The sequence below is a fragment of the Lysinibacillus halotolerans genome (assembly GCF_003711845.1).
Lineage (GTDB): Bacteria > Bacillota > Bacilli > Bacillales_A > Planococcaceae > Ureibacillus > Ureibacillus halotolerans.
Genome location: NZ_RHLQ01000011.1, coordinates 1 through 57671, shown reverse-complemented (window position 1 = coordinate 57671; position 57671 = coordinate 1). Strand labels below are relative to the sequence as shown.

Below are 57671 nucleotides of genomic sequence, written 5' to 3'. Positions count from 1 at the left end.
GCGCGATTAATATGTTCACAGCCTTGAAAAACTAAATAAAGCTCGTTTCTTTTAGCAAAATATGCAAACTCCCGATATAGTACTTCTGCTACTTCCATAGCTCCCGATGTTCCAATTTTTGAACCAGCAATTTCAGAAGTTGAACAACCGATAACAAACAATTGATTCTGCTGGAACTGTACTTGTTGTTCTATTTCATCTAGCAATTGGGATAATTGGGACTGTATTTGCTGTAAATCACTCATTGATTAACTACCCTTCAAGCTCGGAAATTTTATCGATTCGTCGAGTATGACGACCACCTTCAAAATCCGTATTTAACCAGGCTTTTACGATTTCTCCCGCTAGCCCAGGACCAATCACTCTCTCACCCATCGCTAAAATATTTGAATCGTTATGGCATCGAGTTGCTTTAGCACTAAATACATCATGAACTAATGCACAACGAATCCCCTTTACTTTGTTTGCAGCAATCGACATTCCAATGCCGGTACCACAAATTAATATTCCTCGATCAAACTTTCCACTTGCAACGCCTTCTGCTACTGGGCGAGCATAATCAGGATAATCAACCGAATCATTAGATTTTGGACCAAAATCTTCATAACTAATTTGAAGTTCGTCTAATAGTGACATAATTTCTTTGCGTAAGTTATTTCCACCGTGGTCTGAAGAAATTGCAATTTTCACTATGTTCCCTCCTACGTGTTATTGTCATCAACAGTGTACCACTTATTCCGAAAGATTAACATGGATTTTGAAAACTTTCCTTTAATCCTTTTTATAAAATACGAATAATTCATCAACATATATAAATAACGTTCATATTTTGACGTGAAATAGACTACATTCTATTAAAATCATTCGTGTATCGGATATAAGATGTTTCATTATTCTGATTTCTATTACAAATGACTACTGGTGTGTTCCTTAAATATGAATAAATGCCACCATCCTAAAGCAATACAATTTCCTTAGAATGATGGCACACTTATGTAATTTTATATTGGTTCTTTGTTAACTAGATAACGATTCTACGCCATTTCATTTTCCGAAATCTTTATAATCAATTCATCAATAAGTTGATTTAATTCTAAATACGTTTGTCTATATGTTCCGATATCACCGCCAAAAGGATCTGATACATCTTTCGAACCATATGGTTTCACATACTCTTTTAAAGTAAAAGTTTTGTTTTGAGCATTTGGAAATGTATGAAGAATCATATTTTTATGGGCCCCAGTCATAGTTAAAATCAAATCAGCCCATTCAATATCCTGTGGCTTCACTTGGGATGTCATATGCTCAAAATCGATTTGATCATGTTGAAGGACAGCTTTTGCATTCTCGGAAATTCCCCCACCTTCAAGGGCGTAAATGCCAGCAGATTTAACTTGTACACCATCCACATTTTTACTTTTCAATATAGCCTCAGCCATAGGACTTCTACAAGTATTACCAGTACAAATGAAATAAATATTCATGATGTCCACTCTTTCTTTATTATAGATACTCAATGCTATTAAAAAACGTATAGATACTTATGACAATTAACGATAATCCCGCAATCCACTTTAATGAATCCCCTTTTATAGAAAAGCGGCTTCTTGCGATCTGCAGAGAAATGTAAGACAATACAAAAGTCCATATTCCCGCACTAAAAATAAATAAAAATTTTTGTAAGTTTAGCATACCAAAAGAAATGCTGACTGAAAAGGTATCTAAACTGGCCGTAATAGCTAATATCGATATTGGTATTGCCATGATTTGTCGATTTTTTGTTGAAAGGATTAATTGGAGTCCAATGGAAAATAATAAAATACTTGAAATTAAATTAGACCATTGTAATAGGATATGTACCATCCATCTACCAAGAGTAAAACCGATAATTGGGAAAATCATATGTAATATAGCCGTCCATAAAGAAAGAATAAAACGTTGTTTTACACTAGGAAGAAGTAAATAAAGTGCGACTACATCCAATGCCACAATAAGTCCCGTAAGTATTTCCTGCAAAATAGTCCTCTTTCCTTTATAATATTTCTACTATCTTATGCCTTATCATCATCCAATATCATCGTTTCTTGTCCACCTTTTATAAATTAAAAAGGGTTCACTTTTTTAAGCAAACCCTCTTTAAATACTATTCTCTATTTTTATACCATTTGTTTCCTGCAGCTTTTTCTAATCGGTTCATAATTGCTGCACCGACACCTTCAGTCGTAGTCGTTGTAGCCAAAATGATCGTTGCCTCTGTCTTATCACATGCTCTTAAATCGTCATATAATTTTGCGCTCATTTGTTCTTTATTCCCTTCATTACCATAAGGGAAAAAATAATCTGCCTTTATATCTTGATAAGATGAAGGGGCTAAAAGGGCTACTTTATGTCCCTCTTTTTTTAATTGTCTTATTGCTAATTCAATTTCTTTTTTATTATGTTCGATTAAATATACTGGGGCATTAGGTGCATAATGGGTATATTTCATTCCAGGTGCCTTTGGCGTCGAATCGAGTTTTTGTTGATTTTTTGTTGGCAGAATGACTGTTCCAATCACTTGTTCTAACATTTCTTTCGTTACTCCGCCTGGTCGAAGGATGACTGGTGGAGTAACGGTTACATCAAGTACTGTCGATTCAATGCCTATTCCTGTAGCTCCACCATCTAAAATAAGAGGTATACGACCTTGTAAATCTTCTTCCACATGGACAGCTTTTGTAGGACTTGGCTTACCACTACGATTTGCACTTGGAGCCGCTACCGGTTTTTGTAACTTTCTCAATAACCGCAAAGCGACTTCATGGTTCGGCATCCGTAATCCAACCGTTGATAATCCAGCTGTAACACTAGGTGCTAGTAACCCTTTTTTCGCCTTCATAATAATTGTCAATGGACCGGGCCAAAAACAATCCATCAATTTCTTGGCGTTATCAGGAATTTCTTCTATATAGTTTGAAACTTCTTCAATTGTTCCAATATGTACAATTAAGGGGTTATCTGAAGGACGGCCTTTTGCTTCAAATATTTTTTTCACAGCCGAATCGTTTGTTGCCACAGCACCAAGACCATATACAGTCTCTGTCGGAAAGGCGACAACTTCCCCTTGATTTAATAAATCGATTGCTTGTGAATAACTTTGTTCATTTGCTTCATTATTATTCACAAGCATTTTGAGCGTTTCCATCATTGCCCCTCCTATCTTATTTCGAAATTTTCTAACAGTTTATACACACTTTGTGGATAATACTGTAAAAGGTGTGCATAAGTAAGCTAGCCATTAACTAACTGAACAATTTTTTGATCCATTCCCAAACAATAAATGTGACTTTAGTTTTTTCTTCATTATCTTCCTTCTCATCACTATCTTTTTGTTCCACTTTTTCTTTTTCATCTTCTTTGTCAGTCGGACGCTCACATATATTCGGGAAAATACTACACCACCAGTTATCCCCTCGACCTTCACCAATAGTTAATACAAGCGATTGGTAATATGATTGTGGATAAAACGTATTATGTTGTAGTTTTGGTGGCATTAAATTGTCACCAATGTTAATTTTCACATTTGCATCTGCATAGTTTTTTTCTAAATAAGTAGCTAATTCTGTATATATTTCATCACTATCTTTATTCGCTTCATTATTTTGAATTTGTGTGAAAAACGGTGTTAAATTTTCCACCATTTCACGTTTAAATTGTTGATCTTCCTTTGTATTACTATTTGCCACAACGCGAATTTTTAAACTATCTTCAACCAAATTATTTCTAGCTTCATAGACTTTATCAAACATATCTGGTAGTAAAATGATTGAACACAAAATAGCAATTGAACACGCAAGTAATTTTAATAGACTTAAAACTTTATCAAATTTATTTTCTTTTTGAACTCTTGTAATCTCGTAATCGTTTAACATAATTAATTCCCTCCCTGACATCATAATTGTCAGGAAGAGAACTTTTTATACATTTATTTCACAAAAAACCATTCTATTTTTTTGATTAATATCTTTAACGATTTCTACTTTAGATTCAGGAAAGCTAGTTTTAAAGAATTTCGCGACCGCTTCACCTTGTAAATGGCCGATTTCTACACCAATTAAAGCAGGTTGATTTAAGAGGTTCGGTAATTGCTCTGAAAGTTTTCGATACAAGATTAACCCATCTTCTTCTGCAAAAAGTGCGTTATGAGGTTCATGATCCAATACGATTTCGGACATTTCTTTCGCTTCATCAAAAGCAATATAAGGAGGATTGGATAAAATAACATCCCATTTTTCCTGTGCAATCGGTTTTGTCAAATCCCCTAGACGGAACTCAACTTCGGTCTGTAAATGGTTGGCATTTTTCTTCGCCGTTTCAATTGCCTTTTCAGAAATATCCGTCGCAACTACTTGCGCTTCTGGCCATTCCTTTTTCATCGTTATAGCAATGGCACCACTTCCAGTTCCTATATCACAAATCTTTACAGAGGAATGTTCTCCAAACAATTTTTTCATACGCTCCAACGCCCCGACAATTAACTCCTCTGTTTCAGGACGAGGGATTAATACCGATTCATCAACTTTGAACTTTCTCCCGAAAAACTCTTCCGTTCCTATAATGTATTGAACTGGCCTACCTTTGGCATGTTCTTCTACATATTTTTGAAATTCCATTAATTTTTCATCACTGATCTTATCGTGCATTCGCATCATTAATCCGGAATAATTCGTTTCGTAAACATGTTGCATTAAAAGTCTTGCAGCATTTTCGTCACGACCATTTTCAACTAAAAAAGAAGAAGCCCCATGGAGGGCCTCAAAAATTGTTTTATGCTTCATCATTTAAATGGGCAAGTTTCGCTGCTTGCTCTTCCAGCATTAATGCATCAATAATTTCATCCAACTTGCCTTCCATAATTATATCCAGCTTTTGAAGAGTTAAACCGATACGATGATCAGTGACACGATTTTGTGGATAGTTGTATGTGCGAATACGCTCGGAGCGATCTCCTGTACCAACTGCAGATTTACGAGTTGCATCGATTTCCTTTTGTGCTTCTTGCATATACATATCGGCAACACGAGCTCGAAGGATTTTCATCGCTTTTTCACGGTTTTTAATTTGGGAACGTTCATCTTGCATCGATACGACAACACCCGTTGGTATATGGGTCATACGCACGGCTGACATTGTCGTATTAACAGATTGACCACCTGCACCTGAAGAGGCAAATGTATCAACGCGAATATCTTTTTCATGAATTTCGACATCTACTTCTTCTACTTCTGGCAAACATGCAACTGTCGCTGTAGAAGTATGGATACGACCTTGTGATTCTGTAGCAGGAACCCGTTGTACGCGGTGCGCCCCGTTTTCATATTTAAATTTCGAATAAGCACCTTGCCCGTTGATCATAAAGATAACCTCTTTATAACCGCCCATTGGGTTAGGTGTAGCTTCCATAATATCAATTTTCCATCCTTGTGTTTCTGCGTAACGGGAATACATGCGGAATAAATCTCCTGCGAAAATATTCGCTTCATCTCCACCCGCAGCTCCGCGAATTTCCATAATAACGTTTTTATCGTCGTTTGGATCCTTTGGAATTAGAAGAATTTTTAAGCGCTCTTCCAATACAGGAATTCGTGCATTTAATTCGTTAAATTCTTCTTTTACCATTTCATGCATTTCAGGATCTTTTTCATTGTCTAGCATTTCTTTCGTATCTGCCAATTGTTGTTTTACATCTTTATATTCTCGATATACTTCTACCATTTCTTGAATATCTGACTGTTCCTTAGAATATTCGCGAAGTTTTTTACTATCGCTTACAACATCAGGATCACTTAATAATTCATTTAATCTTTCATATCGGTCTTCAACCGCTTGTAATCGATCAAACATGATTTCACCTCTAATTTAATTTCATATATGGTTAAATTCCGTCATACCCCGATTATTTCAGGTGTATACCATTTATGAGTGTCTAATCTACATATATCGTTATATTTTATCCTTATTAAGTATAAAGAAATTGTGTCTTTATCGCTACATTTATGCGAGATCTAATTGAATTGTTCCTTATAGCGGAGGATTCACATGACATTTCCGGCAAACGGGATAATATGTATCATTACCACCAATATGAATTTGCTCTCCTGTATAAACCGGTTTATTATTTTCATCAACCCGCAAATTCATTGTTGCCTTTTTATGACAAAACCAACAAATAGTTTTCATTTCTTCAATTTTATCGGCGTAAATCAACATATATCGGCTACCTTCAAACAGCTCGTTTTGGAAGTCATTTTTCAATCCGAATCCCATGACTGGGATATTTAAAATGTCGACGATTTTTGTTAATTGTAAGACGTGTTCCTTTGTTAAAAATTGCACTTCATCTACTAATACGCAATAAAGTTTCTCCGAATAATTTTTTACATATTCAAATAAATTTGTATCCTCAAACACTGGAATTGCTTGGCGTCTCAATCCAATTCGGCTAGACACATACCCTACTTCATCCCTCGTATCAATTCCAGAAGTAAAAATTAATACTGGCTTATTTTGTTCTTCATAGTTATGTGCAACTTTTAGAATTTCAATAGATTTCCCACTATTCATCGCACCATGTTTAAAAAATAATTGCGCCATACCAATAAACCTCTTTCTAAGTTGTGTTCTGTTAACTTTTGAAGTGCTACTTAGTCGAATATTTTTACTTAAACAATGAAAAAGCCCTGAGATGAACTCCCAAGGCGTTCTATTTGATAGATCCTCTAACATCATCCATGAACTTGCTTTACCCTTCATAGTATATCTTATCTTATAGTTCTTCTACAATTATTCCATGAAAGTCAGACAATTTATTTTTATGTATCAGACAAGCTTTACTATAAAAAATGCCTGCAAGCTGAGCTTGGCAGGCATTTAAAAATTTCTTATTTAAGACCGTATTTTTTGTTGAAACGATCCACACGTCCGTCAGCAGACGCGAATTTTTGACGACCAGTATAGAATGGGTGACATTCGCTACAGAATTCTACAGTAATTTTTTCTTTTACTGAACCTGTTTCGAAAGTATTACCGCAAGAGCAAGTTACTGTTGCAGTTTTGTAATCTGGATGAATTCCTTGTTTCATATTCGTTTCTCCTCTCGCCCTGAACCATCTGGAACAGAGTTATTATTCGAACTGTGCCTTACATAACCCGAATATGCCAGTTAAGTATGCACACGTTACATACTTAAAAGATTATAGCAAGAAATAAATTCGTTCGCAAGAAAAAGATGAAAAAGTAATAAAACCAAAAAATGGAAATCCTTTATAGAAAAATATCCTATTTTATATTAATCCTTTTCCTTTTGTCGCTTTTTTCATATCGTTATTAAGTTTTTCAAAAAATTCTTCGTTAGTTTTAGACGTTCGAAGTTTTTTCAAGAAGCGTTCTGCGAAGTCGGGAGCATCTGAAAACGTTTTACGAATAGCCCATAGTTTTTCTAGTTGATTTTCTGGTATTAATAATTCTTCTTTACGTGTTCCAGAACGACGAATATCAAGGGCTGGGAAAACACGGCGTTCAGCTAATTGACGATCAAGGTGCAGTTCTAAGTTCCCTGTTCCTTTAAACTCCTCGTAAATAACTTCATCCATACGTGACCCTGTATCGACTAATGCAGTCGCTAAAATAGTTAAACTTCCACCTTCTTCTATATTTCGGGCGGAACCGAAAAATCTTTTAGGTCGGTGGAACGCTGCCGGATCAATACCACCAGACAATGTTCGTCCACTTGGTGGAATAACTAAGTTATATGCTCGAGCTAAACGGGTAATGGAATCCATTAAAATAATAACATCCCGTTTATGTTCTACTAAGCGGCGGGCACGTTCTAAAACAAGCTCCGCAACTTTCACGTGATTTTCAGGTACTTCGTCAAAGGTAGAGCTTACAACATCCGCTTTTACAGAACGTTCAATATCCGTTACTTCTTCAGGACGTTCATCAATTAAAAGAACGATTAATTCTGCTTCCGGATAATTTGTTGTAATCGCATTGGCGATTTCCTTTAAAAGAGATGTTTTCCCAGCTTTCGGAGGCGCCACAATTAAACCCCTTTGGCCAAAACCAACTGGTGCTACTAAATCCATAATCCGTGTAGATAATTTATTAGGTTCTGTTTCTAATTTAATTTGTCTATCTGGATAAAGAGGAGTTAGTGCCGGGAAGTGAACTCGTTCTTTAGCGATTTCAGGATCTTCTCCGTTTACCGCATCGACTTGTAACAGTCCGAAGTAACGTTCATTTTCCTTTGGAGGACGTACTTTTCCGGAAACCTTGTCCCCATTTCGTAGGTCAAAGCGTCGGATTTGAGAAGCTGAAATATAAATATCCTCTTTCGAAGGAGAATAATTAATTGGTCGTAAAAAACCAAATCCTTCCTGGTTAACTATTTCAAGTACACCTTCCATAAAGAAGTATCCTTCTTGTTCAGAACGAGACTTTAAAATAGCAAAGATTAATTCTTTTTTTGTTAATTTACTATAATATGAAATCTTGTAATCACGTGCAAGAGCATATAACTCTTTTAACGTCATATTTTCCAATTGAGCTATTGTATGAGCAGACATAGCATATCTCCAGTCTTTTAAAGTTTTATCTTTTTGGTTATTGGAAGTGTTATTGCCGTAGGATTCATTAGTATGAAAGAATAGTAGAAAAGATGCCTGATGTGGAGAACGTTTGCGGATAAAATTTAAAGTGGTTATCCATAAAATATCCGAAAGTATAAAGTTTTAATCAGGCATCTAAAGGATTGAAGTTTATTTTACATATCTAGGTTTTTTGTTAAGATGGTGTCGACCTTCAACAAAACGTACTGTTCCTGTTTTAGCACGCATTACTAAAGAGTTCGTTAAGCAATAAGAACCTTTATATTGAACGCCTTTTAAAAGCTCGCTATCTGTAACAGCAGTTGCTGCGAAAATAGCGTCGTCACCTTTCACCAAATCTTCTAAGTATAATACTTGATCTAAATCAATACCCATTTTTTCACATCGTTCACGTTGAGCATCATCTTCTGGAACTAATTTCGCTTGGAAATCTCCACCTAAACATTTTAGTGCAACAGCTGAAATAACACCTTCTGGAGCCCCACCAGTACCGAACATAATATCAATACCCGTTTCATCGAATGCTGTATTAATCGCTGCGCTTACGTCACCATCTTGTATGAATTTAATGCGTGCACCTGCTGCACGAATTTCGTCTACAATTTTTTGATGTCTTGGGCGATCAAGTAAAACAGCAACTATGTCGGAAATATCTTTGTTTTTCGCTTTTGCAACCGCTTGTAAATTTTCAGTTACCGATGCGTTTATGTTCACTTTACCAGCTGCTTCAGGGCCAACTGCCAACTTTTCCATGTACATATCAGGAGCATTCAATAAATTTCCGCGATCTGAAATGGCAAGCACAGTCATTGCTCCATTTGTACCCTTTGCAACAATATTTGTTCCTTCAAGAGGGTCAACAGCAATATCCACTTGTGGACCGCCATTGCGTAGGCCAAGTTCTTCACCAATATATAACATCGGTGCTTCATCCATTTCGCCTTCCCCAATTACAACGGTACCGTGCATAGGGATTGTATCAAATAATGCACGCATAGCTGTAGTTGCTGCATCATCTGCTTCCTCTTTTAAACCAAGTCCCATCCATTTTGCAGATGCAATTGCTGCTGCTTCTGTTACGCGTACAACTTCCATCGTTAAACTACGTTCCATTCTTCATTTGCCTCCTGTATTCGGCAGGTTTTACCGAAACTAAATGTTTCATCTATTGTATCATATTTATTTTTTTCATTTTAGACTATTTATATCTATTATTTTGCTCTTTTAACACTACTTACTTCAATCGTTTCCCGTCGAATATCAGCACCAAGTGCACATAATTTTTCTATTAATGAACTATATCCACGCTCAATATGATAAATATCTTGAATTTCTGTTTCACCATCTGCTATTAATCCGGCTAAAACAAGGGCCGCTCCAGCTCGCAAATCAGTAGCAGTTACTTTAGAGCCATGAAGTTTCGTTGGGCCTTGAATAATGGCACTATTCCCTTCTACTCTTGCATTTGCATTCATTCGACGCAATTCATCTATATGCTTAAAACGGGCAGTATAAATCGTGTCTGTAACCTTTGATGCTCCTACTGCTTGTGTCATTAAAACAGATAACGGTTGTTGCACGTCCGTAGGGAAACCAGGATAAACAAGTGTTTTTACATCGACTGCTTGGAGTACATCTGTTCTTGGGATAAAAACACTTTCCTCTCCCTCTTCAATTTTAACACCCATCTCCCGTAGTTTTGCTGTAACAGCTTCTAAATGGAGAGGAATAATATTATCAATTGTTACACCATCACCAATTGCTGCCGCCATTATCATAAATGTTGAAGCTTCAATACGGTCAGGAATAATTGTATGTTTAGTACCATGAAGTTCTTCTACTCCATCAATACGAATGACACTCGTTCCTGCTCCTTTAATATTTGCTCCCATATTCGTTAAAAGTGTGGCAACATCAATAATTTCCGGCTCTTTTGCAGCATTCTCAATGATTGTACGACCTTTTGCGCGTACTGCCGCTAACATAATATTTATCGTAGCACCTACACTTGCAACGTCCAAGTATATTTTCGCACCAATTAACTCATCAGCGCGTAAGTATATAGCTCCATGTTCATTCGTCACTTTAGCACCAAGGGCTTCAAACCCTTTAATATGTTGATCGATAGGACGCGGACCTAAGAAACAACCGCCTGGTAAACCAATGACCGCTTTCTTAAAACGTCCTAACATAGCTCCCATTAAATAGTAGGAAGCACGAAGTTTCTTTACATTTCCGTTTGGTAAAGGAATTGCAAGCATATTCGTAGGATCGATAATCATCTGTCCATCTTTAAAAGAAACTTCGCCACCAATTTCCTCCAGCAATGCTTTTAACGTCCAAGCATCTGAAATCTCTGGAATGCCACCAATTGTTACCGAAGAATTAGCTAAGATGGAAGCGGGGATTAATGCAACTGCGCTATTTTTTGCACCACTTACTTTTAATGTTCCTTTAAGGCGATTTCCGCCATTGATTTTATAAACATCCATATCCGTTCTCCCTTATGATTGGAAAGTTTCACTTATTACTGTTCTTTAAGCTAGCCATATCGCTCACTTTCTATCAAATGTGTGCCTTGACTATTCCACATAAACTTCTCGAGTTAGCTCGAACAATTTCTTAATTAACAGTGTGTTTTCGCCAGTGGCTTTCACTTCATACAGGTGGATATTAAAACCTTTTTATTGAACAGTGCATTAGGTTTACCTTTTATCGATCGTTCTGTATGAAGTAAAAAAAGGTAATTAATTTATATTTTTGTTGTTACTGTTTATTATTTACCTTTTTCACAATTTAAAGCTTAAAATTTTATGAACAATAAAGATTTTTTTATATTCTCTATATAATATTTTATTTTTGAATAATGTTGAATGTTGAAATGGAAACTCGATTATTCTGAATTAAAGTAATAAATGGCTCTTATTTGTTTTTACGTTTTTCCCAGTCCGCTAAAAATCCTTCAATCCCTTTATCAGTTAATGGATGATGGAATAATTGTTTTAAAACTTTAAATGGTGTTGTAGCAATATCAGCTCCTGCTAAAGCTACATCTGTAATATGTTGAGGGTGACGGATAGAAGCTGCAATAATTTCCGTTTCAATGCCGTGAATTGCAAACATATCTGAAATTGTTGCAATTAACTCTGTACCACTTTGACCAATGTCATCTAAACGTCCAACAAAAGGAGATACATAAGTTGCACCGGCACGGGCAGCCATTAATGCTTGGTTCGCACTAAAAATTAACGTCACATTAGTTTTAATACCTTTTTCAGAGAAAAATTTACAAGCTTTTAGACCTTCTGGTGTCATCGGTAATTTAACAGTGATGTTTGGTGCAATCGCTGCTAATTCTAAACCTTCTTTAATCATCCCTTCAGCATCTAGAGAAATTACTTCACCACTTACAGAACCATCAACTAGTTCAGCAATTTCACGAAGACGATCGTGGAAAGAAACATTTTCTTCTTTTGCTACCAATGATGGGTTTGTTGTAACACCCGATAAAATCCCCCAAGAATGGGCTTCCTTAATTTCTTCAAAGTTTGCTGTATCGATAAAAAATTTCATTATCTATATCCTCCTGTTTTCCATTTGTAAAGTGTCAATCAAAAATTAAGAGAAGGTCGATTGATTCCAATCCGACACTTCTCCTGCAAATCACTATATCAATTACGCCTCGGCACAATTGCGTCCGGATTTAAATTGTGCTTGTACAGTTAACTTTATGAAAAATCCGGTGCACGTTCCGGAAGTTCGTATTTCATCCAATCAAGGGATTTCCCATTTCCAAAACGGTAGGAAAATTTTCAATTGAATGAAAGTAAAGATAAAAAAGCATATATTCTATTGTTTATCCTATAGTAAACATTTTTAGTAATAATTAAAACCATTGGGCTTTTATATTATTTTCCCCTTAAATGATTATTGAAACATCTATTCTATAACAGTAAGTTAGAATTACTTATGCCTTTTGAGAACTACCGAATTCACGCATTTTTCCAATAACCGTTTCTTTAATTGCTTCACGTGCTGGTCCTAAATATTTACGTGGATCATACACTTTTTTATCGTTTTCAAAAATTTCACGGATAACTTTCGTTGCAGCAATTTGATTTTCAGTGTTCACGTTTATTTTAGCCGTTCCTAACGAAATTGAACGTTGAATATCTTTAGTTGGAATACCAGTTCCACCATGTAAAACAAGTGGTAATCCTGTTAAGTTAGAAATCTCTTCCATTTCTTTAAATCCTAAATTTGGTTCACCTTGATATGGACCATGAACTGAACCAAGAGCAGGTGCTAAGCAATCGATGTTTGTTTGTTCAACAAGTTGTTTACATTCCTGAGGATCAGCATATATAATACCTGCACCAATAACATCATCTTCTTGTCCGCCAACAGTACCAAGTTCAGCTTCAACAGATACTCCTTTTGAATGTGCATATTCTACAACTTCTGTTGTAATTTTTACATTTTCTTCAAACGGATGATGGGAAGCATCAATCATTACAGATGTAAAACCAGCATCAACAGCTTCTTTACATTTAGCAAAACTTGAACCATGATCTAAATGGATAGCAACAGGAACAGAAATTTTATAACTTTCCATTAATCCTTTAACCATATTTACAACTGCAATAAATCCGCCCATATATTTTCCAGCGCCTTCAGAAACACCAAGGATGACTGGAGATTTTTCTTCTTCAGCAGCAAGTAAAATCGCTTGTGTGAATTCAAGGTTATTAATATTAAATTGCCCTACAGCATATCCTTCTTCTTTCGCCTTAATTAACATTTCTTTCATTGATACTAATGGCATTACGAAAATCCTCCTCGGACAGATATAAAATTTAATAAGTTAAATATTCCAGTCTAATCATAGCAAAAACGATGTAGTCTCTCAAGTGAGACTACATCGTTTTCTGCGCCGAAAGCTTGCGTCAGGCGCAAAACACTTAATTTGAACTAATTTATTGATAAGTACTTGCTGTTTCTCTTTTTCATCCATCTCTCAAGTGCTAGGAGATGCTACCCTTTTCTGCGCCGAAAGCTTGCGTCAGGCGCAAAACACTTAATTTGAACTAATTTATTGATAAGTACTTGCTGTTTCTCTTTTTCATCCATCTCTCAAGTGCTAGGAGATGCTACCCTTTTCTGCGGCGAAAGCTTGAGACAGCCGCAAAAACACTTTAATTGAATATTTCCCCTTGAAGATAATTTCTCTTTTACTAGCATGTCTCTCAATCCTAGAGACGGGTTTGTTTTCTGCGGCGAAAGCTTGCGACAGCCGCAAATATACTTTATAAAAACATTTCCTTTTAAAAAACCTCTCTCTTGCTACCTGTCTCTCAAGACTAGAAACCGGCTTGTTTCTACAGCAGGAGTATCGAAAAAATGAATTATTTTAAGTTAAACTTACACATATGACTATTAATTGTTAATAATATACACGCCAAGTTTTATGTAGAAAAATAACCGTCTTTATTTTTTCAACACTTCATTTACTTCATTTTTAATATCAAAAATATTAAATGGTTTTGTAAAGTATTTCATCACGCCTAATTCATTTGCTTCATCCATAATTTCATTATCATCAAATGCTGTCATCATAAATACAGGAACATTTAAGTTATTCTTTCTTATTTCTCGTAATATTTCGATCCCATTCATTCCGGGAATTTTCATATCTAATAAAACACAATCTATGTTGTTACTTGCCATTATTTTAAGCGCTTCCAATCCGTTGGCAGCTTGAAATATTTTATATCCTTCCCTGGAGAAAACTTCATTTAACAGAAGACGAATTCCTTTTTGATCATCAACGATTAATATTTTTTTCACTATAACTTTCCCCTTAACGTGATATTATTTTATTATTATTTCCATTACTTTAATTACATTCCCTATCATACTTCACCTAAACATAAATTTCGATTTACTTTTTAAAAAACCTTTTAAAAAGACGTGCTATATTCTTTAAGATTTTACAATTTCGCAACGAAATATTTATAATACATAAAGAGGTGAAACCTATGTCTAAAATACTTTCTACTCAAATGAGTGGATTATTTCAAAGAATTATTCAAAGTGAAGAAGAAGCAATAGAAGAAACAGCACGTTTACTTGCTCAAGCTAATGTTGGTCAAGGCAATGTATATTTCGCATGCTTTGGTGAATTACAGCCCATTGAAATAAAAGCGTTGGAAAAAACAGAGCCATTTGCTAATCTATCAAAATGGACTCCAGATACACCACTTACGGATGCAGATCGTGTATGTATCTTCACAGCAAGTTGTGAAGATCAAGAGGCTTTAAACTTGGCAAAAGAGTTATACGAAGAATTTATACCATTCGCTGTCGTTGCCCCTGAGCAACAAAGCGATAATAATGAATTAAGTAACTTGGCATACACATATGTGTCAACGAAAGTACGTGGCGGAATATTACCCCATCCAGTCAAACTTGGTGAACGAATTGTAATCCCACACCTAATGGCAGCTTTATTTATTTATGAGGCTATTAAGTTAAACTATGATGAAATAATTTTTGATGATGAACTCTAAGTTTAAACATTCGCCATTGACGTTTTTATAGTACATTGATTACTATCATTTTTCTAGGTATTTTTATCTTACTATAGAAAGTTAAAGATAGGTTAAATATTACACAAATTTATCTATCATTTATTATACTTATTGTTCAAAACTTAAACAAAAGGGATATCTTATATAAAAAAGGTGTAGAAATAAACTGCATCTTTTCCATCAAAGAGGATATACTCATTAATAGGTAAATAGATGAAATAAAATTTGTTATTAACTGAGAGATTAAAAATTAAATGGAAAATTAAAAAACTACCTTGTAGTTCAATGCGAACTGTACTAGGTAGTTTTAGTTTACCTTATAATACTAGCTATTTCGTTTATCTAACGAATTCTAATTTCTGTCTCTTTATTAAAGAAATGAGCTTTATTCATATCAAAAGCAATTTCAAGCTTGTCACCAGGCTTGACCTCTGTACGTGGGTCGATCGTCGCTACTAAATTTTGGCCTTCAATAGTAGAATAAATTGTCATATCCGCACCAGTAAGTTCTGCTAATTCGATATCAATTTTAACTGTTGCCCCTTTAGCATAGTCAATAAATACTGGTTCATCATGGAAATCTTCCGGTCTAATCCCTAGAATCACTTCTTTTCCAACGTATCCTTGCTCACGAAGAACCATCATTTTTCCTTCGGGAATCGTAATGTTTGTACTTCCCATAGAAAAAACACCGTCTAAAATCTTTCCATTAAAGAAATTCATTGAAGGGGATCCTATAAATCCGCCTACGAAAATATTCTCTGGATTTTCGTAAATATACTTAGGAGCTCCTACCTGTTGAATCACCCCATCTTTCATCACAACAATCCGACTTGCCATCGTCATTGCTTCTGTTTGATCATGCGTTACATAAATGGTTGTAGTTCCTAATCTTCGGTGAAGCTTAACGATTTCAGCTCGCATTTGAACACGAAGTTTTGCATCCAAATTTGATAACGGTTCGTCCATTAAGAACACTTTTGCATCACGAACGATGGCACGGCCTAACGCAACTCGCTGACGTTGTCCACCAGAAAGGGCTTTTGGTTTACGTTTTAAGTAATCTTCGAGACCTAAAATTTTAGCTGCTTCTTTTACACGTCGATCGATTTCATCCTTTGGTACTTTACGAAGTTTTAACCCAAAGGCAATATTATCGTAAACTGTCATATGAGGATATAGTGCATAGTTTTGGAAAACCATAGCAATATCACGATCTTTAGGGGCTACATCGTTTACTCGGCGTTCGTCAATGAAGAAATCTCCTTTAGAAATTTCCTCAAGCCCGGCAACCATTCGTAAAGTGGTTGATTTCCCACAACCAGATGGGCCAACAAACACAATGAATTCCTTATCTTGAATATGAAGGTTAAAATCACTTACTGCTGTTACTTTATTGTCGTATATTTTATAAATATTATTTAATTTTAGCTCTGCCATTTTTTCAGCCTCCTACAATCTAAAAGTTTTATTCATCGTTTGCCAACACATACTGATTTTTACTCAATTCTTATTGTCATTTTATCGGAAAACGCTTTCAATTATAATTTAATATTTTTAGATAATTGTTAAATATTTTTATATTTTTACAACTCGAATAAAAAAGACTTGTAAATTTAAACAAGTCTTTTTTAAAAATATCAGTTTATTTTCCCTACGCCGGCTTTTGTCTTTACAATTGCAGGAATAGCCTGTGTTGGATGGATTTTTGTGTACAAGGATGGCTTCCATCCAACATTCTCATCTAGTTGTACATCGTTTCCTTCGTTATGTGCTTTAACAAGATCTACTTTGCTTCCTTTACCTTTCCCATTTACGAATGAACCGTCCTCATATATAGAAGTTCCTTTCCAATAACGAATAATATGAGAAGGATCTACATTGTAATCGAAGTTAAAATAGTTATTTTCAGCATAAATTTTCGATTCCGCCCCTACCCCAAATGCATAATCGAATAAGTATTCCGAGTCATTCGTAAACTCATAATAGTTATTGTAGATATGAACTTCACCATAACGCACTCTTGGTAAACGTTGTGTTAAATCCTTAAAATAATTGTGGTGAATGGTTACTTTTAATCTATCTCTATCAGTCGTTTTGCTGTCACTTGACCCAATCAGCATCACTTTATCATGGTCTTCAAATTTGTTATACGAAATCGTCACATAACTTGCACCGTTTGTTACGTCCAATAATCCATCATGCTGTTGGTAAGTACGGCCAAAGTATTTTCCAAAAGAGGAGTCTGTGTTTTCACCATCAGTAAATGTGCAATGGTCAATCCAAACATTTTCAGTATTATTTGTGATGGAAATATTATCGTATTCAGAATTCCACTCACCATAATCTCCGTCCGTCGGGTCCCATTGTGGGAAGAAATCACGCGGAGCTTCAAACTCAATGTTGCGGATAATGATATTCTCTACTCCGCTCATATTCAAACTACCCCCAATGATTTTAGCATCATTGCCAATTCCTATTATGGTCGTATTCGAACCAATATTGATTACAATTTGTTCTTTTTGCTTTTTCTGAGCCTTAGCGCGTGCATCTTCAAGCTCACCTTCTACTTCCTTTTTATAACCCCACGTTTCAGGATTGTATGCCTTTAAATATTCTTCAAAATCATACCCTGTACCCTCTGCATAGTATTCGGGTCCAATCGGATTATTATTTTCATCTACATTAAAATCAATTGTCCCTTCTACATAGATGATCTTCGGTTGATCATTCTTACCGTTTGATTTATTATCACCACCCAATGCTTCAATTAATTCGCTTTTATTTGTAACTGTGAAAATATGATTTTCGTCTGCTTTAGATCCACCTGTTGTTCCGTTTCCAAAAGAAGCCCATCCATCTTTTGGTTGTAAAACTTCTTTTCCTAGGTCATTGGATGAAGCCGAGACGGAAATAACCCCAAAACTGAATAACAATACTGCTAGAATGGTACTAATCATTTTTTTCATAAATTCACCTTTTCCTCTCATTTTATTTTTGTAAAAAATCTTCCCGCTGTGGGGTAAAAACATCTAAAATGGTGGAATCTTCTTCTAGCGCTTTAACTCCGTGGCGTGTACCCGACGGAATGTAAATACTATCTCCCTGTCTAACAATTTGAACTTCTCCGTCCAGGTTGAACTCAAAGCTTCCTCGTGAGATATAACTCACTTGTTCATGAGGATGAGAATGGATGCTTCCAACTGCGTCTTTCTCGAAAGTTACTTCCGTCATCATTAAACTGCCTCCGTAACCTAAAAGTTTTCGTTCCACCCCTTCTTCTGTTGAGACGGCTTTGATTTTATCACCAAAAATAAACATATCTCTCCCCCTCATTACGTTTGCTTTGGTAGTTCAATTAAATAAAGATTACAAGGACCTTCTCGGTCGGATGTAAACAAAATCTTTTCATTATTCCAGCTAAAGGTTGGATGACAATGGGTTTGTTGAGTAATCCAGCTCGTTTTGTGAGAACATAACGTTTGAATCGTAGCCTTCTCTCCCGATATATCAATTAACACTAAATCCTCTACTTCATCTCCGACTAATACTGTATTGTTAAAATTGCTATGATAGTGATTGCAATAAAAAGGTAGATCAATTTGACGGATTAAGTTCCCCTCTTCATCGGCTAATCCTACAAATGGAATTTGCCCTGACGTATGTGATTTTTGAATAGTTGCTTGCGTTCTATGAACAGTTATTGTTCCGTCATGGCCTTTTCGACGGTTATCAAAAAAGATTTTCCCATCACTAGTCCAAAACTCGTGGCCAATACAATCGTCCTCTCCTTGCCTAAATAAAGGCTGCGGGGAACGCGAACGAATATCCAATAGCCAAATTCGTTGGTGAACAAGATTCCATGGTCCTTCATGGCAAAAGGTTGCCAAGCTGCTATTTATCGGTGAAAACTGAAAGTGCCCTAGCCAGTGGGTATCTTCGAAAACATCAAAAACCTCTTTCCCATCCATGCTGATTAACGTTATCCAACCCTTTTTTGTCGCATACATCGTTTCTTTAAATCCTCTATAATTGGCTCCTCTTTCGATTGGAACAAATTCATTCCGAGCCATACCGATATATTTTTTATCCGCAGAAATATGCGGGTGGCCTAAATCTATCCCCGGCTTTTCCTCATAGAGTACAGTAGTTTGGAATGTTGATATTTCTAATTTCTTTAATAACCTTCCCGTTACATAAACGACAATGTCACCGTCAGGAGTTTTCGTATGAAAGCTTGGAGTAATTCCCTTGGGCTCATCTGTTAGCTGTAAAATCCTACCGGTAGCTAAATTCATTTTAAAAAGATTATAAATTTCTGATCTTTTAGAAGAACGGTCCGATAAAAAATAAATATCTTGATCTCCTGTACAAAAAGAATTATCGGTAAAGTAAAAGTGGAAATTATTAGAACCATTAGATGTTAGCTGTTTGACAACATTACCCGTTTTCTCATCTATATACTCTTTGAATTCTGAAGGAAACTCCTTGCCAATCATATATCTTCCTCCTCCCAATTAAGGATAAAGTTGAATAGGCTTTTTTGAGAAATACACGTCATACACTAACATCTATTTATAAAGTAACTCCCGTCTTAAAAATCGCAATCTCCCTAAAATCATTTTTCTCATTATTCACAAGTTCTCCACTAGCAACTTGTATAATATAGTCGATAAAATCGTTCAACACGACATCGGATTCCTTCTCTAAAAGTACACCAGCATTAAAATCAATCCAGTGGGGCTTTGTTTCATACAATGGGGTATTTGTTGAAATTTTCATTGTTGGCACAAAGGATCCAAATGGGGTTCCCCGCCCTGTCGTGAATAGTACTAATTGACATCCAGCTGCAGCTAGAGCAGAAGATGCAACCAAGTCATTCCCAGGTGCACTCAACAAATTCAACCCTTTTTCTCTAAGAATTTCTCCATATTTTAGAACATCTGTTACCATTGATGTTCCTGCCTTCTGTGTACAACCTAAAGATTTATCCTCCAATGTTGAAATTCCACCATCCTTATTTCCTGGAGAAGGATTTTCATAGATTGGTTGTTTATTTTCTATAAAGTACTCTTTAAATTCATTAATTAGCTCAACCGTCTTTTCAAAAACTTCTGAATTCACAGCACGCTCCATTAGGATTGTTTCAGCTCCAAACATTTCTGGAACCTCTGTCAGTACTGTCGTACCTCCTTGAGCAACAAGGAAATCTGAAAATCTACCCAGCAATGGATTTGCCGTGATTCCTGAAAAACCATCAGATCCCCCACACTTCAACCCAACCTTTAATTCAGATAATGGTACGGGTTCACGTTTATCGTTTTTAGCAGCTGCATAAATTTCTTTTAGTAATTCCACACCTGCTTCAATTTCGTCGGTCACTTCTTGAGAAACTAAAAACTTTATACGCTCTTCATCAAATTCTCCAAGAGTTTGCTTAAATTCATATAAGTTGTTGTTTTCACAACCTAATCCTAAAACAAGGACACCACCGGCATTTGGATGGAGCACCGCATCTCTTAATATTTTTCTAGTATTTTCATGATCGTCTCCTAATTGAGAACATCCATAATTGTGTTTTAATACGAGAACGTTTTCAAACGGGTAAATATCACCTACTTCCTTTTCAAAAAGTTTCAACATTCGTTCCGCAATCCCATTTACACAACCAACAGTTGGCACTATCCAAAGTTCGTTTCGAATCCCTACATTTCCATTTTTTCTTTTGTAACCATTAAACGTAAGGTTTTTATTTTTATAAGGATTACGGTTTAACTTTTGATGGAATTGATATTCCTGAATTCCGTCCAAATTCGTTTTAATATTATGGGTATGAATATGTTCCCCCACCGAAATTGTTTTAATTGCGTGGCCAATTGGGTACCCGTACTTAATGACATGTTCATTAACAGAAAAATCTTTGATTGCTATTTTATGTCCTCTTTTAATCTCATCCTTTAGTACGATCGTTTGCTCATTCATTATCAATGATTGCCCTTTTGGTAAATCTTTAAGTGCTACAACCACATTATCGTGATCATGTAATTGGATGAAATCCAACATGAATATTCCCCCTAATTAATTGGCCGCCTTTTGCTCCAATAACGTTTCAACGGCCTGTTTCATTCCTTTTGTTTCAATTTCATATAAATTTTTCGTCACTTCGTCTGTTAATTCCGGTATAACGTTTAAATCCATATCCCAGATTTTTTTGCAACTTAACACACTTGTGACAATTCCTCTAATACTCTCTAGACTGCCATCAACTTCATTCCATTGTGTCTTAAACAATTCAAGTACTTCGTGGTCGTCGGACAGTTCAATCTTTTCATCACCGCTTTTTCCCTTATAAAAGGAAATCAACGCAGCTAGTGAGAATACTAGTTTCTTCGGTAATGAATTTTTACGATTTACATATTCCAGCAAGGTAGGTAAATCTCTAGTTTTAAATTTAGATGTTGAATTTAATGAAATACTTAATAAGAAATGCTGCATATACGGATTCTTAAATCTCTCAATCACTTCTTCTGCAAAAGATCGACTTTCATTTATAGGAAAATCCAATGTTGGAATGATTTCATCATAAATTATCTCTTTTACGAATTTACCAATGATTTCATGTTCAATTGCCTCACCTACTGTGTTGAGACCGTATAAATAAGAAACAGGAGCCATCGCTGTATGAGCACCGTTTAAGATTCGTACCTTCCTTGTTCTGTACGGAGATATATCATCGACAAAGAAAGTGTTCAATCCTGCCAGATGAACCGGAAATTCTTCACGAATCCATTGTGGTCCTTCAATAACAAATAGGTGGAATTGCTCACCAACAACGACAAACTCGTCTATATAGCCAAGCTCTGCTGTGATTTCATCGATTGATTCCGTAGGGAACCCCGGAACAATTCGGTCAACAAGTGTATTACAGAATGTATTTGCTCCATCAATCCAATCCAAAAATCCTCGTCCTAATTTCCATAACTCTCCATATCGTAAAACCAATTCCTTTAATTTATCCCCATTACGCTCTATTAGTTCACAAGGTATAATAATCAAACCTTTATCCTCTTTGCCTTCAAATGCTTGATAACGTTCATACAAAAAAGAAGTTAGTTTAGCTGGAAAACTCGTTTGAGGTCGATCTGTTAATTGATCATTTTCGTTAAAGACAATCCCTGCTTCTGTTGTATTAGAAAAAATAAACCTAAGATCGGGATTATGGGCTAGTTGCATATACTCATCGTATTGTTTAAAAAGATTTAAACCTCGGCTAATACAACTTATCGTCGAATGTTCTTTGACAGGTTTTCCTTCTTTTATCCCTTGTAAATAAAGAGTAAATAATCCATCCTGTTCATTTAACTTTTCAACTGCTCCTTGTCCGCGCGGCTGAACGACTACCACACTGCCATTAAAGTCTGTATTCTCGTTAAGCACATCAATTTGCCAATCAATAAAGGCTCTTAAAAAATTACCTTGCCCGAATTGCAAAACTTTCTCCGGACGTTTTTGATAATTTTTTACAAATTGCTTGTTTAATTTTTCCATGAACATTCTCCTCATAAATCAACACTTTTTACAATGCATAGATGAACTTTAAGACAATGGGACACATTAGAAACAATTAATCTTGTCTTAGGGAAATTAGATTTTCTCCTACTAATCCGTGTCTACAATCCCTATTAGCTCTTAGTCTCCGTTACTCTTTAATCAAATTGAAAATATTCTTTTGCATTATAATAAGAAATTCCTTGAACGATTTTCCCTAAGAATTCAGGATCATTTGGAACTTCTCCCTGCTCTACCCACTCACCAATTAGATAACAGATTAATCTTCTAAAATATTCGTGTCGTGTATAGGATAAGAAACTACGGGAGTCAGTTAACATACCGATAAAACGGCTAAAGAGACCCATATTCGCTAAGGATTGCATTTGCTCAAGCATTCCTATCTTATTATCGTTAAACCACCAAGCTGTACCGAACTGGATTTTCCCAGGAATGCCTCCCCCTTGAAAGCTTCCGATTACAGCGGAAATCACGTTATTATCTTTCGGATTTAGAGAATAAATAATTGTTTTCGGCAGAGCATTTTCTTTCTCCATTGAATTTAACAGCTGTACCAATGGTTTTGCGATTTCTTTATCATTAATGGAATCATAGCCTGTGTCCGGACCTAAAACTGTAAACATTCTTTCGTTATTATTTCGTAAGGCATTAATGTGGAACTGCATTGCCCAGCCTAATTCAGCATATAACTTACCTAAAAATCTTAAAGTATAACTTTTATATTTCTTTTCATCTTCAGTGGAAACTTTTTTACCTTGTAAAGCCTCTTCGAAAATCCGTTGCACTTCCTCTAACGTTGTGTCTGCATACATCATCGTATCGATTGCATGATCTGAAACTCTACCACCTACTGAATGGAAAGATCGAACTCTTGACTCAAGGGCTTGGAGGAAGTCTCCATAACTTTTAATTTGGATTGCTGAAATTCCTTCCAGTGTTTTCACCCAATTTAGATACCCGTCACGGTTAATTTCAAGTCCTTTATCCGGGCGGAAACTAGGTAAGACTTTTACATCAAAGTCACTTTCTTCTTGCAAACGCAGATGATACTCTAAACTATCAACAGGATCATCTGTCGTACATACGACCCGCACATTTGATTTTTTAATAAAATCCCTGGCGCGGAAACCATCACTATTTAATAACCTATTTACCTTTTCCCAAATAGCGGGGGCAGTTTCTTCGTTTAAAAGCTCATTTATTCCAAAAAATCTTTGAAGTTCTAAGTGAGTCCAGTTAAATACTGGATTTCCAATTGTCATCGGAAGGGTTCTAGCCCATGCCAAAAACTTATCGTAATCATTAGCTTTGCCCGTAATATACTCTTCCTCAATTCCATTTGCTCGCATTAATCGCCATTTATAATGGTCACCATATAACCAGATTTCCGTAATATTTTTGAATTTTTTATTCTCATAAATTTCTTTAGGACTTAAATGGCAATGATAGTCAATAATAGGCATATTCTTTGCATAGTCGTTATATAAAGTAACGGAGGTTTCATTATTTAGTAAAAAATTTTCATCCATGAAATTTCGCATATAAACACCAGCCTTTTCGATTTATTAAAGGGAATATATTTGTTCTATTCATTTTATGTTGGAATATTTTTCCTTTAAATACTTCATACTGCCATCGATATAAGGTTCTCTTGTCCCTTCCATCAAAACATTTAGAAAGGGTTTTTTCTGTTTTATACTTTTAAAAATAACCTCATAATTTAACAAACCTTGCCCTACTGGTACGATTTTGACCCAATTATTTTCAATAATAAAATCCTTTGCATGAAGGGCGACAATCTTGTCTCCAAACAGCTCGATTGCTTCTTGAATAACCTCTTCTTGATGTTCGTAATTATCCATTGAAATAAAATTAGCAGGATCATAGATGACTTGTAGATGATTGGAAGGAATTTCTTCAAGTAACCGTTTCATTCGCTGTGGTGTATGAATCGGATGATTAATTCCCCCTTCTATTCCTACAATCACGCCAAATTTCTCTGCCTCTTCCACAAGTTCTTTAACACTTTCGACTACTTCATAAAATGGTTGTTCCTTAAAATTTTCCTCTGTATACACGATGTCTGGATTAACATTTCCCGTCTCCGTTCCTACAATGCTGCAGCCAAAATCTCTCGCAAATCGAATATGCTCCTTGAATCGTTCAAGTTCCTTTCTTCTTACATGACAGTCTGGGTGAATCATGTTAATATAACAGCCTAAAATGGCAATTTGAATCCCTTTTTGTTTAAAAACGCTTCCAATATGATGGGCAAAACCAGGACTCAAACTACCTAATGAAGTATTCATCTCCCTAAATGATTTCCCTAGTGCCAATTGAACAGCGGTTAATCCTTTACTAGCAATCACACTTACTAATTCTTCTAATGGAAGGTTGTCAATATCATGAGCTCTGATTCCAATATTTAGGCTCACCTTCTCTCTCCTCCTATTCTAAAAAAGAATCTGTCCCTTAACCTTGAACCAAACCCTTTTAAAATTGTTTATCTCACTAGTCGTAATTTATTATTAGAAAAGCTGTTTAGATTCAAGAAAGGTTTCCCTTGTTCAGTAATCTAGTTTTTATTTATCTTAAATCCTCCATTTTTACGTGATCCATGTCTGTATAGGTGATGTTTTCCCCACACATTGCCCAAAATGATTCAATCTCATCTGTGTTATATCTTTTCATTTCCTCTGGATGATTTGCCTAACGAGTTTCCATTTTGAATATCCCTCCATTCGAATGGTTCACCGCACAATTTTCCCTGGCACTTGATTTGCATAGGTCTTAATCTCTTCGGGTGAGAAAGTGTTACAGTCACCAAGAACAGTGTGCTTTAAGACCGATGCTGCAGTTGCAAATGTAACCGCTTCCTTTAATGATGTTAGTTCAAGGATTCCATATAACATTCCTGCGACAAAGGCATCCCCACCACCGACCCGATCGACAATATGATCAATTTGATAAATTTTCGACTGGTATAAAGCTCCATCCACGAAAAGATTTCCTTGTAATGTATTCGTTGATGCTGAAAGTACATCTCGAAATGTTGAAGCGAAAAATTGAATATTCGGATATTTTTTTCGAATAGTTTCGTAATAAAACATAAGTCTATCCGTATTTTCCATTGATTCCGATGCTTTATCAATACCAAGCAAGTAAGTAGCATCTAATTCTCCACAGAAACAAATATCCACATAGGGAAGAAAGCGTTTAATTGTTTCTGCTGCTTCCTGATGACTCCATAATTTAGAACGATAGTTAAAATCAAAGCTTGTTATTACACCCTTTTCCTTTGCCTTTTGTAAAGCTATTAAAGTTAACTCTACTAAACTAGGTGAAAGTGCAGGTGTAATACCAGTAACGTGGAATAGATCAGCATCTTGAAAAATGTTATCAAACTGGATTTCCTCACAAATTATTTGTGTAAAGCTAGAATGCTTTCGATCGTAGGTTACTTGTGCACTTCTAGCTCCAACACCTGATTCAACATAATACGTACCTAATCGCTCTCCGCCTTTTAATAAAAATTCTGTTCGGACACCGTTCATTTTCAAGTGTCTTTCTGCAGCTAATCCAAGAGGATTGTCAGGTACTTTACTAACAAAATAAACATCATACCCGAAATTTGCCAAAGATACACTGACATTCGTTTCTGCACCGCCGTAGTTCAAAGCTAGTTGATCGGCTTGGGAAAGTCGTTTTCCAACCTCTGTTGACAATCGAAGTAAAATTTCTCCTAGCGTTATAATTTTTTTCATTTTGAAACCTCTCGAGCAGTTTTGACTTTATTTATATATTCTGTTGTGTATTCTGTAATCTTAGCAAAATCATCCGTTTTTTGCTGAGGCTATTAAACTCCCCGGACTCCAACAGTGACACAATCATTTTTCGAATCCAAATATCGACATTTTCTAAGTCGATTCCAGCAGTAGGCATAGGATTAATTTGTGGAAGTGGTCCCCTTACTGCCTTCACAAAATCAGGATCCAAATCCGCCTGCTGGGAGTATAGTCATTTTTTCATCATGTCACCCCAAACGCGGCAATTAATTAAGAATTTTTAGAATATACAAACTTATACGTTGAGTATATAAATCCATGAAAGGGATTACAATTTGATTTAACAAACATCTTAAAATCTTAAACCATTATCTTAAGATTTTTATACATGTATGGAAAAACTTACAAAGGAATATGGGGAAAGATTTTTAAATTTTTGCGGAGATGCAATCGTAGAAAAGTTTCTAAAATAGAACGAGGACCATAAAAGGATATGAAGTGTTTTGCGACCCTTCGAATCATCCTTACAAACTACTAAAAAGAGAAAAAAGAACAGACCCCTTATAACTCAACAAATGTTAAGTTGGGGCATGCCCTTTAATTTATATCCGTTGATTTTATTTAAACTGCTTTTTGTACTCGGCAGGTGTATAACCAGTATATTTTTTAAAACAAATACTAAAATATTGGGGATTATTATAGCCAACTTTTTCACAAACTTCATAGGTTTTCTTATCACCATTACGCAATTCTTCCATCGCCTTCTTCATCCGTATCTCCAATAGGAAATCTCCAAAATTGATTCCTTTTTCCAGTTTAAATAGATTGCTTAAATACGGAGCACTAACATGGATAAATTCAGCTACTTTTTTTAATGTTAAGGTGCTATCTTGGAAGTGTTCTTTCATGTACATAATTGCCTGATCAACATGGCTAAAATGATTCTTGTCTTCTTTTTTATTCATTTCATCAGACCATTGTTGAATAAGTCGGTTTAAAATTCCCATCATTTCCGATAAGGTTTCCATTTTTAAAATATTTTGATAAACATCCGATGAACTAAAACTTTTAATCTCCTCTTTTTTCCACTTTTCAACTTCAAAAAAGAGCATCGTACTAAACTTTAATGCGATAATTTTTAATTCAGTTAACGGCACGGATTTTTTTTCTATAATTGCTTCATTTAATTGATGAAGCGTTTCACTTACCTTTTCAGGTATTCCTAACTTAATATGATTTTCTAATTCAAATTCCAATTCTTTTAAACGACTTTCCGTTTCTTCCTTACTTGAAACGGTATCTTCAAAAGAAAATACTTTACCTATTCCCATAATATGTCTCAAATCCATTGCTAAACGTGATTCAAGCAATGATTTGCCCAGCTCAAATAAATTTGGATAGGTTCTACCAAGTGTAATTGTTATAGAATGTTTGACGGAATGACAACAATCAAATAATTGTTGTACAAGCTGTCCCTTCCTTACATCATTTTCGTCTTCCAAAGATAACAGAATGGCGAATTCATTAGGATCGATATGGATGGCAATAAAGTTTCTTTGCGAAAAAAAGGAAGAAGTTATCTCTGTCATCTTTCGTTTGCATTCATCATGAAATCCGATAGGAGAATGAAGCAGTACTGCTGCAAATTCGGGTCCTTCTAATTCAACCCCAAGCTCAGCTAATTCCTCTTCGATATCCATCCACTCCCCTTCTCCCTTCATCAACTCTTGAAAAAATTTCTGCTGAAGGTACGGCAAAGATTCCATAATTCTTTTTTCCTTTTTATTTTCCTGTTCCCAATCTTCTGCTGCCTCTTTTGCTTTATGTAGCAATTGCTCTGAGTCCACTGGCTTTAATAAATAATCGTATGCTTTTAGTTTCACTGCTTGTTGAGCATATTTAAAATCTTCGAAGCCTGTTAGAAAAATAATTCTCGTTTCCGGACTAATTTCTCTTATTTTTTTTGCCATTTCTAACCCGTCCATAAAGGGCATATTTATATCTGAGATGACGACTTGGGGTTGTTCTTTTTCAATTAGTCCGAGTGCCACCTCACCATCTCCCGCTTCCCCTGCAACAACAAATCCATGTTCATCCCAATTAATTGACTGACAAATCCCACGACGAATAATGCGATCATCTTCGACAACAATCACTTTATACATTTCCGTTAATCTCCCCCTTTGTTTTGGGAATCAGAATGCTCACCACTGTGCCTTGACCTAATTTACTTGATATATGCAAACCATATTCTTTTCCAAAGTGAATTTTAATTCGCTCATTTACACTTTTTAACCCAATCCCAATAAAACTCTTTTTCTCTTGAAAAGAAGCTTCCATTTCTTTTAAAATCTCTACTAATTTTTCTTCTTCAATGCCATTCCCATTATCAGCCACCTCTAGGTGAATCGTATCTCCTGTCTGATAGCCTTTTATCGTAATCCTCCCTTGACCTCTTCTCTGCTTTACTCCATGATAAATGGCGTTTTCAATTAATGGCTGTAATGAAAGTTTAATAATGTTATAGGATAAAATATCTTCTTCAATGTTAATTTCGTAGGAGAAGTCATCTCCATACCGCATTTCCTGGATGAATAAATAATGCTCAATATGTTCAATCTCATCTTTAATCGGAATAATCTCCTTTCCCTTGCTAATTCCTATACGAAAGAAGCTTGAGAGGGCACTGATCATTCGGCTTGCATCCTTATTTAATCCCATATCACATAATCCTTTTATCGAATAAAGTGTATTATAAAGAAAGTGAGGATTAATTTGCGCATGCATAATCGCAAATTCTAATTGCCTTTTCTCCTCCTGTTCTAACTGAATTTGTTCCATCAATGTTTGCGTTCGTAAAAGTAACTCTTTAAACCCGTTATGAAGTATTTTCATTTCTTCTGGACCAGACGATTCATCATATAAAGCAAGACTTTCCCTTTTAATCGTACGCATTTGCTTTGCCATTTTTTCAAATGGTTTTGAGATATATTTTCCAACTAAGGAAGTTAAAAAAATCGCACTAACAATCATTACTAATATGAAAAAAACAGTAGCATGTTTTATGTAATTTACTTTATTTAATATTTCACTTTCAGGAACAACAGCCGCCAATTTCCACTTATTTGCCTCGATAGTGTCATAGATTACAATCATATCTTCTCCGGCAACGCTTTCATATGAGAATTCTCCGCTTTCATCTTCAGTATGTTGAAGTGAATGAAGCGTTTTGTCATCTAACTGATATTCTGATTTAACGTCTTTCGATTCATATTTTCCATTGGGGCTAATAAGTGTTAAATAGCCATTTTCTCCAATTAACGATTTGTTCAACACTTGTTCAAAGTAATCATCTCGAAGATTAAATAGGATAATTCCTCTATCAGACGAGGGGCCCCTCTCGATTAATCTAAATAAAGAAATTACTTGATCATTTGTATTAAAAATTTCATCTTGATGCATATTTCTCCAATAAAATCCTTCTTTGCTTCCTTCATATAGATTAAAATAATCCTCATACGAAATGGATGGATTCGAATTATAATCACTGTGATAAAGGGAAAACTCCCCTTGGTTTAGATCAATGAGGACGGATTCAATGATGACGTTATATCGGGAATATACATGTTGCAAACTCTTATCAATTTCCACGTAATACTCTGGTTTAATTTCTGCTCTCTCAGTTCCAACTAAATTTAATATTCTCGGGTTACTCGAAACAGATACTAATTGTTGAAAAACATCTGAAAGCATATAGTCTAAATAATTTTTTGTTTGAAAAATTGTATCATTGACATTTTTATATGCATTTTCTTCAATTTGTGCTGTTGCAAGCATCGAAGACACCCATCCGGAAATGGATATAAAAATAATAATGATAGGTAAATAGAGAGTGTTAATCGTTGATTTAATGGAGTATAGGAAATATTTCTGAAATAAGTTCTTTATTTTTGTCATCAGTTCACCCCCTTCTCTTCTATCTAAACAATGATGTAAGCGGTTAATCTATTTCTTTATTCTAAATATACTAAATTTTCACTATACTTAACAACCCTATCTGCCAATCTAAGCGTTCTTCTTAGTATGCCTTCTGTTATTGGTATTGGCAGTTTTCCAACGGTACACAAAGGAAAGAAAAAAGCACTCGTTGTGATATCACATCGAATGCTTTGGCCAAATTCCATGTTATTGTAATTGGATCCTTGTAAGATCCCCCAATAAAATCAAAAATCATTTATATAAGTCTTCCTTTTAACAAATTGCGCTGTTATTGAATTAACAATCCAATCATTGCTCCAAGGGTTATCTATTTTCACAGAGAAATTATTATAACTAATTAGATTCCATTTGACGAATAGCATTTCCTCGAATAATATTATGGGTTTCCGTTAGTCTAAAACTACCTGACTAACCTGTCATCTCTTCAATTCAGTTATTCTTTTATAAGATCATAATACGCCATACTTCCTAAAATAAACGCACCCATACCATGTAAATCATTTTCAGATGTTGGGCGATCCACATAGTAGTCATATACTCCAGCTGAAGTACCGATACAAATTCCACTTAATATAAGTGTTGAATCTTTTTCTTCTACCATATGCTCTAACAATCCTTTATAAGCTTTATCCGCTACTCCACGATAGGAATCATCGACTAAACCATGCTCAATTGCCTTCGATATGAAATAAAGAAACAAGGCAGAACAAGAGGATTCTAGCCAATTATCTTCTAAACTACCTTTATCGACAATCTGATACCATAAACCCGTTTTGTCATCTTGGAAGTTAGCAATTGCTGGAATGAAGTTTTGAAGAGATGAAATTAATTGCTCTTGTCCTCGTTTTCGATCCCCTAAAAACTCTAACAAGTCAATCAATGCCGTACCATACCATCCGAGAGAACGCCCCCAAAATTCTGGTGAACATCCTGTTTCAGCATTCGCCCATGGCTGAACTTTCTTTTCATCCCACGCATGGTAGAGCAAACCCGTTTTGTCGTCTGTCATATGTTTTCTCATTAATTTTTCTTGTAAAAGAACGGTTTGAATTAATTCTTCCTCATGGAAATGCTGGCTATAAAGTACCATGAATGGTCCGCCCATGAAGAGTCCGTCTAACCACATTTGATATGGATATTTCTCTTTATGCCAGAAGCCATTTTCTGACGTTCTATTTAGCGTATCTAACGCACTCCTTAATCGCTTAGCGGCAATCATATACCTTGGATCTTTTGTTTCTTCATATAATGGAAACAACAAAATTCCCGCCATCGTTGAGTCAAGCTCATCTCTTGCGAAGCATAAATTTCCATACTCATCAATTAAACAATCAAAATAGCCTTTAATATAGTCGAAATATTCCCTTTTACCCGTTTCTTGATAAACTCTGTACATTCCATATAGAAAAACACCTTGATGATAGTGAAAGGATTTAGCGGGAGGCAGTTCTTCAGGATGAAATGTTTTCATTAAAGCTTGGCATGCCTTTTCCGCCATCACCAATGGCGTTTTTGTAGCGATTGTATTCGTTGTCTCTCCCATTGTTCATTCTCCTTTTCTTGAAAGTGATTTCACCTAAATTGATTTGAATTAGGCTGATTGTTACAGGCTTCTTCCATTATCAATAGTGAAAAACAAATGGATATAAATGTATTACTTAAATCTTTCAAAAAATTCATCCAGTAGAGATATTTTCTACTGAATGAACTTTACATCATATTTATTTATTAAACGTCTGGTCGTATTTCTCTTTTGACTCTTCAATTGCTTTAGCCCATTCATCTAAGAAATCTTTTGCCGACTTTTGTCCACTCATCACTTGCTGGATACCAGGGTCTACTAAATTATCAAGAATCGAGCGATAATCTGGTAAATAGAATGGTGGTTCATATAGCTTTGTTTCAGGGTTTTCATACACTTCAAATGCTACTTTAATATGTTGAGCATTTTGTACCCACTCGTCATCCAATACATCCGTGTTTGTTGGGATTTGCCCAGTGGATTCATTCCATAAACTTTGTGCTTCTGGAGAGTTAACAAACTCAGCAAATTTCCAAGCAGCATCAGGATGTTTTGTACTATTGAATACTGCTATATTGACAGCGTTTCCACCTTCAGCAACATATTTGCCTTCCTCTGTCTTAGGAAGTGGAATCGTCTTAAATGTCCCTTCTTCTAATGATTTTTTATGCTCTCCGTAAGAACCAACATTATGGTGTACCATAGCAACAACACCAGTATCAAAACCTGCAATCATTTCTTTATAACCATTTGTAATATCACTCTTAGGAGTGAACTTTTCGTAGTAAGATAAATATTTTTCTACAAATTCAACATGTTTAGGGTCATTGATATTTACTTTTCCGTCTTCATCAAAATAATCTAAACCACTGTAAGCAAACATTAAACGCTGTAGCTGGAAGGATCCCCCTGCCCCACCGCGGATTGTGTAGCCATAACGACCATTTTCTTTATCCGTCATTTTTTCAATTGCAGTAAAGAATTCATCAAATGTTTCTGGTTCTTTTACTCCTGCTTCCTCAAACCAATCTGTACGAATCCAGATTGTATCTAAGTTTTGGGCATAAGGAATTCCATACAATTTACCATCTTGTGTAATCTTCTTATTAAATTCAATTGCACTTGCATTAATTTTATCCTTTAATTCAGATCCTTCAAAATACTCATCAAGAGGTAATAATGCTTCACGGATAGAGAATTCTGGAAGCCAAGTTGTTTGAACTGATCCAACGTCCGGCGTATCATTTGCAGCGATTGCCGCATCATATTTGGATTTAGCGGATTTATTTGGAATCCCTACATACTCAACGTCAATATTTGGGTTTGCATCTTCGAACTGTTTAATAATTTCTTCCCATAACGGTGTTCGCTCTGGACTTGCATTTTCATCCCAGAAAGTTATTGTTACAGGCTCATCTGAATTATTGTTTGAGTCATTTGATGCTGAAGGTGCTTCATCATCACCGTTGCACCCCGCAAGCAGTAAACCTGAAACAATTGATAACGCTAAAATAGAACTTTTGTATTTTCCCCTTTTCATAAACATGATGTTTTCCCCCTATTCCTTTTCATCATTTTATTTATTACAAAATTAACCTTTGACAGCTCCACCTATCCCATTGACAAGGTGCTTTTGTGCGTAGGCAAATAATATAACCGCAGGAATTAAAGCAATAACACTTCCAGCTGCCAATGCCCCATAGTTAACGTTAAACTCGCCCATCATCGAACTTAAACCAACAGGAAGCGTGAATTTGGATTGTTGATTCGTTAGCATCAAGGCTAATAAAAATTCATTCCAAGTATAAATAAATGTAAATACCCCTGTTGCTACAATCCCCGGCATTAGCAATGGAAAGACGACATGGCGTAATGCTTGCAGTTTAGAACAACCATCAATCATGGCCGCTTCTTCCAATTCCTTTGGAACATTTGAGATAAATCCTGACATAAGTATCGTTGTAAATGGAATCTCAACGGCTGTATACGTAATGATTAGAGAAAGCGGATGACTAATTAACCCAAAATTTTTAAAGATAATAAATAATGGAATAATCATCATTGCCCGCGGGATAAACTGAGTACATAATAGCATCAGCATGAAACCCTTTTTCCCTTTAAAATTATATCTAGCTAGAGCATAACCAGATAAAGTAGAACAAATCAGAACAACGATAACCGTACATATCCCGACGATTAAGCTATTTTTAAAAAAAGTGGCAAATCCAATGTTCGTCCAGGCATATACAAAATTTTCAACTGTCGGATTGGCTGGTAAGTATTCGAGTGGACGCTTAAGAATATCTCCCTCTGGTTTCAATGCTGTATTGATTGTCCAATAAATTGGAAATAAGGTAAAGCTAAGCATTAACGTTAGCGGAAGATATAAAGTTAAGATTTTATCTAGTTTTTTATTAGTTGAAAACATCCTTCAAATCACTCCTTTTCATAACGGGATAGCCTCAAGTAAAGGATGGCAAAGATTAATAGAATACCAAAGGAAACAACCGTTAATGCTGAACCATAACCGAAATTACTTCCGTGTACAGCTAAATCAGCAATATACATTGTTAGTGTTGTTGTAGAATGGGCAGGACCACCGCCTGTTAAATTGAATAGTAGATCGACGTTATTAAATTCCCAAACAACCCTTAATAATGTTGTTAAAATAATTGTATTTTTGAGTTGTGGCAAAGTGACATAAATAAACGTTTTCCATCTACTTGCACCATCCACTCTTGCAGCTTCATATAATTCGTTCGGAATACTTTGTAAGGAAGCTAATAGAGTAATCGCGAAGAAAGGAATTCCCCTCCATAACTCAGCGATTACAACAGATCCAAAAGCGGTTGATGTACTTGCTAAAAATGCCATCGGTTCGTCAATGAGTCCCAATTTCATAAGCAAATCATTGATAACCCCCATATGTTCATTGAACATCATTGACCACATAACGGAAGCAAGTACGCCTGAAATCGCCCATGGAATAAAGGCAACCGCCCGTGCTAGCCCTCTAAATTTGAAGGTTTGGTTCAGCAATAAAGCTAAAATCATACCAAAAATTAATTGAAGACCGACTTCTGAAACAACCCATTTCAAACTGTTAATTAAACTCGGAATAAACATTTCGTCTTGTGTAAAGATTTTTATAAAATTATCAAGTCCTGCAAAACTATTATAATAAGGTGCAGAAACATCATAGTTTTGAAGGCTATAGTAGAATACAGTTGCTATTGGGTAAAACAGAAAACCTAAAATAATGAGAAATGATGGCAAAATAAAAAGATAAGGTACCCATTTATCTTTTTTTATTTTCTTTTTATGTTCCACTTTTTTACTGTTTACAGCAGTTTCAGGAAATCCTTGTGAATAACTCATTTAGTTTCCTCCTTCCTAATGACAATTGTAAATGAAAACGGTTTCTTTAATAATTAAAGATTTTAAGATGATTGGTAAAAATTTTAAGATTTTTTAGAAAATTCTTTTCGCAACTAAAAGTTTGTTGCTACTATTCTAGTAATATAGGAGTGGAGAATTTTTTCTGTTTCTAGTTGCGAGATTTCCTTATCATTTAGTACAATGATTCGTCACTTTCTCTTGTTGGAATAATAATTCTTTTATTTTAATAGGCTTTCCTTCTTTGACAGACCTCCATACCCCTTCTCCAATGGCAATCGAATATGCCCCTGCTTCTGAGCCAGCTAAAATTGGATAGTTCCGGGATGGGTCAGGACCTAGGAAAAGATCTTCTAGCAAGATTGGATCACCACCTCCGTGGCCTCCTGGATTTTTGACGAGTTCAATTGTTTCTTTTGCTCCGAACAACGGAAAATAATCGATTGTTTGCTCAGGATAGTTAAAGTGGATTCTTGAAGGTTCATGGAATTCAGTTGTCTCAATTCGCCCTTTTGTTCCATTGATAGCAAGACGATATCCTTCATATGGAGCGGAAAAATTAATCGAATAGCTTAGTAAACTTCCTCCATCATATTTCACCACGGCCACATAAGTATCTTCAATACTAATCTCTTCATCGTAAATACAAGCATCAGGTCTGTAATTCGTATAAGGAATTTCCTCATAAACCCCCGCCAGAAGATGATCATCCCTCACAGAATTAGAACCACTACGTGGATTCCAACGTTTATGATAAGCACAGTTCCTTTGATCATCACAGTTTCCACAAAAGCGACTTGCTTTCTTCCGAGGGTTTAATTCCCCTTCCGGACCAAAATAATACAAGTCCCCATAGGCAAACACTTCTTCCGGTTTTTGATCTAACCACCAATTCACTAGATCAAAATGATGGGTTGATTTGTGAACGGACAATCCTCCTGAAAGCTTTCGATCTCGATTCCACCTTCTAAAATAACTAGAGCCATGGAAAGTATCAATATACCAATTTAAATCAACAGACGTAATTCTGCCAACCTTGCCTTCAAGAATCATTTCTTTGATTTTCCGATGGAATGGGCTATATCGATAGTTAAACGTGACAATGACACTTGCATTACTTTCTGCTTCAGCCTGCATAACTTTATAAGCATCTTTGGCGTTTGTCACCATTGGCTTTTCTGTAATCACATTAACTTGCATTCGTAACGCTTTTAAAATGTATTCAACATGGGTATCATCCCTGCCCGCAACTATGACATAATCTGGCTTTGTTTGTTCAATCATTGTTTCAAATTGATTCGCAGAAAACGTTGGAACATGTTTAAGAAGTGGATATTTTTGTTTACATATCGTAAAACGATAAAGGTCGGAGTCTAGGAGACCCACAATCTCACTTTCCTTTGAAAACTCGTTAATCATTGGACCGATAAACATTTGTAATGCCCGGTTACTAACACCGCAAATGACATACTTTTTTTTCATAACAACTATCCCCCTATATTCATGTTAGCGCTATCATTTCAATTACCTAAATATAACAAAAGTTAAAGATAGTGTAATTCAATCCTTCCCGACTCTCAATCAAAGTTTCTATTTACCTTAAAATTTTACTCATTCATCTTAAAATCTTTAATTATTTTCAAAGATGATTTCACCTAAAATTTAAAATGACCACAAAACAGAGGAAGGCAATTAAGGTTCCAAACATTAATCATTCAAACGGAGGAATAGCAATTTATACTTTGTGATTTTTTGGACCTTCCAAAATTAAAAATCATGTATAAAAGAGAGGTTATTATATGACTCATCTACTATGGCCAAATACAAATTTAGAAAACATTGAAGATGTTCCTACATTGATTCCCTATCTAGTTGAACACTCCGTTAGTCGTGGTGCTATCATCATTTGTCCCGGTGGAAGCTATCAGCGTCGTGCAAATCATGAAGGGGAACCCGTTGCAAAATGGTTAAACAAGCTAGGAATCTCTGCCTTTGTATTAAATTATCGAGTAGCTCCATATAAACACCCTGTTCCATTGGCAGATATCCAACGTGCGATTCGTTTTGTGCGATTTTATTCTAAGGAGTGGAACCTCGATAAACAAAAGATTGCCATTCTTGGTTTTTCTGCCGGAGGTCATTTAGTTGCTTCTGCTTCTACCCTATCCAGTTTTCATGCTTATCCTCCGATTGATAAAATAGATCAGGAGAGCAGCCGACCGAACTTTGCAATACTTTGTTATCCCGTTATTTCCTTTTTAAAGCATTTTCATGAAGGATCCCTCCATAACTTATTAGGAGAAAATCCCACTGATGAACTACGTGCTCAATTATCCCATGAGTTAAACGTCTCTCCCCACACGCCTCCAACGTTTTTATGGCATACGGCGGACGATGGCACAGTTCCTGTTGAAAATAGTCTTTTATATGCTGCAGCTTTATCGAAATGGAATATTCCTTACGAAATGCATATTTTCCCAAATGGCCGCCACGGACTTGGCCTTGCAGAAAAGGATGAAATCGTTGGACAATGGAAAAATTTATGTGAAAATTGGCTTTTTAGACAAGGGTTTTAAAAATTTCCCTGCCGTGCCATCTTATTAATTTTGATGACAAAAATAAGGGCTAACCTAAAGTGAAAAATCACTTTTTGGTTAGCCCCTTTATTGGATCAAGTAAATGACTATGCTCAAATGTTGAAGTTCCTTCATTTGTGCAGAGCACTTTCTAATTCATTTTTTAGCGATTATTAAATGCAGCGCCAACAAACTCACGGAACAATGGCTGTGGACGTTGCGGACGAGAAATAAATTCTGGGTGGAATTGACATGCTAAGAAGAATCTTTTCTCTGGTAATTCGATAATTTCAACTAATTTATTATCAGGACTTGTCCCTGAGAATACAAGACCTTCCGCCTCCATCGCTTCACGGAATTCATTATTAAATTCATAACGGTGACGGTGACGTTCATAAACAAGTTCATCATCATAAGCTGCCATAGCTCGAGAACCTTCTTTTAATTTACAAGGATATAATCCTAAACGTAATGTACCACCTAAATCAATGTCGTCACTTTGATCTGGTAGGAAGTCGATAATTGGATATGGTGTCTCCTTATTAAGCTCAGTGGAATGTGCACCTTCTAATCCAAGTACGTTACGAGCAAATTCGATTGTTGCCAATTGCATACCTAAACAAATTCCTAAGAATGGTACATCGTTTTCACGAGCATATTGAATGGCAGAAATTTTCCCTTCAATACCACGATCACCAAATCCACCTGGTACTAAAATGCCATCAGCATCTTTTAATAATTCATGAACATTATCAGCGTTCACATGTTCAGCGTTAATCCAATCTACTTCAATTTCAGAGTCATAAACATAACCTGCATGTTTTAATGCCTCTACAACGGAAATATATGCATCTTGCAGTTCTACATACTTCCCTACAAGGGCAATACGTGTTTTATTTGAAAGACTTTTCACTTTGTTTACAAGTTGTTTCCAATCATCCATATTAGCTTCAGGTGCTTCAATACCGAAATGTTCAAGAACGATATCATCAAAATCTTGAGCATGTAAATTCAATGGAATATCATATAAAGTTTCAGCGTCACGGGATTCAATAATATCACGAGATGTAACATCACAGAATAGAGCTAATTTATCTTTCATTTCATCTGATACCGGATGCTCTGTACGTACAACTAGAATATTTGGTTGAATACCTAAAGAACGTAATTCTTTTACGGAATGTTGGGTTGGTTTAGTTTTCAATTCACCAGCAGCCGCAATATATGGAATTAACGTACAATGAATATACATGACATTGTTATGACCAAGGTCTGATTTCATTTGGCGAATTGCTTCAAGGAAAGGAAGAGATTCGATATCCCCTACTGTTCCACCAACTTCAGTAATGACGATATCAGCACTTGTTTCTCTTCCTGCACGTTGGATGCGGTCTTTAATTTCATTCGTTACATGAGGAATAACTTGAACCGTTTTACCGTTATAATCACCACGGCGTTCTTTCGCAAGAACAGATTGGTACACACGACCAGAAGTTACTGTTGAATGTTTTCCTAAATTAATATCGATAAAGCGCTCATAGTGACCTAAGTCTAAATCAGCTTCTGCGCCATCATCTGTTACAAATACTTCACCGTGTTGATAAGGACTCATCGTACCAGGATCAATATTTAAATATGGGTCAAATTTTTGGATTGTTACTTGTAATCCACGGTTTTTTAATAATCGTCCTAACGATGATGCGACAATCCCTTTACCAAGGGAAGAGACAACCCCACCTGTTACAAAAATATACTTCGTCATTTGCAAAATCCTCCTCATTACTTCAATGCAGTTTATAAATAAGGCTTGAGAACTCGTATTCAGTGTATACATAATCATCCATTCCTAAATAAAAAATTTAAACCAAAATTATTTAGTCACCCTTTGATTTGCATACCTGTTTACTGAACCAAATTGGTAAAAGTTCATTAAGCCGATATTTGGAGAGTATCCCGTACTTCTAATGGAAAAAACAAAAAAACGCTCCTCCTGCAATGGTTTGCAGGGGGAGCGTGTCATTTATCACGGTCAATCTCCATTTTTAATGGAGCCCAAGTAAAAGATTATATGGAACGATAAAATAAGTCAAGACCTTTAAACTAAAAGAGAAAAATTAGAAAATTTATTTTTCTTCTTCTTCGTCCTCGATGTCTTCTTCAACTTCATCGTCATCAATGATAAAACCATCTTCCTCATCAATGATTTCGTCATCGATATCTGCATCAACATCTACTTCGTCAATACCATCGATTTCTTCTTCAACGAAATCTAAATCTTCTTCCTCATCTTCGTCAACTTCATCATCTACGAATTCTTCGAAGTCTTCTTCAAATACTAAATCATCTTCATCAACGATTAAGTCTTCTTCTTCATCAATCGCAGCTTTTGATTTACGTTTACGAGCTTTAACAGTTGGTGCTGTTTCCTCTTCAATTGTTTCAATTTTATACCATTCACGTAAACCCCATGCATTTTCATGGTTTAAAAGGAAACGGCCATCGATATTCATATCTGTATAAAATTGTACAAGTCTATTTTGTATTTCTTCATCCGATAAACCATTTAAATTTTGGATTTCTTTAAGTAAATCTGCAAATACAATCGGTGTTTTACTCTCTTCTAAAATTGCATAAGCTAAGTCAATTAACGATTCTTCTGCTAATTGTTCTTTTGTCATTTCACGAATATCCAACCCGTGCACGTCCTTTCTTTTCATAATGCAATCAATTTTGCCTCATCTTCGTTGCCTTAAAATTTCCGATTTTTTATGGAAAGTACTTTTTATTTATTAAGTGCTTATAAAGCATAACTTCCAATGGGGAAATCTGCAACACAATTTGAGGCTTTATCTTTGTTCATTCTTTTCATTGTAAACATAAGTAAATATATCATATCCAAGAGTATTTTACTGAACAAAGATTTTACATATCTTAAGCATAATATCCATTATATACAAAGTGTTATACACTATGCTAGTTTCATTTACTGTTTTTTATTTTATAAATTTCTCGAATGCCTATATAAAACATTACACCTGATAAAATTAGTAGCGGAATAGACCCTAACTGCTTATTGTACAAAAAGAAAGTTGCAATGAGACATCCTAATATCAATATGTAATGTAAATATTGTTTTATCAATTGCAACCCTTCCTTTCTGTCCCATTCATTATAGCTAAATTTAAAAATTTTGTGCAGTTATTACTACCATTTTTTATGTAAAAATTCCTTATAGATACCATTTTAAGAAAATTCATGATAAAAGTAGTCTATTCTTACTGAAAATAAGCTTAAATAAGATAAAAAAATAATCCGACTTACCTAAAAAAAGCGCTTGCATTATAAACCTTTCCTCGCAAGCGCCCGATTCATTATTCCTACATATTTCTTCTATATTGCCCGCCAACCTCGTATAGAGCTTTCGTTATTTGCCCAAGGCTAGCTACTCGAACCGTTTCCATCAGCTGTTCAAAAATATTTCCTCCTGAAAGAGCTGTTTCTTTTAATTTATTAAGTGATGCTTCACACTCTTCTTTATGTCTTTCTTGGAAACTTTGTAAATTGGTGATTTGTAATTCTTTTTCTTCCTTCGAAGCTCGAGCAATGTCCATACTATCAATATCCTCAGCAGAAGGAGGATTAGGATTTAAGTAAGTATTTACACCGATAATTGGTAACTCACCAGAATGTTTAAGATGTTCATAATACATTGATTCCTCTTGTATTTTGCCCCGTTGGTATTGGGTCTCCATCGCACCGAGAACCCCACCCCGATCATTGATCCGTTCAAATTCTTCCAAAACGGCTTGCTCTACTAAATCCGTTAACTCTTCTATTATAAATGCCCCTTGTAGAGGATTTTCATTTTTAGATAGACCGTGTTCTTTTGTAATAATCATTTGTATGGCCATCGCTCTTCGTACGGATTCTTCGGTAGGTGTTGTAATCGCTTCGTCATAAGCATTTGTATGAAGAGAATTACAATTATCTTGAAGGGCCATTAATGCTTGTAATGTTGTTCGAATATCATTAAAATCGATTTCCTGAGCATGCAAAGACCGCCCAGACGTTTGAACATGATATTTCAATTTTTGAGATCGTTCATTTGCACCATATTTGTCTCGCATTACAATCGCCCAAATTCGGCGAGCTACTCGACCGATTACAGTATATTCAGGATCTAATCCATTGGAGAAGAAGAATGATAGATTAGGTGCAAAGTCGTCAATGTTCATTCCTCGACTTAAATAATATTCTACATACGTAAAGCCATTAGCTAACGTAAAAGCTAGCTGAGAAATCGGGTTGGCTCCTGCTTCAGCAATGTGATAACCGGATATTGAAACGGAATAATAATTACGCACTTTGTGATCGATAAAGTATTGTTGAATGTCTCCCATCATACGTAAAGCGAACTCCGTAGAAAAAATACATGTATTTTGTCCTTGATCCTCTTTTAATATGTCCGCCTGTACTGTTCCGCGTACTACTTGCAATGTTTTTTCTCTTACCTCTATAAATTCTTCTACCGTTAAAGGACGACCTAATTCCTTTTCTTTCTTTTGAACTTGTTGATCAATTGCAGTATTCATAAACATTGCTAAAATGATTGGTGCAGGACCGTTTATCGTCATAGAAACAGAAGTAGATGGCGCACATAAATCAAATCCATCATATAACTTTTTCATATCATCTAATGTACAAACACTTACACCCGATTCTCCCACTTTTCCGTAAATATCCGGACGGTAATCGGGATCTTCTCCGTATAACGTAACGGAGTCAAATGCTGTAGATAGCCGTTTTGCATCATCATCTTTAGATAAATAATGGAATCGTTTATTTGTACGTGCTGGTGTACCTTCACCAGCAAACTGACGTTTTGGATCTTCCCCTTGTCGTTTAAAAGGAAATACACCAGCCGTGTAAGGAAATTCTCCGGGTACATTTTCAGCATAAACCCAACGTAAAATTTCACCATAATCTTTGAATTTAGGTAATGCCACCTTTGGAATTTTTGTTCCAGATAAGGATGTCGTTTTAAGTAAAGTCCGAATTTCTTTATCACGTATTTTTGTAACTAATTCATCACCTGAATAGTCTTCTTTTAGTTTTTCCCAGTTTGAAAGAATTTGCTTCGACTCGGCAGACAATACATTTCTAACCCCTTCTGCTAATGATTGAAGGGATGAGACAAGGGCGTCTTCTGGTGAATTTTCTAACACTTGGGCAATTGCCCCTTCTAGTTGATATAGTTTTCTTCCTAATTCTACTTGGTGGGCAGCCTGTTTATGATAGTTACGTACTGTATCAACTATTTCCCTTAAGTAGTATCGTCGGTCGTTTGGAATAATCACATCTTGTTTTTGTGTTTTAATAAATTGTTCATAGGATGTTTTCCAATTGTATCCGCATTTTTCATTTATTTTCGATACAAGGGCGGCAAATAACGAATTTGTTCCTTTATCATTAAATTGACTTGCAATCGTTCCATATACCGGCATTTTATCTAACTCTAATGACCATAGTTCATGGGATCGTTGGTATTGTTTTTGCACTTGGCGTAATGCGTCTTCCGAACCTTTCCGCTCAAACTTATTAATAACAATTAAGTCTGCATAATCGATCATATCGATTTTCTCTAATTGGGATGGAGCACCAAATTCGCTTGTCATTACATACATGGATAGATCTGTATATTTTGTAATTTCAGCATCCCCTTGACCAATACCACTCGTTTCGACAATGATCAGGTCATATCCAGCTGCTTTTACTATATCTAAAACATCCCCAATAGCGTTTGAAAGCTCTGTTTTTGAACCACGAGTTGCCAAACTTCTCATATAAACACGATTATCGAAAATCGCATTCATTCGAATACGGTCACCAAGTAGTGCCCCACCAGTTTTTTGCTTCGTTGGGTCTACTGAGATAATGGCAACCTTTTTCTCTGGAAATTCACGTAAAAATCGACGTATTAATTCATCTGTCAAGGATGATTTCCCTGCCCCACCAGTTCCAGTAATCCCTAAAACAGGTGTCTTTTTCGATTTTTTCCGCGCTTCATTGATTAATTGAACAGTTTGCCCATCTCCTCCAATTTCAGCAGCTGTAATTAAATTTGCTAATATTTCTGGCGTATTCGTTGAAAGTTTTTGAAGTAATTCAATAGGGTTTTCTTTCAAAGTAGAAAAATCGGCACCTTCTAATTGTTTATTAATCATACCTTGTAAACCTAGCTGCATCCCATCTTCAGGTGAAAAGATACCCGCAATACCATATTCATGGAGTTCTTTAATTTCACGAGGTAAAATAACCCCTCCTCCACCTCCATAAATTTTAATATGCGGAGCACCCTTCTCCCTTAATAAATCATACATATATTTAAAGTATTCCATATGTCCGCCTTGATAAGATGAAACGGCTATCGCTTGAGCATCTTCCTGAATCGCTGCATTGACAACCTCTTCCACCGAGCGATTATGTCCGAGATGGATTACTTCAGCACCGCTTGCTTGTAATATTCTTCTCATTATATTTACCGATACATCGTGACCATCAAACAAACTAGAAGCTGTCACAAATCGAATAGGATGTTTCGGTCGATATACTCCCGGTTTTTCTGTTGGATGAATTTGTTCAACATTTACCATACGTTTTTCCCCTTTCAAAACGTGTATATAAAGATCTGTTCCTTTGTGAAAAATGTTTCCCTTTGCTAACATAGCCGAATGAAAACAACACCGCTTATCGGCAACGTGTACACGTATGCAATTAGCGGTGTTTAATTAGCGTTTTCATCATGTAAAATTCCCGATAAACACATTTTCGTTTGGGCAATCGTATAGTCATTAATAGTAAAATGTTTCTGTAAAGCCCATTTACGAAAGGCCCATGCCTGCCCTTGAACTACAATATGATTTGCTGCTAAATAAATATCATTATCGGTTAATGCCATCTTTCCAGATTGCACACATTTTTTTAAAATTCTCTCAAACAGCGCCACCATTTCGAATTCTTTATTGAGTACGTAAACTTGTGCATTTTTCGGTAATGTCTTTGTCTCTTGATACATTATGGTAAATTCATCTACCATACTATCAATTAGTAAAAAATACTGTTTGATTGCCTCTTTCAGTTCTTCAATCGTTCCAGAGCTTGTAGAAATTTGTGATAGTCTTTTCGTCACTTGATTATAAATATCATCACATACTAAATAGAGAACGTCCTCTTTTGTACGTATATATTCGTACAATGTCCCTATGCTAAATCCGGCAGCTTTAGCAATTTCCCTTGTGGTCGCCCGATGAAAGCCTTTTTCTTTAAATAATTTGAGGGCAGCATTTACAATTTGCCTTCGACGCATTTCAATTAAACTTTCATCTTTAACTGATGACTTGACTAAAATTTTCTCACTCTTTTCTGTCATCGATTATTTCGTAAGCATACGAGAGATTACTAATCGTTGAATCTCTTGTGTCCCTTCATAAATTTGCGTAATTTTCGCATCGCGCATATATCGCTCTACCGGATATTCTTTTGTATAACCATAGCCTCCAAAAATTTGTACGGCATCAGTTGTGACAGACATCGCAGTATCGCCTGCCATTAATTTTGCCATTGCCGATGCTTTACCATAAGGAAGATTGTTCGATTCTAACCATGCCGCCTGGTACGTTAATAACCTTGATGCTTCTACTGCTGTTGCCATATCTGCTAATTTAAACGAGACGCCTTGATTGGCTGCAATTGGCTTCCCGAATTGGACACGTTCTTTCGCATATTCTGTCGCCGCATCTAATGCCCCTTGTGCAATTCCGACAGCTTGTGCTGCAATTCCATTCCGTCCACCATCTAACGTTTTCATTGCGATGATAAAGCCTTCTCCTTCTTGACCGAGCAAGTTTTCCTTTGGTACTCGACATTGATCAAAAACAATTTCCGTTGTAGGTGATGAACGAATTCCCAATTTCTTTTCTTTTTTCCCAACAGTAAATCCAGGGAAACTCGATTCTACAATAAATGCACTTGTTCCTTTATGCTTAGATTCAGGATCGGTTACCGCAAACACAACATAAGTATCAGCGATTCCACCATTTGTAATAAATATTTTGGAACCGTTTAATACGTACTCGTCGCCTTCTCGTTTTGCAGTTGTTTTCATACCACCTGCATCACTACCAGAGCCTGGTTCAGTTAAACAATAAGCTCCAATCTTTTTTCCTTCCGCCATTGGTCGAAGATATTTTTGTTTTTGTTCTTCATTACCGAATTTAAAAATAGGCCATCCAGCTAATGACGTATGGGCTGATAACGTGACACCCGTCGATGCACAAACTCTGGATAATTCCTCAACAGCAATACAATAAGCTAAATAATCGAAGCCGGCTCCACCGTATTGTTCTGGCCATGGAATACCCGTTAAACCGAGTTCAGCCATCTTATCCCAAATTTCCCGATCAAAACGTTCTTCCTCATCCCGTTCTGCAGCAGATGGTGCAACTTCGTTTATAGCAAATTCCCGTATCATTTGTCTCAATTGTTCATGTTCTTCTGATAATTGAAAGTTCATCTTGTCATATCCCCCATCAACTTTTCATTGGTTAAAAAAAAATCAATATATATCCCTTTGTATTTTATAACTGTTTACTAATGACGATTTTTTGTATTTCACTTGTACCTTCATAAATTTCAGTTACTTTCGCATCTCTAAAATATCTTTCAACTGGGTAATCTTTCGTAAAACCATAACCTCCAAATATTTGCACAGCTTCGGTTGCAACTTGAACAGCAGTTCTAGATGCAAACAATTTCGCCATAGAAGCTTCTTTACCACAAGGTAAACTTAACGAATGAAGGTTTGCTGCTTTGAAGATTAATAATTTCGCCGCTTCTACCGCAGTTGCCATATCCGCTAATTTAAAACTAACCCCTTGATTTGAAACAATTGGCTTCCCAAATTGTATGCGTTCTTTTGCATAATTTGTGGCAGCATCTAATGCGGCTTCTGCAATCCCTAAACTTTGAGCAGCAATACCGATCCTTCCTGCATTTAAATTTGCGATGGCAATTTTAAACCCTTCGTTTTCCATCCCTAATAGGTTTTCTACAGGTACTTTCATATTTTCAAAGGTTAATGGGACTGTTTTTGAACCATGAAGCCCCATCTTCTTCTCATTTTTTCCTACAATAAAACCAGGTGTATCCTTTTCAACAATAAAAGCTGAAATACCTCGAGAGCCTTTTTCTGGATTCGTCGATGCGAATACAATATAAACGTCCGCTTCTCCACCATTTGTAATAAAAACTTTGGATCCATTTAAAACATAATGATCACCCTGTTTTACAGCCTTTGTTTTTAAGGCACCTGCATCTGAACCAGCTTCCGGTTCGGTTAAACAAAAAGCACCTAAATATTCTCCCGTTGCTAATTTTGAAACATATTTATTCTTTTGCTCTTCCGTTCCAAAGTAGAGAATCGGGTTCGTTCCTACTGATGTGTGTACCGAAAGAATTACCCCTACAACAGCACTAATTTTCGAAATTTCGTTGATTGCTAGAATGTAGGAAGTAAAGTCCATCCCTGCACCACCATATTTATTTGGTACAGTTATCCCCATTAAACCTAACTCCCCCATTTTTTTTAGAATCTCCCTCGGAAATTCTCCCTGCTCCATTTGTTCTACGAATGGTGCAATTTCAGTTTCCGCAAATTGACGAACCATATCGCGCAACATAATTTGTTCTTCATTAAAGTTAAGATTCATGATGTCCTCCTTAATCTTCATAAACATAGAAGCCGCGGCCCGTCTTTCTCCCTAACCAACCTGCTGCTACATATTTACGAAGCAGTGGACAAGGGCGATATTTACTATCTCCCAATCCTTCGTGTAAAATTTCCATAATATATAGACATGTATCTAAGCCAATGAAATCCGCTAACGTGAGTGGACCCATTGGATGATTCATTCCTAGCTTCATCACATCATCGATTGCCTCTTTTGTGGCAACCCCTTCATAAAGGGCAAAAATCGCCTCATTTATCATCGGTAGCAATATACGGTTAGAAATGAAACCTGGGAAATCATTTACTTCTACCGGTGTTTTTCCAAGTTGATGAGTCATTTCCTCAACGGTTTTATATACTTCGTCTGCTGTTGCAAGACCACGGATTATTTCTACAAGTTTCATTACAGGAACAGGATTCATAAAATGCATGCCGATTACTTTTTCCGGTCTTTCAGTTACAGCAGCAATTTCTGTAATTGGTAAAGAAGATGTATTTGTCGCTAAAATAGCATGCTTAGGTGCTATTGCATCAAGTTCCTTAAAAATAGTTTGTTTAATATCCATATTTTCTGTTGCTGCTTCGATTATCAAATCAGCATCAAAGGCATCCTTTAAATCTAATGACATAGTAATTCGATTTAAAATTGCTTCCTTTTCTGCTTCTGTTTTTCTTCCCTTTTCAACATCCCTCGATAAATTTTTCGTAATAACATGAAGTCCCCGTTCAAAAAACTCTTGTTTCATATCATTAAGTTTCACTTCAAACCCTGCTTGAGCAATCACTTGGGCTATTCCTGATCCCATTTGTCCTGCTCCAACAACCATCACCTTTTGAATCGTCATATTTCAATCCCCCATTATGTTCGAACGTTTTTTACATAGTTGAAACAATTTTGTTATTGTTTTGGTACTTCAATCATGATGGCATCTCCTTGACCACCACCTGAACAGATGGCTGCAATACCAATACCTCCACCCCGGCGTCTTAATTCATAAGCTAAAGTTAAAATAATTCTCGCGCCTGATGCTCCAATTGGATGTCCTAAAGCTACTGCTCCCCCATTCACATTAACTTTTTCTGGATCCAATCCTGCAATTTGATTGCTCACTAATGCTACAGCAGCAAACGCCTCGTTTATTTCAATTAAATCTATATCATCCACAGATTTTTGTGTTTTCTTTAATAATTCTTTAATGACAATACCCGGTGTTTGAGGGAAATCCTTTGGTTCCACTCCAACTTCCCCATGTCCTAATACATAAGCAAGTGGCTTACGTCCTTCACGCTCCGCCCGTTCTTCGCTCATTAACACAAGGGCGCATGCCCCATCATTTACCCCTGGTGCATTACCTGCTGTAATTGTTCCATCCTTGTCGAAGGCTGGTTTCAATTTTGATAACGCTTCCATTGTTGTGTCTTTTCGAGGTGCTTCATCTTCTTGAATTGTCGTAACATCACCTTTACGACCCTTTATTTTAATTGGAACAATCTCTTCAGCAAATTTTCCTTCTTCTATTGCTTTGATAGCTAATTGATGACTGCGAACTGCCCATTCGTCTTGCACATCCCGTGAAATATCAAAACTACTCGCTGTTTCATTTCCGTAAGTGCCCATATGAACATTATTTGGATGAAAGGCACAAGATAGTCCATCATATACCATTCCATCTACTAACTTCGCATCTCCCATCCGAAGACCCCAGCGTCCTTTTGGTAAATAGTAAGGTGCGTTGGACATAGACTCCATACCACCGGCAACAATCACCTCTTCCTCTCCCAACCGAATGAGTTGATCTGCTAGTGTGACACTCCGCATCCCAGAAGCACATACTTTATTGATCGTTTCTGTTTTAACTGTGTAAGGAATGCCAGCTTTTGTTGCTGCTTGCCTAGAAGGAATTTGCCCTTGGCCCCCTTGTAAAACTGTTCCTATAATCACTTCTTGTACTTCCTCTGGTTGAATATTTGCTTTTTGTAAGGCGGATTGAATGGCATTTCCTCCAAGATCACTCGCTGAAAGAGATGCAAGAGAACCTCCAAATTTACCAAATGGTGTTCTAGCCCCTTCTAAAATAACTGATTTACTCAAAATCCCCATCCCCTTTGTTTTTGAATAAAAATTGTTATGCTTCTGAGCTTCATTTTCCTTTATCAATTTGATAGATTAAGATTATCCTATCGACTGAACGCTCGCTCAATTTATTTTTAATAAAAAAGGGAGTCATTTAGAACTCCCCTTTTCATCTTTAACTTCATTTTACAGAATACTGATAAATTATTCAATTTCAACTTTTCTAAATTTTATATTTTCGCTTAATTTCTGCATAAAAATGTTGAAAAAAACAATAATTTTGTTCCATCTTATCAAAAGAAGTCGATTCCCAATTAGTTTCTATCTATTTATTTCTTAGTCACTTGCAATTACTTGCTAACTGTCTTTAGTTCCTCCTGATTTTCTACGGAGATTTCAAAACTTTTATCACCAAATACAGAGCGTTCTAAAAGTTCGGCGATATCATAAGTACCGACTGTTTCTTCCACTTCCTTCGCCTTTGTACCATCCGACAGCATTGTTAAGCAATATGGACAGCCTGATGAAATAATGGAAGCACTTGTAGCTAATGCTTGTTCTGTTCGAGCAACATTAATTCGGTTACCAACATGTTCCTCCATCCACATTAAACCTCCACCTGCTCCACAACACATAGCCGTTTCACGATTTCGTTCCATTTCAACTAGGTTTACACCAGGAATCGCTTTTAAAATTTCCCGTGGTGCATCATATACGTCATTGTAACGACCTAAATAACATGAATCATGGAATACAATTGTTTCATCAACTCGATGGTTTAATGTTAATTTCCCTTGCTCTACTAGCTCATATAATAGTTCCGTATGGTGATAGACTTCCCCTTCCCATCCGAAATCTTTATATTCATTTTTGAAAATGTTATAGGCATGAGGATCAATCGTTACAATTTTCTTCACTTCATTTTTCTCAAACTCTTCAATATTAGCTGTTGCAAGCTCTTGGAATAAAAATTCATTTCCTAATCGGCGAGGTGTATCACCGGAGTTTTTCTCTTTATTCCCTAAAATAGCAAATTTCACGCCTGCTTCATTCATTAATCGAGCAAAGGACAGAGCGATTTTTTGTGAACGACTATCAAAGGATCCCATCGAGCCGACCCAGAATAAATAGTCAAAACCTTCTCCTGATTTTTTCGCTTCTTTTACAGTCGGAATATGAATAGATGAATCAAGGTCTCGCCAGTTCTCCTTTTCTTTACGGTTAAGACCCCAAGGATTTCCTTGACGTTCGATATTGTTCATAGCCCGTTGAGCATCGGAATTTACTTTTCCTTCTGTCATCGTTAAATAACGGCGAAGATCAATGATTTTATCTACATGTTCATTCATAACAGGACATTGGTCTTCACAGTTTCGGCATGTTGTACAAGCCCAAATTTCCTCTTCTGTAATAACGTCTCCGATTAATGATGGACTATAAATATCCTCAACGATTACCCCTTTTGCCCCTGCAGCCATTGCAAGTTGATTGCCCTTTGAATTGTTAAAGGCAAAAGCAGGAACCCAAGGCTTTTGTTTCGTTGTAACAGCACCTGTAAAAGTTAAATGATCACGTAACTTAACGATTAAATCCATCGGGGACAGCATTTTACCTGTTCCCGTTGCAGGGCACATATTCGTACAACGGCCGCATTCTACACATGCGTATAAATCGATTAATTGTTTTTGAGTAAAGTCTGTAATTTTACCAACACCAAAGGAAGGCATTTCTTCTTCATCTTCCGCCTCTTCCATCGCATCGAAATTAATTGGGCGAAGCGTACCAGCACGGTCTAATCTGTGGAAGTAAACGTTTACAGGGCCAGAGATAAGATGGAAATGCTTTGATTGCGGAACATACACTAAGAATGTTAATAAAATCAGTAAGTGTACCCACCACATAATATAAAATCCTACTGCAGCAGCTTCAGCTGGTAAGAAACTAAATATAGCAGCAATTCCTGAGGCAATCGGCTCACTACCAGTTAAGCCATGATTATGCCAAATAATTCCCATGCCGTTTCCAACTAATGTGGAAACCATTAATCCACCGATAAAAATTAATACTAGTCCATTTTTCCAACCTCGTTTTAGACGAACGAGCTTTTCAATATACCGACGATAAAAAGCTCCAAAAACGGCAACTAAAATGACCGCAGCTACAATTTCCTCAAATAACGTAAATACTTGATATAGTTGTCCTAATGGAAGGTGTGATCCTGGAGCTAATCCTTTCCAGATAAAATCTATAGCCCCTAATTGAACGAGAAGAAATCCATAGAAAAATAAAACATGGATAAATCCGCTTTTTTTATCTTTTAATAATTTAGATTGTCCAAAAACATTGACCCAAATTTTTTCGAGTCGCATCATAACATTGTCATTAAATTCTTCTTTCTTCCCAAGCTTTACAAACTCATATCGTGTTTTTAACAGATAAACAAACAATCCTACTGCGTATAGCACGACCGCAATAAACAACACCCAGTTTGCAATTAATAATGCATTCATTTCTTCTCCCCCTTATCTCTTTTTCCCCTTTGTTTCTGTTTCTATTGATTATTCCTATCAACCTATAATTATGATTAGCATTGATTAGAAATCTCTTATTATTCTGTTTTTATTGTAAAATATGAATGAGCATTCAGTCAATGTATTGTTCGGAAATTTCTAATTATATTAAAATTTTCTTTCTTTATTCGTCTTTTTTCTATTTATACCTTCTTTTCAAAATAAAAAACAATCCTATTTATGTAGGATTGTTTTAATTACATTATTTAAATACATCTCCGCCTCGAATATATTCCACATCACTTACTTGTAAACGGAAATTGACAACACGGGCCGCTGCAAAGAAATAATCCGATAATCGATTTAAATACTTTTGTACAACGGTAGGAACATCTTCTTTTTCGTTCATTAACGTCACTACTCTCCGCTCTGCACGACGTGTAACAGTACGAGCAATGTGAAGAGTTGCAGCTGCCGATGTTCCGCCTGGCAAAATAAATCTTTTTAATGGAGGTGCTTCATCAGATAAAGTATCAATACGTTTTTCTAGCACCTCAATGGATGATTCTTGTAGAGTATATTGTCGTTCCTTCATTACATTGGCCAAATCTCCGCCACAGTCAAATAATTCATGCTGAATCGTTTGTAAGTCTTCAATTAAATCTTGAAAAATCGTTGAGTCTAATTCCGTTATCGCTTTACCAATAAAAGAATTTAATTCATCAATAGTGCCATAAGCTTCTACACGTAAATCGTCCTTATTGACACGTCCGCCCATTAAGCTCGTTTTTCCTTTATCCCCTGTTTTCGTGTACAGTTTCATTGTAACGCCCCTCTTCGATAAATTTGAATTGCTTCCACTGTCGCTTCAAAAACGCCCCTCCCTATTACTTTACCAACTTCTGTAATAGGCCCACCATATTGCATATATTCTCCCTGCTGAGTCGCCGCAATAAGTAAGCTATCGGTCGGTGTACCTGTTGCCATCGTATTAGAAATGGTATCATACACCTTTTCATGATGTAATGCTTTCGTTTTCGCTTCTGTTGCAGTCATCATGCCTTGAACAAATGCTTCATCAGATAATTTTCCGTTAACAATTACCCACGTATTAATCGTTCCAACATGATTCTTATTATCCCTATCATATGAACGGGATACATCTATTGCGTTTCCAATTCCTGCTGTGACCATAACGATAACGCTTCCAAAAGGAGCTTCATATTGTTTTACAATAGCGTTTTTCGTATGAACTGCCGTCATCATGCCGACCGTATTCGTAGGGGAAAACCCTTCTTCTATTAAATATTGTAAAAACTCTTCTTTCACTTGATAAATATTATAATCTTGTTGAACAGTTCGATTAATAAAATTTGAATACCAACCTAATCCAGCATTATGAACTGCTGAAGATAAAACCCGTAAAGGAAAAGCAGATTTACATTCAACGTATTCATCTGTTATTTTTATATTCTCTACTGTAATTACCTTTTCCTTTGCAAGCTCGTTTAAATCAGGTAATATTGTCATTTGAGGTTTTGGTTGCTCCGGATGGGCTTGCATTGAAATTCTTGCTTTATATACATCCATTATTTGATCATCGATTAATACTTCATGGGGAACACCCTTTGCCCTTACTTTTCCATCCTCCATTAATAAAATTTCATCACAATATAGTGAAGCTAAATTAATATCATGAAAAACAGAAACAACCGTTAAGTCGTGATTCGTTACTTCCTTGCGAATCATATCTAATATTTGCTTTTGATGGGCAATATCTAAATGGTTTGTCGGTTCATCAAGTAAAAGTAAACTAGAACATTGGGCTAAAGCTTGAGCTATAAAAACCCGCTGTTGCTCTCCTCCCGATAAATATTCCAATTGAGCTTTTTCAAATTTCCTTACGCCTGTTTGTTCCATTGCATTAACAACTGCTTTTTCATCTTCTGTTTTCCAACTGGAAAAAAATCCAGACTGGTGAGGATAACGTCCTAGGGAAACGGTATCTCGAACCGTATTCGAAAAAGCTGTTGCATGTAGCTGTGGTAAAACCGTCATTTTTTTTGCTAATTGTTTCGGAGAGTAATCTTTAATTTCTTTACCATCAACATAAACAGTTCCCGTTGATGGTTTCATAATGCCGCTAATCACTTTTAATAAAGTGGATTTCCCACAACCATTTGGACCAAGAATACCTAACATTTTCCCTTTTTCCACTTCAAAGGAAATGTTCGAAAGTATTGGAGTTGAACCATAACCTCCAGAAATATTTTGGACCTTTAACATAACCTCACCCCCTACTTTTTCTTTGTTTATAAAATATAAATGAAAAAACAGGTGCCCCTATAAAGGCTGTAATTACACCTATCGGTAGTTCTGAAGGGGAAATAATCGTTCGGGAAACTAAATCACAAATAATTAATAGACTAGCTCCGTTAAAAAAGGACAAAACCAATAGATGACGGTGGTCTGCTCCCCATAGCATTCTTGTCATATGAGGCACAACTAAACCAACAAATCCGATTGTACCCGAAACAGCAACGGCTGCCCCTGTTAACATGGAACCTCCAGCTAGTATCGCATACTTACTTTTCTTTACATTTACCCCTAACGATTGGGCCCGTTCGTCTCCATACATCATGGCATTCAACTCTCTTCGGTTGAGCCATATAATAATTGTTCCAATAATAATAAAGGGTACAATCATTTGAACGTACGGCCATCCGCGCATGGAAACACTACCTAAAAGCCAACCCATAATTTCACGTAATTGTTCTCCTGTTAGGGCAATCATTAAAGAAATACAAGAACCTAAAAAGGAACTAAAAATGACCCCGGTTAAAATGAGCGTTTCCATTTTCATCGTTCGATCCACGAGTCGAGCAAAGGTTAAAACAAGAACCATTGTCAAAAAGGCACATATCATCCCTACAAAAGGTAACGAATATGAACCTATTATAGGAAGGGAAAGTCCAAAGAAAATTGTTGCTACCGCTCCAACAGATGCCCCCGAAGAAATACCTAATGTATAAGGGTCCGCCAGTGGATTTTTCAATAAGCCTTGAAACGCAGCTCCCGCAATCGCTAATGCGGCGCCTACTAAACCAGCTAAAACAACCCGGGGCATACGTATACTCCATAAAATGTTGTAGGCACTTTCATTCGTTTCTTTATCCCACAATGTTGAAAAGGGTACTTCTGCTGTTCCTATGGAGACACCTAACCAAATGCTAATTAATAATATTCCGATAGAGGAACTATAGGCGAAGAACATTTTTCTTTTCACACTGTTCCCTCATTCCTATTTTCTAGTAATCTATTTATCATAAATAATATTGTCATTGTTTCAATACCTCCCAAAAGGCAAAATAAAAAGTCTCTCAGTTTACGAGAGACTTTGAAAAATCGAAAAATAAACACTCCATCTTTACTGCCTCCCTTATCCTCGTAAGGTGCTATTCCTAACCATAAAGGCAGGTCTCCTGGCTCATGTTCATCGCAAACCTTCCCTTCCCATTACTTTTGTAACAGTGGACTGTAAGGCACGCTCCCATTTACAGTTGCGGGACAGCGTCGGAATTTCACCGACTTCCCTTTTACTCTTATAACAAAATCGCTATAAGAACCTTTATGTGTCATTATGAAGTTGTTCTTCCACATTATAACTTATAAAAAACAATTGTATAGAAAGATTTTAATAGAAAAAGGTAATTAAATAACTCTCCTATAAAGAATTATTTTTTGCCGTCTCTTGCAAAGCTGATTCGGCTAACTTTTTAATCGTTATATCGTCCATAGGCGGATTATGTAGACCTGCACGAACATCTCGATAAAACCGTTGAAGAGGATTTGTCCGTTGCAAACTTTTTGCCCCGACTACTCGCATAGCCTTATCTACTACTTGGATTGCCCCATTCGTTACGACATGTTTTGCGACGTTTACAGCATTCATGATCGTTATTTTTTCCTCTTCCGTTACTCTTTTACCTTCTTTTTCTTTCCCTTTGAATTCTACATAACTTTGGGCAGCTCCATATAATGTAAAACGTGCCTTCGCTAATTCTAATTCGATTTCACCTAGTAAGGATTGAACGTTAGGTAAAGAAGCAATCGTTCCTTTTATACTGTTTGGAGAATGGGTATTGGCAAACTGAAGGGCATAATCCTGCGCCGCTTGAGCTATTCCTAAATAGGTTGCAGGAATAAGAAGTAACCAACCGTTCAACTTAAAACTAGCACTATTATTCGGTAACTCAACTAAGTCTGATTGATCAACATGGACATTTTCAAGGACTAAATCGTGACTAGCTGTACCTCGCATCGCCATCACATCCCACGTTTCTTCAATCGAAACACCGGAGTTATCTTTATGAATTAAAAAGAAGCCAATTTGTTCTTTTTCTTCAATCCATGCGGAAGTTAAGAAATAATCAAGGGCAAAGGATCCCGTTGTATAGCTTTTGCGCCCGTTAATTACCCAATGATCCCCTTCCCTTTTAGCCGATGTGCCCGGTCTTCCCCCTCGAATAGGACTACCTGTTGCAATTTCGCTTACTGCCCGATTAATAATAGCTCCTTTTTCTACTTCTTTTGCAAAAGCTGATAATTTTGATGGCTCCCAATATTGATTTTCATATAACTCTCCTACAGTTAATAGAGTCCAGCCTATAGCTAAAGCGGTACTACCATCATAACTCCCTAATGTTTCTTGGAGGAGAATCGAATCATAAACATTAAAACCTTCTCCCCCTAACTGTTTCGGTAAAGTTAATTTTGTATAGCCGATTTGACGTAATTGATGAATATGTTCAAGGGGAAATTGCGATTGTTCGTCGATTTGTTGAGCAGCCTTTTTAAATGGTTCCTCTAACGTTGCCAACTTTTCTATCCAAAAACGTTGCGGTTCTGTTTTTACAAACAATTGTTTCAAATGACCCATCTCCTAAAAAATTTATGTTATCCGTACCTTTCAATAAAATCATTTTACTTTTTAAGTTTTCCCTACGTCAATTCATAGTGCTCCAATATGAATTAAATCAATATTTCACCTTTTCGATTTATTTCTACCAATACAAATAAAAAACCAGTCCCTTTTGAACTGACCCAAAAAAGTTAGACATATTTTGTTAGGCGGCTTCCAAGACCTTTGTTCGGTATTCTACCGGGCTTAGGTCTTTTAATTTTGCCTTCATTCGTTTGTAATTATAGTACTCAA

At 36.1% G+C, this 57671-nt stretch carries 49 protein-coding genes and 1 riboswitch (1 of these 50 running past the window's edge); of the genes, 2 read left to right on the top strand and 47 right to left on the bottom strand.

The annotated features are described in order from the left end of the window. The 16 genes from EC501_RS06390 to EC501_RS06315 all read right to left on the bottom strand — a co-directional run. Positions 1–245: the 5' end (the start) of a TIGR01440 family protein gene (locus tag EC501_RS06390; RefSeq protein WP_122971463.1), read on the bottom strand. Its footprint begins 313 nt before the window's first position; the window shows 245 of its 558 coding nt (coding positions 1–245); it begins with the start codon at positions 243–245; the stop codon falls past the left edge of the window. A gap of 7 nt (positions 246–252) precedes the next feature. Next, complete coding sequence (rpiB, locus tag EC501_RS06385; RefSeq protein ID WP_122971462.1) at positions 253–690, bottom strand: ribose 5-phosphate isomerase B; 438 nt, start codon at positions 688–690, stop codon at positions 253–255. Between the two features lie 344 nt (positions 691–1034). Further along, complete coding sequence (locus EC501_RS06380) at positions 1035–1484, bottom strand: low molecular weight protein arginine phosphatase (protein WP_122971461.1); 450 nt, start codon at positions 1482–1484, stop codon at positions 1035–1037. Between the two features lie 19 nt (positions 1485–1503). Further along, the gene (locus EC501_RS06375; RefSeq protein WP_122971460.1) at positions 1504–2016 is read right to left on the bottom strand and encodes a manganese efflux pump MntP; all 513 of its coding nucleotides are present in this window, start codon (positions 2014–2016) and stop codon (positions 1504–1506) included. 127 nt (positions 2017–2143) lie between these two features. After that, positions 2144–3184: an L-threonylcarbamoyladenylate synthase gene (locus tag EC501_RS06370; RefSeq protein ID WP_122971459.1), complete on the bottom strand. Its 1041-nt coding sequence runs from the start codon at positions 3182–3184 to the stop codon at positions 2144–2146. A 97-nt stretch (positions 3185–3281) separates the two neighbouring features. After that, positions 3282–3911: a stage II sporulation protein R gene (locus tag EC501_RS06365; RefSeq protein ID WP_158599673.1), complete on the bottom strand. Its 630-nt coding sequence runs from the start codon at positions 3909–3911 to the stop codon at positions 3282–3284. 45 nt (positions 3912–3956) lie between these two features. After that, positions 3957–4820: a peptide chain release factor N(5)-glutamine methyltransferase gene (gene prmC, locus EC501_RS06360; protein WP_122971457.1), complete on the bottom strand. Its 864-nt coding sequence runs from the start codon at positions 4818–4820 to the stop codon at positions 3957–3959. Further along, positions 4807–5883 carry a peptide chain release factor 1 gene (prfA, locus tag EC501_RS06355; protein ID WP_122971456.1) on the bottom strand — a complete coding sequence of 359 codons (1077 nt, stop codon included), beginning with the start codon at positions 5881–5883 and terminating at the stop codon, positions 4807–4809. The genes prmC and prfA overlap by 14 nt, the downstream gene beginning before the upstream one ends. A gap of 177 nt (positions 5884–6060) precedes the next feature. Then, the gene (locus tag EC501_RS06350) at positions 6061–6633 is read right to left on the bottom strand and encodes a thymidine kinase (protein ID WP_122971455.1); all 573 of its coding nucleotides are present in this window, start codon (positions 6631–6633) and stop codon (positions 6061–6063) included. 287 nt (positions 6634–6920) lie between these two features. Beyond that, positions 6921–7121, bottom strand: coding sequence for a 50S ribosomal protein L31 (gene rpmE, locus EC501_RS06345; protein WP_122971454.1), 201 nt, complete (start codon positions 7119–7121; stop codon positions 6921–6923). Positions 7122–7322: 201 nt separating this feature from the next. Continuing rightward, entirely contained in the window at positions 7323–8606 is a 1284-nt protein-coding gene (gene rho, locus EC501_RS06340) for a transcription termination factor Rho (protein ID WP_122971453.1), read from the bottom strand. Between the two features lie 192 nt (positions 8607–8798). After that, positions 8799–9761, bottom strand: coding sequence for a class II fructose-bisphosphatase (glpX, locus tag EC501_RS06335; RefSeq protein ID WP_122971452.1), 963 nt, complete (start codon positions 9759–9761; stop codon positions 8799–8801). A 98-nt stretch (positions 9762–9859) separates the two neighbouring features. Beyond that, complete coding sequence (locus tag EC501_RS06330) at positions 9860–11140, bottom strand: UDP-N-acetylglucosamine 1-carboxyvinyltransferase (RefSeq protein WP_122971451.1); 1281 nt, start codon at positions 11138–11140, stop codon at positions 9860–9862. Between the two features lie 430 nt (positions 11141–11570). Further along, a complete protein-coding gene (gene fsa / locus EC501_RS06325) occupies positions 11571–12221 on the bottom strand; it encodes a fructose-6-phosphate aldolase (RefSeq protein WP_122971450.1) in 651 nt (216 codons plus the stop codon). A gap of 394 nt (positions 12222–12615) precedes the next feature. Beyond that, positions 12616–13473 (bottom strand): class II fructose-bisphosphate aldolase, encoded by an 858-nt coding sequence (locus tag EC501_RS06320; protein WP_122971449.1) that lies wholly within the window; start codon positions 13471–13473, stop codon positions 12616–12618. Positions 13474–14135: 662 nt separating this feature from the next. Further along, a complete protein-coding gene (locus EC501_RS06315; RefSeq protein ID WP_122971448.1) occupies positions 14136–14495 on the bottom strand; it encodes a response regulator in 360 nt (119 codons plus the stop codon). 191 nt (positions 14496–14686) lie between these two features. Here EC501_RS06315 and EC501_RS06310 point away from each other — a divergent pair, with 191 nt between their 5' ends. Continuing rightward, positions 14687–15217, top strand: coding sequence for a DUF2529 family protein (locus EC501_RS06310; RefSeq protein ID WP_122971447.1), 531 nt, complete (start codon positions 14687–14689; stop codon positions 15215–15217). A 363-nt stretch (positions 15218–15580) separates the two neighbouring features. On the opposite strand, the gene EC501_RS06305 is transcribed toward EC501_RS06310, so the two are convergent. The 17 genes from EC501_RS06305 to EC501_RS06225 all read right to left on the bottom strand — a co-directional run bounded on the left by EC501_RS06305 (position 15581) and on the right by EC501_RS06225 (position 36991). After that, entirely contained in the window at positions 15581–16678 is a 1098-nt protein-coding gene (locus tag EC501_RS06305) for an ABC transporter ATP-binding protein (RefSeq protein ID WP_122971446.1), read from the bottom strand. Positions 16679–16878: 200 nt separating this feature from the next. Further along, positions 16879–18207 carry a pectate lyase family protein gene (locus EC501_RS06300; protein ID WP_122971489.1) on the bottom strand — a complete coding sequence of 443 codons (1329 nt, stop codon included), beginning with the start codon at positions 18205–18207 and terminating at the stop codon, positions 16879–16881. Positions 18208–18229: 22 nt separating this feature from the next. Then, complete coding sequence (locus EC501_RS06295; protein ID WP_122971445.1) at positions 18230–18559, bottom strand: cupin domain-containing protein; 330 nt, start codon at positions 18557–18559, stop codon at positions 18230–18232. A gap of 14 nt (positions 18560–18573) precedes the next feature. Beyond that, positions 18574–19737 (bottom strand): oligogalacturonate lyase family protein, encoded by a 1164-nt coding sequence (locus EC501_RS06290; RefSeq protein ID WP_122971444.1) that lies wholly within the window; start codon positions 19735–19737, stop codon positions 18574–18576. Between the two features lie 76 nt (positions 19738–19813). Further along, on the bottom strand, positions 19814–21301 hold the full coding sequence (locus EC501_RS06285) for a UxaA family hydrolase (protein ID WP_122971443.1): 1488 nt from the start codon (positions 21299–21301) through the stop codon (positions 19814–19816). A gap of 15 nt (positions 21302–21316) precedes the next feature. Continuing rightward, entirely contained in the window at positions 21317–22786 is a 1470-nt protein-coding gene (locus EC501_RS06280) for a tagaturonate reductase (protein ID WP_122971442.1), read from the bottom strand. Positions 22787–22944: 158 nt separating this feature from the next. After that, on the bottom strand, positions 22945–24348 hold the full coding sequence (gene uxaC / locus EC501_RS06275) for a glucuronate isomerase (RefSeq protein WP_122971441.1): 1404 nt from the start codon (positions 24346–24348) through the stop codon (positions 22945–22947). A gap of 48 nt (positions 24349–24396) precedes the next feature. Beyond that, positions 24397–25242, bottom strand: coding sequence for a sugar phosphate isomerase/epimerase family protein (locus tag EC501_RS06270; RefSeq protein WP_122971440.1), 846 nt, complete (start codon positions 25240–25242; stop codon positions 24397–24399). 315 nt (positions 25243–25557) lie between these two features. Further along, a complete protein-coding gene (locus EC501_RS06265; protein WP_122971439.1) occupies positions 25558–26571 on the bottom strand; it encodes a sugar kinase in 1014 nt (337 codons plus the stop codon). A gap of 31 nt (positions 26572–26602) precedes the next feature. Then, a complete protein-coding gene (locus EC501_RS06260; protein ID WP_148037802.1) occupies positions 26603–26788 on the bottom strand; it encodes a beta/alpha barrel domain-containing protein in 186 nt (61 codons plus the stop codon). Positions 26789–27209: 421 nt separating this feature from the next. Beyond that, positions 27210–28757, bottom strand: a complete 1548-nt coding sequence (locus EC501_RS06255) for a response regulator (protein ID WP_122971437.1) — start codon at positions 28755–28757, stop codon at positions 27210–27212. After that, positions 28750–30549, bottom strand: a complete 1800-nt coding sequence (locus tag EC501_RS06250; RefSeq protein WP_122971436.1) for a sensor histidine kinase — start codon at positions 30547–30549, stop codon at positions 28750–28752. Before EC501_RS06250 ends, EC501_RS06255 begins: the two co-directional genes overlap by 8 nt. Before the next feature lie 475 nt (positions 30550–31024). Beyond that, positions 31025–32134, bottom strand: coding sequence for a glycoside hydrolase family 88/105 protein (locus EC501_RS06245; RefSeq protein ID WP_122971435.1), 1110 nt, complete (start codon positions 32132–32134; stop codon positions 31025–31027). 178 nt (positions 32135–32312) lie between these two features. Next, entirely contained in the window at positions 32313–33659 is a 1347-nt protein-coding gene (locus EC501_RS06240) for an ABC transporter substrate-binding protein (protein ID WP_241559285.1), read from the bottom strand. 45 nt (positions 33660–33704) lie between these two features. Beyond that, positions 33705–34541 carry a carbohydrate ABC transporter permease gene (locus tag EC501_RS06235; RefSeq protein ID WP_122971434.1) on the bottom strand — a complete coding sequence of 279 codons (837 nt, stop codon included), beginning with the start codon at positions 34539–34541 and terminating at the stop codon, positions 33705–33707. 8 nt (positions 34542–34549) lie between these two features. After that, positions 34550–35491, bottom strand: a complete 942-nt coding sequence (locus EC501_RS06230; RefSeq protein WP_122971433.1) for a carbohydrate ABC transporter permease — start codon at positions 35489–35491, stop codon at positions 34550–34552. A gap of 189 nt (positions 35492–35680) precedes the next feature. Beyond that, positions 35681–36991 carry a Gfo/Idh/MocA family protein gene (locus EC501_RS06225; protein ID WP_122971432.1) on the bottom strand — a complete coding sequence of 437 codons (1311 nt, stop codon included), beginning with the start codon at positions 36989–36991 and terminating at the stop codon, positions 35681–35683. Positions 36992–37308: 317 nt separating this feature from the next. Here EC501_RS06225 and EC501_RS06220 point away from each other — a divergent pair, with 317 nt between their 5' ends. Beyond that, entirely contained in the window at positions 37309–38085 is a 777-nt protein-coding gene (locus EC501_RS06220) for an alpha/beta hydrolase (protein WP_122971431.1), read from the top strand. Positions 38086–38248: 163 nt separating this feature from the next. Here the strand turns inward: EC501_RS06220 and EC501_RS06215 are convergent, their stop codons facing one another. The 14 genes from EC501_RS06215 to EC501_RS06150 form a co-directional block, all read right to left on the bottom strand. Further along, positions 38249–39847: a CTP synthase gene (locus EC501_RS06215; RefSeq protein WP_122971430.1), complete on the bottom strand. Its 1599-nt coding sequence runs from the start codon at positions 39845–39847 to the stop codon at positions 38249–38251. 361 nt (positions 39848–40208) lie between these two features. Further along, a complete protein-coding gene (gene rpoE, locus EC501_RS06210) occupies positions 40209–40778 on the bottom strand; it encodes a DNA-directed RNA polymerase subunit delta (RefSeq protein ID WP_174232659.1) in 570 nt (189 codons plus the stop codon). Between the two features lie 684 nt (positions 40779–41462). Beyond that, positions 41463–44738, bottom strand: a complete 3276-nt coding sequence (icmF, locus tag EC501_RS06205; RefSeq protein WP_122971429.1) for a fused isobutyryl-CoA mutase/GTPase IcmF — start codon at positions 44736–44738, stop codon at positions 41463–41465. 131 nt (positions 44739–44869) lie between these two features. After that, complete coding sequence (locus tag EC501_RS06200) at positions 44870–45514, bottom strand: TetR/AcrR family transcriptional regulator (RefSeq protein WP_122971428.1); 645 nt, start codon at positions 45512–45514, stop codon at positions 44870–44872. Between the two features lie 3 nt (positions 45515–45517). Then, positions 45518–46657: an acyl-CoA dehydrogenase gene (locus EC501_RS06195; RefSeq protein WP_122971427.1), complete on the bottom strand. Its 1140-nt coding sequence runs from the start codon at positions 46655–46657 to the stop codon at positions 45518–45520. Between the two features lie 64 nt (positions 46658–46721). Next, the gene (locus EC501_RS06190) at positions 46722–47852 is read right to left on the bottom strand and encodes an acyl-CoA dehydrogenase (RefSeq protein ID WP_122971426.1); all 1131 of its coding nucleotides are present in this window, start codon (positions 47850–47852) and stop codon (positions 46722–46724) included. 10 nt (positions 47853–47862) lie between these two features. Next, positions 47863–48717: a 3-hydroxybutyryl-CoA dehydrogenase gene (locus EC501_RS06185; protein ID WP_122971425.1), complete on the bottom strand. Its 855-nt coding sequence runs from the start codon at positions 48715–48717 to the stop codon at positions 47863–47865. 53 nt (positions 48718–48770) lie between these two features. Then, positions 48771–49964, bottom strand: coding sequence for an acetyl-CoA C-acetyltransferase (locus EC501_RS06180; protein ID WP_122971424.1), 1194 nt, complete (start codon positions 49962–49964; stop codon positions 48771–48773). A gap of 332 nt (positions 49965–50296) precedes the next feature. Beyond that, positions 50297–52456, bottom strand: coding sequence for a (Fe-S)-binding protein (locus tag EC501_RS06175; RefSeq protein ID WP_122971423.1), 2160 nt, complete (start codon positions 52454–52456; stop codon positions 50297–50299). A gap of 262 nt (positions 52457–52718) precedes the next feature. Continuing rightward, positions 52719–53279: a cob(I)yrinic acid a,c-diamide adenosyltransferase gene (locus EC501_RS06170; RefSeq protein ID WP_122971422.1), complete on the bottom strand. Its 561-nt coding sequence runs from the start codon at positions 53277–53279 to the stop codon at positions 52719–52721. Then, the gene (locus EC501_RS06165) at positions 53276–54742 is read right to left on the bottom strand and encodes an adenosylcobinamide amidohydrolase (protein WP_122971421.1); all 1467 of its coding nucleotides are present in this window, start codon (positions 54740–54742) and stop codon (positions 53276–53278) included. The genes EC501_RS06170 and EC501_RS06165 overlap by 4 nt, the downstream gene beginning before the upstream one ends. A gap of 4 nt (positions 54743–54746) precedes the next feature. After that, positions 54747–55730, bottom strand: a complete 984-nt coding sequence (locus tag EC501_RS06160) for a FecCD family ABC transporter permease (protein WP_122971486.1) — start codon at positions 55728–55730, stop codon at positions 54747–54749. 181 nt (positions 55731–55911) lie between these two features. After that, positions 55912–56101, bottom strand: a riboswitch (cobalamin riboswitch). A gap of 79 nt (positions 56102–56180) precedes the next feature. Beyond that, a complete protein-coding gene (locus EC501_RS06155) occupies positions 56181–57386 on the bottom strand; it encodes an acyl-CoA dehydrogenase family protein (protein ID WP_174232658.1) in 1206 nt (401 codons plus the stop codon). A gap of 196 nt (positions 57387–57582) precedes the next feature. Continuing rightward, on the bottom strand, positions 57583–57671 hold an 89-nt coding region (locus EC501_RS06150; RefSeq protein WP_148037806.1), incomplete at its 5' end, for an IS3 family transposase.

Bases quoted from the DNA above. Each gene is read 5' to 3' on its own strand.
- EC501_RS06280 (WP_122971442.1), bottom strand. From the start codon at position 22,786: ATGGAAAAATTAAACAAGCAATTTGTAAAAAATTATCAAAAACGTCCG.
- EC501_RS06200 (WP_122971428.1), bottom strand. From the start codon at position 45,514: ATGACAGAAAAGAGTGAGAAAATTTTAGTCAAGTCATCAGTTAAAGAT.
- EC501_RS06215 (WP_122971430.1), bottom strand. From the start codon at position 39,847: ATGACGAAGTATATTTTTGTAACAGGTGGGGTTGTCTCTTCCCTTGGT.
- EC501_RS06195 (WP_122971427.1), bottom strand. From the start codon at position 46,657: ATGAACTTTCAATTATCAGAAGAACATGAACAATTGAGACAAATGATA.
- EC501_RS06350 (WP_122971455.1), bottom strand. From the start codon at position 6,633: ATGGCGCAATTATTTTTTAAACATGGTGCGATGAATAGTGGGAAATCT.
- EC501_RS06245 (WP_122971435.1), bottom strand. From the start codon at position 32,134: ATGGGAGAGACAACGAATACAATCGCTACAAAAACGCCATTGGTGATG.
- EC501_RS06290 (WP_122971444.1), bottom strand. From the start codon at position 19,737: ATGATTGGCAAGGAGTTTCCTTCAGAATTCAAAGAGTATATAGATGAG.
- prmC (WP_122971457.1), bottom strand. From the start codon at position 4,820: ATGATGAAGCATAAAACAATTTTTGAGGCCCTCCATGGGGCTTCTTCT.
- EC501_RS06310 (WP_122971447.1), top strand. From the start codon at position 14,687: ATGTCTAAAATACTTTCTACTCAAATGAGTGGATTATTTCAAAGAATT.
- icmF (WP_122971429.1), bottom strand. From the start codon at position 44,738: ATGGTAAATGTTGAACAAATTCATCCAACAGAAAAACCGGGAGTATAT.
- EC501_RS06255 (WP_122971437.1), bottom strand. From the start codon at position 28,757: ATGTATAAAGTGATTGTTGTCGAAGATGATCGCATTATTCGTCGTGGG.
- glpX (WP_122971452.1), bottom strand. From the start codon at position 9,761: ATGGAACGTAGTTTAACGATGGAAGTTGTACGCGTAACAGAAGCAGCA.
- EC501_RS06285 (WP_122971443.1), bottom strand. From the start codon at position 21,301: ATGTTGGATTTCATCCAATTACATGATCACGATAATGTGGTTGTAGCA.
- EC501_RS06265 (WP_122971439.1), bottom strand. From the start codon at position 26,571: ATGAAAAAAATTATAACGCTAGGAGAAATTTTACTTCGATTGTCAACA.
- prfA (WP_122971456.1), bottom strand. From the start codon at position 5,883: ATGTTTGATCGATTACAAGCGGTTGAAGACCGATATGAAAGATTAAAT.
- rho (WP_122971453.1), bottom strand. From the start codon at position 8,606: ATGTCTGCTCATACAATAGCTCAATTGGAAAATATGACGTTAAAAGAG.
- EC501_RS06250 (WP_122971436.1), bottom strand. From the start codon at position 30,549: ATGACAAAAATAAAGAACTTATTTCAGAAATATTTCCTATACTCCATT.
- EC501_RS06235 (WP_122971434.1), bottom strand. From the start codon at position 34,541: ATGTTTTCAACTAATAAAAAACTAGATAAAATCTTAACTTTATATCTT.
- EC501_RS06380 (WP_122971461.1), bottom strand. From the start codon at position 1,484: ATGAATATTTATTTCATTTGTACTGGTAATACTTGTAGAAGTCCTATG.
- uxaC (WP_122971441.1), bottom strand. From the start codon at position 24,348: ATGCGAAATTTCATGGATGAAAATTTTTTACTAAATAATGAAACCTCC.
- EC501_RS06365 (WP_158599673.1), bottom strand. From the start codon at position 3,911: ATGTTAAACGATTACGAGATTACAAGAGTTCAAAAAGAAAATAAATTT.
- EC501_RS06170 (WP_122971422.1), bottom strand. From the start codon at position 53,279: ATGAAACTGTACACGAAAACAGGGGATAAAGGAAAAACGAGCTTAATG.
- EC501_RS06230 (WP_122971433.1), bottom strand. From the start codon at position 35,491: ATGAGTTATTCACAAGGATTTCCTGAAACTGCTGTAAACAGTAAAAAA.
- EC501_RS06300 (WP_122971489.1), bottom strand. From the start codon at position 18,207: ATGAAAAAAATGATTAGTACCATTCTAGCAGTATTGTTATTCAGTTTT.
- EC501_RS06185 (WP_122971425.1), bottom strand. From the start codon at position 48,717: ATGACGATTCAAAAGGTGATGGTTGTTGGAGCAGGACAAATGGGATCA.
- EC501_RS06225 (WP_122971432.1), bottom strand. From the start codon at position 36,991: ATGAAAAAAAAGTATGTCATTTGCGGTGTTAGTAACCGGGCATTACAA.
- EC501_RS06320 (WP_122971449.1), bottom strand. From the start codon at position 13,473: ATGCCATTAGTATCAATGAAAGAAATGTTAATTAAGGCGAAAGAAGAA.
- EC501_RS06165 (WP_122971421.1), bottom strand. From the start codon at position 54,742: ATGTTAAAGGTCCAAAATATTTCTGGAGGTTATGGTTCAACTCCAATA.
- rpmE (WP_122971454.1), bottom strand. From the start codon at position 7,121: ATGAAACAAGGAATTCATCCAGATTACAAAACTGCAACAGTAACTTGC.
- EC501_RS06190 (WP_122971426.1), bottom strand. From the start codon at position 47,852: ATGAATCTTAACTTTAATGAAGAACAAATTATGTTGCGCGATATGGTT.
- EC501_RS06370 (WP_122971459.1), bottom strand. From the start codon at position 3,184: ATGGAAACGCTCAAAATGCTTGTGAATAATAATGAAGCAAATGAACAA.
- EC501_RS06175 (WP_122971423.1), bottom strand. From the start codon at position 52,456: ATGAATGCATTATTAATTGCAAACTGGGTGTTGTTTATTGCGGTCGTG.
- EC501_RS06160 (WP_122971486.1), bottom strand. From the start codon at position 55,730: ATGTTCTTCGCCTATAGTTCCTCTATCGGAATATTATTAATTAGCATT.
- EC501_RS06295 (WP_122971445.1), bottom strand. From the start codon at position 18,559: ATGTTTATTTTTGGTGATAAAATCAAAGCCGTCTCAACAGAAGAAGGG.
- EC501_RS06240 (WP_241559285.1), bottom strand. From the start codon at position 33,659: ATGTTTATGAAAAGGGGAAAATACAAAAGTTCTATTTTAGCGTTATCA.
- EC501_RS06220 (WP_122971431.1), top strand. From the start codon at position 37,309: ATGACTCATCTACTATGGCCAAATACAAATTTAGAAAACATTGAAGAT.
- EC501_RS06330 (WP_122971451.1), bottom strand. From the start codon at position 11,140: ATGGATGTTTATAAAATCAATGGCGGAAATCGCCTTAAAGGAACATTA.
- EC501_RS06305 (WP_122971446.1), bottom strand. From the start codon at position 16,678: ATGGCAGAGCTAAAATTAAATAATATTTATAAAATATACGACAATAAA.
- fsa (WP_122971450.1), bottom strand. From the start codon at position 12,221: ATGAAATTTTTTATCGATACAGCAAACTTTGAAGAAATTAAGGAAGCC.